The 55,423-nt window shown below is 68.2% G+C and carries 56 protein-coding genes and 1 tRNA gene (2 of these 57 only partly in view); 28 read left to right on the top strand and 29 right to left on the bottom strand.

Annotation, left to right across the window (positions count from 1 at the left end; all coding sequences use genetic code 11):
• The 3 genes in view from EIZ44_RS07140 to EIZ44_RS07130 are tightly spaced (at most 42 nt apart) and all read right to left on the bottom strand, a layout consistent with a single transcriptional unit that may run on beyond the window.
• Positions 1-2,352, bottom strand: partial view of an ATP-binding cassette domain-containing protein gene (locus EIZ44_RS07140; protein WP_134728036.1) — the 5' portion only. It extends 27 nt beyond the left edge of the window; 2,352 of the gene's 2,379 nt are visible here — the first part of the coding sequence; the start codon lies at positions 2,350-2,352; the stop codon falls past the left edge of the window.
• Between the two features lie 42 nt (positions 2,353-2,394).
• On the bottom strand, positions 2,395-2,805 hold the full coding sequence (locus tag EIZ44_RS07135) for a VOC family protein (protein WP_037809456.1): 411 nt from the start codon (positions 2,803-2,805) through the stop codon (positions 2,395-2,397).
• Positions 2,806-2,815: 10 nt separating this feature from the next.
• Complete coding sequence (locus EIZ44_RS07130; protein WP_009085513.1) at positions 2,816-3,259, bottom strand: helix-turn-helix transcriptional regulator; 444 nt, start codon at positions 3,257-3,259, stop codon at positions 2,816-2,818.
• A gap of 107 nt (positions 3,260-3,366) precedes the next feature.
• Between EIZ44_RS07130 and EIZ44_RS07125 the strand changes: the two genes are divergently transcribed.
• Positions 3,367-4,251 (top strand): hypothetical protein, encoded by an 885-nt coding sequence (locus EIZ44_RS07125; RefSeq protein WP_167754017.1) that lies wholly within the window; start codon positions 3,367-3,369, stop codon positions 4,249-4,251.
• Here EIZ44_RS07125 and EIZ44_RS07120 read toward each other — a convergent pair.
• Together EIZ44_RS07120 and EIZ44_RS07115 are read right to left on the bottom strand one after the other, a co-directional pair.
• The gene (locus EIZ44_RS07120) at positions 4,248-4,886 is read right to left on the bottom strand and encodes a pyridoxine/pyridoxamine 5'-phosphate oxidase (RefSeq protein ID WP_037809175.1); all 639 of its coding nucleotides are present in this window, start codon (positions 4,884-4,886) and stop codon (positions 4,248-4,250) included. The two genes, EIZ44_RS07125 and EIZ44_RS07120, sit on opposite strands and share 4 nt — an antisense overlap.
• A gap of 1 nt (position 4,887) precedes the next feature.
• Complete coding sequence (locus EIZ44_RS07115; RefSeq protein ID WP_037809458.1) at positions 4,888-5,559, bottom strand: hypothetical protein; 672 nt, start codon at positions 5,557-5,559, stop codon at positions 4,888-4,890.
• Between the two features lie 95 nt (positions 5,560-5,654).
• On the opposite strand from EIZ44_RS07115, the gene EIZ44_RS07110 reads away from it, so the two are divergent.
• Together EIZ44_RS07110 and EIZ44_RS07105 are read left to right on the top strand one after the other, a co-directional pair.
• Positions 5,655-6,182, top strand: coding sequence for a DUF2020 domain-containing protein (locus tag EIZ44_RS07110; protein WP_199817341.1), 528 nt, complete (start codon positions 5,655-5,657; stop codon positions 6,180-6,182).
• Between the two features lie 141 nt (positions 6,183-6,323).
• Positions 6,324-6,776 carry a DUF6918 family protein gene (locus tag EIZ44_RS07105; protein ID WP_134728034.1) on the top strand — a complete coding sequence of 151 codons (453 nt, stop codon included), beginning with the start codon at positions 6,324-6,326 and terminating at the stop codon, positions 6,774-6,776.
• A gap of 64 nt (positions 6,777-6,840) precedes the next feature.
• Here EIZ44_RS07105 and EIZ44_RS07100 read toward each other — a convergent pair whose 3' ends face one another.
• Entirely contained in the window at positions 6,841-7,482 is a 642-nt protein-coding gene (locus EIZ44_RS07100) for a hypothetical protein (protein ID WP_205673064.1), read from the bottom strand.
• A 206-nt stretch (positions 7,483-7,688) separates the two neighbouring features.
• Between EIZ44_RS07100 and EIZ44_RS07095 the strand changes: the two genes are divergently transcribed.
• Together EIZ44_RS07095 and EIZ44_RS07090 are read left to right on the top strand one after the other, a co-directional pair.
• A complete protein-coding gene (locus EIZ44_RS07095; protein ID WP_009085526.1) occupies positions 7,689-8,213 on the top strand; it encodes a peptidylprolyl isomerase in 525 nt (174 codons plus the stop codon).
• Between the two features lie 43 nt (positions 8,214-8,256).
• Positions 8,257-9,219 carry a rhomboid family intramembrane serine protease gene (locus tag EIZ44_RS07090; protein ID WP_134664645.1) on the top strand — a complete coding sequence of 321 codons (963 nt, stop codon included), beginning with the start codon at positions 8,257-8,259 and terminating at the stop codon, positions 9,217-9,219.
• Here the strand turns inward: EIZ44_RS07090 and EIZ44_RS07085 are convergent.
• Together EIZ44_RS07085 and crgA are read right to left on the bottom strand one after the other, a co-directional pair.
• Entirely contained in the window at positions 9,205-9,585 is a 381-nt protein-coding gene (locus EIZ44_RS07085) for a PH domain-containing protein (RefSeq protein ID WP_240691235.1), read from the bottom strand. The two genes, EIZ44_RS07090 and EIZ44_RS07085, sit on opposite strands and share 15 nt — an antisense overlap.
• A 133-nt stretch (positions 9,586-9,718) precedes the next feature.
• A complete protein-coding gene (gene crgA / locus EIZ44_RS07080) occupies positions 9,719-9,985 on the bottom strand; it encodes a cell division protein CrgA (RefSeq protein ID WP_037809181.1) in 267 nt (88 codons plus the stop codon).
• Positions 9,986-10,586: 601 nt separating this feature from the next.
• Between crgA and EIZ44_RS07075 the strand changes: the two genes are divergently transcribed.
• From EIZ44_RS07075 to EIZ44_RS07065, 4 genes are all read left to right on the top strand, one after another.
• Positions 10,587-11,540, top strand: a complete 954-nt coding sequence (locus tag EIZ44_RS07075; protein WP_205673063.1) for a class E sortase — start codon at positions 10,587-10,589, stop codon at positions 11,538-11,540.
• The gene (locus EIZ44_RS44610; RefSeq protein ID WP_162836037.1) at positions 11,540-11,698 is read left to right on the top strand and encodes a hypothetical protein; all 159 of its coding nucleotides are present in this window, start codon (positions 11,540-11,542) and stop codon (positions 11,696-11,698) included. The genes EIZ44_RS07075 and EIZ44_RS44610 overlap by 1 nt, the downstream gene beginning before the upstream one ends.
• Complete coding sequence (locus EIZ44_RS07070) at positions 11,668-12,663, top strand: LLM class flavin-dependent oxidoreductase (RefSeq protein WP_240691234.1); 996 nt, start codon at positions 11,668-11,670, stop codon at positions 12,661-12,663. Before EIZ44_RS44610 ends, EIZ44_RS07070 begins: the two co-directional genes overlap by 31 nt.
• Before the next feature lie 120 nt (positions 12,664-12,783).
• Positions 12,784-13,275: a hypothetical protein gene (locus EIZ44_RS07065; protein WP_134728033.1), complete on the top strand. Its 492-nt coding sequence runs from the start codon at positions 12,784-12,786 to the stop codon at positions 13,273-13,275.
• 55 nt (positions 13,276-13,330) lie between these two features.
• Here EIZ44_RS07065 and EIZ44_RS07060 read toward each other — a convergent pair whose 3' ends face one another.
• A complete protein-coding gene (locus tag EIZ44_RS07060; protein ID WP_037809185.1) occupies positions 13,331-13,717 on the bottom strand; it encodes an SCO5389 family protein in 387 nt (128 codons plus the stop codon).
• A 130-nt stretch (positions 13,718-13,847) separates the two neighbouring features.
• The gene (locus EIZ44_RS07055; RefSeq protein WP_240691233.1) at positions 13,848-14,447 is read right to left on the bottom strand and encodes a TetR/AcrR family transcriptional regulator; all 600 of its coding nucleotides are present in this window, start codon (positions 14,445-14,447) and stop codon (positions 13,848-13,850) included.
• A 62-nt stretch (positions 14,448-14,509) separates the two neighbouring features.
• Here EIZ44_RS07055 and EIZ44_RS07050 point away from each other — a divergent pair, with 62 nt between their 5' ends.
• Positions 14,510-15,412 (top strand): NADP-dependent oxidoreductase, encoded by a 903-nt coding sequence (locus EIZ44_RS07050; RefSeq protein WP_134728031.1) that lies wholly within the window; start codon positions 14,510-14,512, stop codon positions 15,410-15,412.
• Positions 15,413-15,414: 2 nt separating this feature from the next.
• Here EIZ44_RS07050 and EIZ44_RS07045 read toward each other — a convergent pair whose 3' ends face one another.
• Positions 15,415-16,731, bottom strand: coding sequence for an FAD-dependent oxidoreductase (locus EIZ44_RS07045; protein WP_037809190.1), 1,317 nt, complete (start codon positions 16,729-16,731; stop codon positions 15,415-15,417).
• Between the two features lie 111 nt (positions 16,732-16,842).
• Between EIZ44_RS07045 and EIZ44_RS07040 the strand changes: the two genes are divergently transcribed.
• The 4 genes from EIZ44_RS07040 to EIZ44_RS07025 all read left to right on the top strand — a co-directional run bounded on the left by EIZ44_RS07040 (position 16,843) and on the right by EIZ44_RS07025 (position 19,371).
• A complete protein-coding gene (locus EIZ44_RS07040; protein WP_134728030.1) occupies positions 16,843-17,487 on the top strand; it encodes an aminodeoxychorismate/anthranilate synthase component II in 645 nt (214 codons plus the stop codon).
• A 14-nt stretch (positions 17,488-17,501) separates the two neighbouring features.
• Positions 17,502-18,305 (top strand): ATP-binding cassette domain-containing protein, encoded by an 804-nt coding sequence (locus tag EIZ44_RS07035; RefSeq protein ID WP_037809470.1) that lies wholly within the window; start codon positions 17,502-17,504, stop codon positions 18,303-18,305.
• A complete protein-coding gene (locus EIZ44_RS07030) occupies positions 18,293-18,937 on the top strand; it encodes a hypothetical protein (protein ID WP_134728029.1) in 645 nt (214 codons plus the stop codon). The genes EIZ44_RS07035 and EIZ44_RS07030 overlap by 13 nt, the downstream gene beginning before the upstream one ends.
• A gap of 104 nt (positions 18,938-19,041) precedes the next feature.
• Complete coding sequence (locus EIZ44_RS07025) at positions 19,042-19,371, top strand: effector-associated constant component EACC1 (RefSeq protein ID WP_037809200.1); 330 nt, start codon at positions 19,042-19,044, stop codon at positions 19,369-19,371.
• Between the two features lie 69 nt (positions 19,372-19,440).
• Here the strand turns inward: EIZ44_RS07025 and pknB are convergent, their stop codons facing one another.
• The 7 genes from pknB to EIZ44_RS06990 form a co-directional block, all read right to left on the bottom strand.
• Positions 19,441-21,432, bottom strand: a complete 1,992-nt coding sequence (pknB, locus tag EIZ44_RS07020; protein WP_037809471.1) for a Stk1 family PASTA domain-containing Ser/Thr kinase — start codon at positions 21,430-21,432, stop codon at positions 19,441-19,443.
• Complete coding sequence (locus EIZ44_RS07015; RefSeq protein WP_037809201.1) at positions 21,429-22,673, bottom strand: serine/threonine-protein kinase; 1,245 nt, start codon at positions 22,671-22,673, stop codon at positions 21,429-21,431. The genes pknB and EIZ44_RS07015 overlap by 4 nt, the downstream gene beginning before the upstream one ends.
• A gap of 3 nt (positions 22,674-22,676) precedes the next feature.
• Entirely contained in the window at positions 22,677-24,140 is a 1,464-nt protein-coding gene (locus tag EIZ44_RS07010; RefSeq protein ID WP_037809202.1) for a peptidoglycan D,D-transpeptidase FtsI family protein, read from the bottom strand.
• Positions 24,137-25,624: an FtsW/RodA/SpoVE family cell cycle protein gene (locus tag EIZ44_RS07005; RefSeq protein ID WP_037809207.1), complete on the bottom strand. Its 1,488-nt coding sequence runs from the start codon at positions 25,622-25,624 to the stop codon at positions 24,137-24,139. The genes EIZ44_RS07010 and EIZ44_RS07005 overlap by 4 nt, the downstream gene beginning before the upstream one ends.
• The gene (locus EIZ44_RS07000; RefSeq protein WP_037809208.1) at positions 25,624-27,000 is read right to left on the bottom strand and encodes a PP2C family protein-serine/threonine phosphatase; all 1,377 of its coding nucleotides are present in this window, start codon (positions 26,998-27,000) and stop codon (positions 25,624-25,626) included. The genes EIZ44_RS07005 and EIZ44_RS07000 overlap by 1 nt, the downstream gene beginning before the upstream one ends.
• A complete protein-coding gene (locus EIZ44_RS06995) occupies positions 26,997-27,458 on the bottom strand; it encodes an FHA domain-containing protein FhaB/FipA (RefSeq protein ID WP_037718919.1) in 462 nt (153 codons plus the stop codon). The genes EIZ44_RS07000 and EIZ44_RS06995 overlap by 4 nt, the downstream gene beginning before the upstream one ends.
• A 102-nt stretch (positions 27,459-27,560) precedes the next feature.
• Entirely contained in the window at positions 27,561-28,790 is a 1,230-nt protein-coding gene (locus tag EIZ44_RS06990) for an FHA domain-containing protein (RefSeq protein WP_037809472.1), read from the bottom strand.
• A gap of 130 nt (positions 28,791-28,920) precedes the next feature.
• Here EIZ44_RS06990 and EIZ44_RS06985 point away from each other — a divergent pair.
• Positions 28,921-29,006: transfer RNA gene (locus EIZ44_RS06985), tRNA-Leu, on the top strand.
• Positions 29,007-29,201: 195 nt separating this feature from the next.
• Here EIZ44_RS06985 and EIZ44_RS06980 read toward each other — a convergent pair.
• From EIZ44_RS06980 to EIZ44_RS06965, 4 genes are read right to left on the bottom strand one after another with little or no spacing between them, the layout of a single operon-like run.
• Positions 29,202-30,047 carry a hypothetical protein gene (locus EIZ44_RS06980; protein ID WP_134728028.1) on the bottom strand — a complete coding sequence of 282 codons (846 nt, stop codon included), beginning with the start codon at positions 30,045-30,047 and terminating at the stop codon, positions 29,202-29,204.
• Positions 30,044-30,532 (bottom strand): hypothetical protein, encoded by a 489-nt coding sequence (locus EIZ44_RS06975; protein ID WP_134728027.1) that lies wholly within the window; start codon positions 30,530-30,532, stop codon positions 30,044-30,046. The genes EIZ44_RS06980 and EIZ44_RS06975 overlap by 4 nt, the downstream gene beginning before the upstream one ends.
• A gap of 15 nt (positions 30,533-30,547) precedes the next feature.
• Positions 30,548-31,462 (bottom strand): hypothetical protein, encoded by a 915-nt coding sequence (locus tag EIZ44_RS06970; RefSeq protein WP_043831317.1) that lies wholly within the window; start codon positions 31,460-31,462, stop codon positions 30,548-30,550.
• On the bottom strand, positions 31,459-31,839 hold the full coding sequence (locus tag EIZ44_RS06965) for a type VII secretion target (protein ID WP_439098585.1): 381 nt from the start codon (positions 31,837-31,839) through the stop codon (positions 31,459-31,461). The genes EIZ44_RS06970 and EIZ44_RS06965 overlap by 4 nt, the downstream gene beginning before the upstream one ends.
• A 314-nt stretch (positions 31,840-32,153) precedes the next feature.
• Here EIZ44_RS06965 and EIZ44_RS06960 point away from each other — a divergent pair, with 314 nt between their 5' ends.
• Positions 32,154-34,208 carry a hypothetical protein gene (locus EIZ44_RS06960; RefSeq protein WP_134728026.1) on the top strand — a complete coding sequence of 685 codons (2,055 nt, stop codon included), beginning with the start codon at positions 32,154-32,156 and terminating at the stop codon, positions 34,206-34,208.
• Here EIZ44_RS06960 and EIZ44_RS06955 read toward each other — a convergent pair.
• Positions 34,170-35,702, bottom strand: a complete 1,533-nt coding sequence (locus tag EIZ44_RS06955) for a hypothetical protein (protein ID WP_167754015.1) — start codon at positions 35,700-35,702, stop codon at positions 34,170-34,172. The two genes, EIZ44_RS06960 and EIZ44_RS06955, sit on opposite strands and share 39 nt — an antisense overlap.
• A 262-nt stretch (positions 35,703-35,964) precedes the next feature.
• Here EIZ44_RS06955 and EIZ44_RS06950 point away from each other — a divergent pair, with 262 nt between their 5' ends.
• The gene (locus tag EIZ44_RS06950; RefSeq protein WP_134728024.1) at positions 35,965-37,974 is read left to right on the top strand and encodes an ATP-binding protein; all 2,010 of its coding nucleotides are present in this window, start codon (positions 35,965-35,967) and stop codon (positions 37,972-37,974) included.
• Here the strand turns inward: EIZ44_RS06950 and EIZ44_RS06945 are convergent, their stop codons facing one another.
• From EIZ44_RS06945 to EIZ44_RS06925, 5 genes are all read right to left on the bottom strand, one after another.
• Entirely contained in the window at positions 37,975-39,567 is a 1,593-nt protein-coding gene (locus tag EIZ44_RS06945) for a hypothetical protein (protein ID WP_134728023.1), read from the bottom strand.
• Between the two features lie 47 nt (positions 39,568-39,614).
• Positions 39,615-39,950 (bottom strand): hypothetical protein, encoded by a 336-nt coding sequence (locus EIZ44_RS06940; RefSeq protein WP_037809218.1) that lies wholly within the window; start codon positions 39,948-39,950, stop codon positions 39,615-39,617.
• 36 nt (positions 39,951-39,986) lie between these two features.
• Positions 39,987-40,721: a S1 family peptidase gene (locus EIZ44_RS06935; protein WP_134728022.1), complete on the bottom strand. Its 735-nt coding sequence runs from the start codon at positions 40,719-40,721 to the stop codon at positions 39,987-39,989.
• Positions 40,722-40,845: 124 nt separating this feature from the next.
• Positions 40,846-41,604, bottom strand: a complete 759-nt coding sequence (locus EIZ44_RS06930; RefSeq protein ID WP_037809222.1) for a S1 family peptidase — start codon at positions 41,602-41,604, stop codon at positions 40,846-40,848.
• 122 nt (positions 41,605-41,726) lie between these two features.
• On the bottom strand, positions 41,727-42,101 hold the full coding sequence (locus tag EIZ44_RS06925; protein ID WP_037809223.1) for an FKBP-type peptidyl-prolyl cis-trans isomerase: 375 nt from the start codon (positions 42,099-42,101) through the stop codon (positions 41,727-41,729).
• A 163-nt stretch (positions 42,102-42,264) separates the two neighbouring features.
• On the opposite strand from EIZ44_RS06925, the gene EIZ44_RS06920 reads away from it, so the two are divergent.
• From EIZ44_RS06920 to EIZ44_RS06900, 4 genes are all read left to right on the top strand, one after another.
• Entirely contained in the window at positions 42,265-45,480 is a 3,216-nt protein-coding gene (locus EIZ44_RS06920; RefSeq protein WP_134728021.1) for a penicillin acylase family protein, read from the top strand.
• Between the two features lie 147 nt (positions 45,481-45,627).
• Positions 45,628-46,659, top strand: coding sequence for a trans-sulfuration enzyme family protein (locus EIZ44_RS06915; protein ID WP_134728020.1), 1,032 nt, complete (start codon positions 45,628-45,630; stop codon positions 46,657-46,659).
• A gap of 236 nt (positions 46,660-46,895) precedes the next feature.
• A complete protein-coding gene (locus EIZ44_RS44605) occupies positions 46,896-47,618 on the top strand; it encodes a hypothetical protein (protein ID WP_037809479.1) in 723 nt (240 codons plus the stop codon).
• Positions 47,618-48,217, top strand: a complete 600-nt coding sequence (locus EIZ44_RS06900; protein ID WP_037809225.1) for a class F sortase — start codon at positions 47,618-47,620, stop codon at positions 48,215-48,217. The genes EIZ44_RS44605 and EIZ44_RS06900 overlap by 1 nt, the downstream gene beginning before the upstream one ends.
• Before the next feature lies 1 nt (position 48,218).
• Here the strand turns inward: EIZ44_RS06900 and EIZ44_RS06895 are convergent, their stop codons facing one another.
• Entirely contained in the window at positions 48,219-48,956 is a 738-nt protein-coding gene (locus EIZ44_RS06895) for a FadR/GntR family transcriptional regulator (RefSeq protein ID WP_037809227.1), read from the bottom strand.
• Positions 48,957-49,033: 77 nt separating this feature from the next.
• Between EIZ44_RS06895 and EIZ44_RS06890 the strand changes: the two genes are divergently transcribed.
• The 7 genes in view from EIZ44_RS06890 to EIZ44_RS06860 are tightly spaced (each overlapping or abutting the next) and all read left to right on the top strand, a layout consistent with a single transcriptional unit that may run on beyond the window.
• Positions 49,034-50,524, top strand: coding sequence for an ABC transporter substrate-binding protein (locus EIZ44_RS06890; RefSeq protein WP_043831303.1), 1,491 nt, complete (start codon positions 49,034-49,036; stop codon positions 50,522-50,524).
• A complete protein-coding gene (locus EIZ44_RS06885) occupies positions 50,521-51,465 on the top strand; it encodes an ABC transporter permease (RefSeq protein ID WP_043831302.1) in 945 nt (314 codons plus the stop codon). The genes EIZ44_RS06890 and EIZ44_RS06885 overlap by 4 nt, the downstream gene beginning before the upstream one ends.
• Positions 51,465-52,280 (top strand): ABC transporter permease, encoded by an 816-nt coding sequence (locus tag EIZ44_RS06880; RefSeq protein WP_043831301.1) that lies wholly within the window; start codon positions 51,465-51,467, stop codon positions 52,278-52,280. Before EIZ44_RS06885 ends, EIZ44_RS06880 begins: the two co-directional genes overlap by 1 nt.
• Positions 52,277-53,011, top strand: a complete 735-nt coding sequence (locus EIZ44_RS06875) for an ATP-binding cassette domain-containing protein (RefSeq protein ID WP_134728018.1) — start codon at positions 52,277-52,279, stop codon at positions 53,009-53,011. Before EIZ44_RS06880 ends, EIZ44_RS06875 begins: the two co-directional genes overlap by 4 nt.
• Positions 53,008-53,775 (top strand): ATP-binding cassette domain-containing protein, encoded by a 768-nt coding sequence (locus EIZ44_RS06870; RefSeq protein ID WP_043831298.1) that lies wholly within the window; start codon positions 53,008-53,010, stop codon positions 53,773-53,775. Before EIZ44_RS06875 ends, EIZ44_RS06870 begins: the two co-directional genes overlap by 4 nt.
• Positions 53,768-55,192, top strand: coding sequence for an aldehyde dehydrogenase family protein (locus EIZ44_RS06865; RefSeq protein WP_134728017.1), 1,425 nt, complete (start codon positions 53,768-53,770; stop codon positions 55,190-55,192). The genes EIZ44_RS06870 and EIZ44_RS06865 overlap by 8 nt, the downstream gene beginning before the upstream one ends.
• A protein-coding gene (locus EIZ44_RS06860; RefSeq protein WP_134728016.1) for an SDR family NAD(P)-dependent oxidoreductase crosses the window boundary here: on the top strand, positions 55,189-55,423 show its start. 524 nt of this gene lie beyond the right edge of the window; the window shows 235 of its 759 coding nt (coding positions 1-235); it begins with the start codon at positions 55,189-55,191; its stop codon lies off the right edge, out of view. The genes EIZ44_RS06865 and EIZ44_RS06860 overlap by 4 nt, the downstream gene beginning before the upstream one ends.

The raw sequence follows: 55,423 nt of genomic DNA, 5'->3' as shown, positions 1-55,423 counted from the left end.
CCCGGTCAGCGTCCGCTTCTTCTTCACCAGCTCGGCGGGCGTCCCCTCGAAGACCACCTGGCCGCCGTCGTGGCCGGCCCCGGGGCCGAGGTCGATGATCCAGTCGGCGTGCGCCATCACGGCCTGGTGGTGCTCGATGACGATCACCGACTTGCCCGATTCGACGAGGTGGTCCAGCAGCCCGAGCAGCTGTTCCACGTCGGCGAGGTGCAGGCCGGTGGTCGGCTCGTCGAGGATGTAGACACCGCCGTTCGACCCCATGTGCGTGGCCAGCTTCAGCCGCTGCCGCTCGCCGCCGGACAGCGTGGTCAGCGGCTGGCCGAGGGTCAGGTAGCCGAGTCCGACCTGTTCCATCCGTTCGAGAATCCGGTGCGCGGCCGGGGTTTTCGCGTCGCCGTCGGCGAAGAACGCGGTGGCCTGGGCGACCGACATCGCGAGCACCTCGCTGATGTCCCGTCCGCCGAAGTGGTACTCCAGCACCGAGGCGTCGAACCGCTTGCCCTCGCAGACCTCGCAGGTGGTGGCCACTCCGGCCATCATCCCGAGGTCGGTGTAGATGACGCCGTTGCCGTTGCAGTTCGGGCACGCGCCCTCGGAGTTGGCGCTGAACAGCGCGGGCTTCACGTTGTTGGCCTTGGCGAAGGCCTTGCGGATCGGTTCGAGCAGCCCGGTGTAGGTCGCCGGGTTGCTCCGCCGCGAACCGCGGATCGGGGCCTGGTCCACCGACACGACGTCATCGGATTCCCGGATCGACCCGTGGATCAGCGAGCTCTTGCCGGATCCGGCGACCCCGGTGATCACGCACAGCACGCCGAGCGGGATGTCGACGTCCACGTCCTGCAGGTTGTGCGTGTTCGCGCCGCGGATTTCCAGCACGCCCGTGCGCTCCCGCACCGACGGCTTGAGCGAGGCACGGTCGTCCAAATGCTTGCCGGTCAACGTCTTGCTCGCGCGCAGACCGTCCACAGTGCCCTCGAAACACACCGTGCCGCCGTTCGTGCCCGCGCCCGGCCCGAGGTCGACCACGTGGTCGGCGATCGCGATCGCCTCCGGCTTGTGCTCCACGACGAGGACGGTGTTTCCCTTGTCCCGCAAGCGGAGCAGCAGGTCGTTCATCCGCTGGATGTCGTGCGGGTGCAGGCCGATGGTGGGCTCGTCGAAGACATACGTGACGTCGGTGAGCGACGAGCCGAGGTGCCGGACCATCTTCACCCGCTGCGCCTCGCCGCCGGACAACGTGCCGGCCGGCCGGTCCAGCGACAGGTAGCCGAGACCGATCTCCACGAACGATTCGAGCGTCTCGTGCAGCGATTTGAGCAGCGGCGCGACCGACGGGTCGGACAGCTTCACGACCCAGTCGGCGAGGTCGCTGATCTGCATCGCGCATACGTCGGCGATGCTCATCCCGTCGATCTTGGACGACCGCGCCAGCTCGCTCAGCCGCGTCCCGTCGCATTCCGGGCACGTCGCGAAGGTGACCGCGCGGTCCACGAACGCGCGGATGTGCGGCTGCATCGCCTCGACGTCCTTGGACAGATACGACTTCTGGATCCGCAGCACCAGACCCTCGTAGGTCATGTTGATGCCTTCGATCTTCATCCGCGTCGGTTCCTTGTACAGGAAGTCCTGCAGTTCGCGCTTCGTGTACTTGCGGATCGGCTTCTCCGGGTCGACCAGGCCGGACCCGGTGTAGAGCCGGTAGTTCCAGCCGCCCGGGGTGTAACCGGGGATGGTCAGCGCGCCCTCGGCGAGCGACTTCGAGTCGTCGTACAGCTGGGAGAGGTCGATGTCGTTGATCGAACCACGGCCCTCGCAGCGCGGGCACATGCCGCCGGTGACGCTGAAGCTGCGCCGCTCCTTGATCTCCTTCCCGGCTCGCCGCACGGTGACCGCGCCCGCGCCGCTGATCGAGGCGACGTTGAACGAGAACGCCTGCGACGACCCGATGTGCGGGGTGCCGAGCCTGCTGAACAGGATCCGCAGCATCGCGTTGGCGTCGGTGGCGGTGCCGACCGTCGAGCGCGGATCGGCCCCCATCCGCTGCTGGTCGACGATGATCGCGGTGGTCAGCCCGTCGAGCACGTCGACCTCGGGACGGGCCAGCGTCGGCATGAAACCCTGCACGAAACTGCTGTAGGTCTCGTTGATCAGCCGCTGCGATTCGGCCGCGATCGTGCTGAACACCAGCGAGCTCTTGCCCGAGCCGGACACCCCGGTGAACACCGTCAGCCGGCGCTTCGGGAGTTCGACGCTGACGTCCTTGAGGTTGTTCACGCGGGCGCCCTGCACGCGGATCAGGTCATGGCTGTCCGCGGCGTGCCCCGGCGTGGTCTTCCCCTTGGCCTTGGTCATCTCTCTCCCAGTTTCTTTCCCGGCGGTCCGGCTCGGACTGCTTCAGCTCGCTTGCTGGATGCGGATGAGGTTCCCGGCCGGGTCGCGGAACGAGCAGTCCCGGACGCCGTAGGGCTGGTCGGTGGGCTCCTGCACGACCTCGGCGTCGCTGGCCTGCAACCGGTTGAAGGTCGCGTCGACGTCCTTCGTGGCCAGGTTCAGCGCGGCGTAGGTGCCCTTGGCCATCATTTCGGTGATCATCCGGCGTTCGTCGTCGGTGAGGCCGGGGAACGCGGCGACCGGCTGCAGCACGAGCGAGGTGTCCGGCTGTCCGGGCGGGCCGACGGTAATCCAGGCCATGTCGCCGTATTTGACGTTGTTGCGCACCTCGAAGCCGAGGACGTCGCGGTAGAAGGTCAGCGTCGCTTCCGGATCGGTGTGCGGGAGGAAGCTCGCGTGAATCGTCATGTCCATGCCGATCACACTAGGTTCGCGCCGAACGGGGTGCTTCTCGATTCCTGATCGGTCGCGTGACCTGTTTGGCGACGCACGGCGCCATGCCCTCGGTCGCCCCGGTCTCCTCCTGGCGGTACACGCTCGGCGGCTTTCCGACCAGCTCGGTGAAGCGCGTGCTGAACGTCCCCAGCGACGAGAACCCGACCTCGAAACACACCTCGGTGACGCTCAGGTCGCCGCGCCGGAGCAACGCCATCGCGCGCTCGATGCGGCGGGTCATCAGATACGAATACGGCGACTCTCCGTAAGCGGCGCGGAACTGCCGGCTCAGGTGCCCGGCGGACACGTTGACGCTCCGCGCGAGCGCCTCGACGTCCAGGGGACGCGCGTACTCGCGGTCGATCCGGTCGCGCACCCGGCGCAACCGTGCGAGATCGGCCAATCGCTGCGCGTCGTCCGGTTTGCTGGTCACTTCCGAATCGTGCCACGGCGATCGCCCGAGCCCCAGCAATCCGCTCTTTCGGGCTGGTGGCCGATTCGTTCAAGACCCTCGCGCCGGACTCGTGCGACGGTTTCCGGGTGACTGTGAACTTGGAGGCCGTCGCCCCGTTCCTCGCCGGGCACGGCAGGGTGCTGGACCAGCGGCGGTTCGAGCTGCTGAACGGAAACGGACGGGCCGAGGAGGTGCTCGCGGCGGTCGCCGCCTACCGGAATCCGGACGGCGGGTACGGCTGGGGCCTGGAACCGGACCTGCGCGCGCCGGAAAGCCAGCCGGGCGGCGCGCTGCACGCGTTCGAGGTGTTCGCCGACATCGCCCCGGCGACTACGCCGCACGCGGTGCAGTTGTGCGACTGGCTGGAATCGGTGTCGTTCACCGACGGCGGGCTGCCGTTCGCGTTCCCGGTCGCGGACCCGGCCGCGTGCGCTCCCTTTTGGACCGGAGCCGATCCGACGGTGTTCTCCTTGCAGAGCACCGCGTTCGTCACGTCCGCGGCGTGGCGGGTCGCCGAACACGACCCGTCGGTCGCGGCGCATCCGTGGCTCGCGCGGGCGACCGAGACGTGCCTGCGGGCGATCCGGGAGCTCGAGGAGATGCCGCACGTCATCGAGTTGAGCTTCGCGATCCACCTGCTCGACGCCGTGCACGGCAGGTATCCGGAAGCCGATGAACTCCTGACGAAGCTGGGGAAGTTCTTGCCGGAGAGCGGAATCGTCCCGGTGCAGGGCGGTTCCGAAGGCGAGGTGCTGCGTCCGCTGGACTTCAGCCCGGTGCCCGGCCCGTCCCGGCGGCTGTTCACCGCGGAGGCGGTCGAAGCGGATCTGACCCGGTTGGAACAGGGCCAGCAGCCCGACGGCGGCTGGACGGTCGACTTCGCCAGCTTCTCCCCGGCGGCCGCGCTGGAATGGCGCGGTTACGCCACCGTCGGCGCGATCGCCAAGCTGCGCGCCAACTCGCGGCTCTAGGGCCAGAGGCGTTCGCGGACCCAGCCCGCGGGTTCGCGGCGGTAGCGGACCCGGAGGTGCTGCCGGTCGTGCGAGGCCTGCCAGAACTCCACCGATTCCGGCTGGATCAGGTAGCGCGTCCACGTTTCCGGTGCCACATCCGGGTTCTCCGCTACCCAATCCGCAGCCGCCGCGGCCGCTTCGACGAGCTTCGCCGGATCGGAAAGCACCTCCGACTGATGCCCGACGTACGCCTCGGCCCGCGACGCGGGCGGCCGAGCGAGGAAGTCGTCGGCGGACACCTCGGGCGCGGCCGGCACCACCAAGCCGCGCACCCGGACCTGGCGTCCGCGGCCAGGCCAGAAGAACGTCAGCGCCGCGCGCGGATTCGCCGCCAGCTGCTGGCCCTTCGGGCTTTCCGAACTCGTCGCGACCGCCCAGCCGTCCGCGTCGACGTTCTTCAGGATCACTACGCGAGCGTCCGGAGCCCCGTCGGCGTCCACTGTGGACAGAGTGACGGCGTGCGGGGCCAGCACGTGCTCGCCCGCCTCGGTCAGCCAGGCGAGGAACAGCTCCTCGGGCGTTTCCGGGGTGTGGTCCGGGTCGAATTCCGGGAGCTGTTCGGGAAACGACTGCCAGCCGCGCAACGAAACCATGTCACCGACCGTACGGCGGTTGCCCCGGCGGCGGGTAGTGCGGCGGCTGCGGCCCGGCCGGTCCGGCGGCGGGCGGGGGACCGGTCTGCGGCATCGGCCCGGACGGGATCTGCCCCGGGAATCCGCCGGGACCCGGTTGCGGGGGCTGACCGTAGGCGGCCTGTTGCTGCTGCCATTGCACCTGCTGGAGAGCCTCGCCCGGCTGCGGGAAACAGAACGTCAGCTTGGCCCTGATCGCGCCGTGCATCGCCGCGCCCCAGAGCTTCCCGCCGGTGAACGCGTAGGTCGCGCCCGCCTGCGGATCCACCGCGACCATCCGGGTTTCGCCGCCGAACTGGTTGCTCGTCTTCGCGCTCGCCAGCTGCGCGGCGTCCGGGTGCACGCGGCCGACGAGCCCGCAGATCACCACCGACGCGGCGGTCCAGCCGATCGTGCCCTGCACGTTGGCGCGGGCGTGCTGCGTCGCCATGCCGGTGAACTGCTGCAGCGTCGCCGCGTCGATCTCCGGATAGGCCCCGGCGACCACGCAATAGTTCATCGTGGACAGCATGATCGACTCGGCGAACAGGCCGACCGCGCACGTCACCGGTCCGATCTGGACGGTGTTGAGCCTGCCGCCGCTGCGCACCACGCGTTCGGCGACCACCTGCAGGTACTGCTCGGGCGTGAGCACGTCCGCGACCTCCCCGGGCTGAGCGGAATCCGACGTCATCGTCGCACGCGCCGCCTTCGCGCGGACTTCACCGGGCATGGTTGACTGTGCCCGCCATGCGCCGACTTCTCGTTCTCGCCCCAGCCCTGGTCCTGCTCGCCGGCTGCAACCCGTCGAGCCCGGCGAAGGAGACTCCGTCTTCGGCGCCGGCGAGTTCCGCTTCGGCCTCCGCGGCGCTGCCGCCGGATCCGCAGCCCGCGCGCACCGCGGAGTGTCCGTACCTGTCCAACGAGACAGTGCAGGACGCGAACGGTCAGCACGTCACCAAGGTGAGCGTGTCCGACGACGAGCCGCATCCGACGTGCTTTTTCTACCGTCCGGACGGCAGCCTCCAGCTGACCGTGCGGGTGTACGTGGGCAAGAGCGACGTCGCGACCGCGCTGGTCAACAAGGCCGCGCCGGTCGACACGTCGAACCCGGCTTCGGAGCCCGCGGGGTGGAAGGGCGGCTACCAGCCGGCCGGGGACGGAGTGGTCTACGCCGTCGCCAAGGGCGAGGCCGCCGTCATCGTGACGAGCAACCAGAAGCAGAGCATCAAAGCACGCACAGTGGCGAAAAAGGCTATCGCTGCCCTGAAGCTCTGAGTAACGGGCTCCGCACGGGTGAGTGAAGTTGATCTTGTATTACTCTAAGCAGCACGCGCGGTTCCCCCAACACTCGCGCGGCGGGTGCCCGTCCGGCACCGAATACTTTGGTTACCCCTTTTCGACGACAAGGACAGATTCGTGGCTGACACCCTCAAGGAAATCCTGCTTGACTCGAGCCGTCGCCCCACCGTGGTCGCCGACTTCGCGGAGCTCGTGGACGCCGAGGTCGCCGACAAGGGCGGGGTCTCCGGCGCGGTCGTGAAGACCGGCTTCGCCGCCGTGAAGAAGATCAAGCCGGGCATCATCCCGTCCGCGATCGACAGCCTCCTGGACGACTTCTCCGCCGCCCTCGAGCCGTTCTACAGCGACTTCCGCGCCCAGGGCGGCAACGACTTCGGCGCCTACCTGACCAGCCGTTCGGACGAGGCGTCGGACGCGCTGCTCGGGGTCACCGACGCCCGCGCCGAGCGCAGCAGCCGCGACAGCATCAAGAAGGTCTACTCGAAGCTGCGCCCGAACGGCAAGAAGAACGTCGAGGAGGCGCTGCCGCGTCTCGGCCAGCTGATCGACAAGCACGCCGCCGCGGTCTGAACCGACTGAGCGACAACACGAAAAAGGGCCCCGGGACGCACTTCCCGGGGCCCTTTTCGCGCGTTCAGTTCTTCTTCTCGGCAGCCGACGGGCTCGGCGCCTTGCCGTTCGTCTTCGGCTCGCCCGGCTTGGCGTCTTTCGCGTCCTTGGCCTCGGCGGCCGGCTTCGCGGGCGGAGCCGGGGGAGCAGGCGGGGTGGCCTTCGGCGGCGCCGGGGCGACCGGCGGCTCCTGCTGCTGCGACTTCAGCGCGACGGCGGTGCCGACCGCGACCGCGCCGAGACCGAGGATCCACGGCCAGCGGCGACGCTTGCGGGTGCCCTTGGCCGCGCTCTTCGCCTCCTCCAGAGCGGCGCGGAACTCCTTCTTCGCCGCCTTGAAGTCCTTCTTGCCGCGGCGCTTCGACTCGCCCGCCGACGCGGCGGCCTTGATCGCGGCCTTCTTGGCCTTGCGGCCCGGCTTCTTCATCTCGGCGATGCGGGCGAGCGCTTCCTTGCGCGCCGCGGCGGAGCTCTTCTTCAGCTCCTTGCGGGTCAGCTCCGTCTTCTTCGCCAGCTTGCGCCGGGCGCGGCGGCTCCGCTTCCCCAGCTCCTCCGCGCCGGCCTCGGCGGCCTTCGCGCCCGCCTTGCCCGCCTCGACGACCAGCTTCCGCAGGTCCGCCGAGCCGGACTTGGCCGACTCACCGACCGATTCCACGGCCCGGGTCATGGTCTTCACCTCATCAATCGTTGTGAAACAGATCTGTTGCTTGACATCTATCCTGCCCTTTTTCCGCCGACACCGCTGCGGCTTCCCGCTGCGGGCCTCGCGGAAACCTCGGGAAAGTGCCTTCTTCCTGGGCCGGTGTCCAGCGCGACGGGCCGGGGACGCCCCCTGAACCCCCCATTTGTGCGAAGGGGTGGCACGATGGCGGCGTGACTGAAAGCGCCCGCAAGGCCACCCTGCACACCAACCAGGGTGACATCCACGTGAACCTGCTGCCCGACCACGCGCCGAAGACCGTGGCGAACTTCGTGGGGCTGGCCACCGGCTCCAAGGAGTACACCCAGCCGAACGCGAAGGGCGGCAACTCCGGTCCGTTCTACGACGGCTCGATCTTCCACCGCGTCATCGACGGCTTCATGATCCAGGGCGGTGACCCGACGGGCACCGGCCGCGGCGGCCCCGGCTACAAGTTCGGCGACGAGTTCCACCCCGAGCTGCAGTTCTCCAAGCCGTACCTGCTGGCCATGGCGAACGCCGGGCCGGGCACCAACGGCTCGCAGTTCTTCATCACCGTCGCGCCGACCTCGCACCTGAACTTCCGGCACACGATCTTCGGCGAGGTCGCGGACCAGGAATCCCGCAACGTCGTCGACGCCATCGCGACGACCGCGACCGGACCGGCGGACCGCCCGCTGTCCGATGTGGTCATCGAGAAGATCACCGTCGAAGACTGACGCGCCGCAGGCAGGGATGGGGTTTCGGTAGGTTGGAGTCATCGTGAGCCAACCGCCGAACCCGTCCGCGCCCTCTCTTCCCGGTTGCTGGTGGCATCCGAACCGCCCGACCGGCCTCAGCTGTGCCCGCTGCGGACGTCCGGCCTGCCCGGACTGCCTGCGCGAAGCCCCGGTGGGGTTCCAGTGCACGGACTGCGTCCAGTCCGGCGCGCAACAGCAGAAACAGCAGCACCGGCAGTACCGCGACGCCGGAATGGGCTCCCGCACGATCGCCGGGGCCCGGCTGTCGAACTCTTACACCGTCACGGCGACGTTGATCGCGGTGAACGTGGTGGTCTTCCTGATCACCGTCATCCAGGCGAAGAGCCTGTTCAACAACCAAGTCGCGTCCGTCGAGCAGGCTGGCGTCCTCTGGCCCTCGGCCACGCTCGGCGGCGGTGAGCTGTGGCGGATCTTCACCTCGGGCTTCCTGCACTACGGGCCGATTCACATCGCGGCGAACGCGTTCTCGCTGTGGATGATGGGCCGGGCGCTGGAGCAGGTCTTCGGCAAGATCCGGTACCTCGCGCTCTACTTCGTGTCGATGCTCGGCGCATCGACCGCGGTCCTGCTCTTCCAGGACATCGACGGCGCCACCGCGGGCGCGTCCGGGGCGATCTTCGGACTGCTCGGCAGCTACGCGGTCATTGTGCTGAAGCTCCGGCTGAACCCTTCCGCGCTGCTGATCAACCTGGTGATCAACGCCTACGTCACCTTCGCCATCCCCGGCATCTCGATTTACGCGCACGCGGGCGGGCTCGTCACCGGGGCACTGGTGACGGCCGCGATGCTGTACGCACCGGCCAAGAACCTGGCCCGGTGGCAGGCGATCGGCACAGTCATCGTCGTGGTCGCGCTCGTCGGGCTGATCAGCTGGCGAGCCACGCAGATCCCCACGGTGTCGTGCGATTTCCACCAGTTCCAGAGCAGGACCGATTACGGCTGCCAGCCGTCACGCTCCAGTTGAGCGGGCCCGCAGTTCGGTAAGCACGTCCAGCACGTCGCGAGGATCCTCGCCGAGGTCGGTCTGCCCGAATATGAACAACTGCTCGTCGCGCTCCAGTTCGAGCGTCACGCCGTCGCGGCCGAGACGGCGGGTGCTCCGCAGCCGGACCGTCGTGCCGGTCCAGGGGAGCCGGTGCGTGCCGGAGAGCGTGCGGGCCTGAAGACCGTGCTCGTCGGCGGCCAGTCGCGGCCGCACGAGCGTCCAGTGGCCCGCGAACGCGCCGACGGCCAGGGTCGCGAGGCCGGTGAGCACCGCGCCCTTGCCGTCGCCGAAGAACGCGTCCGCGCCGGTTCCGACCAGCAGCAATGCGGTCAGGCCCCACGCCACTACCACGAGGTTTCGGCGCGGGGCCCAGGAGGTCGGGTGGTTATCCACAGGGGTTATCCACACTGGGGATGAGTCACACCGGTGTGATTCGGTGTCAATCGGCCGACCGGAGCAAAGCTGATCCGGCGGATGGTCAGCGCCACCGCATCGTCATCAGCAGGCCGGCGATCATCGCGGCGAATCCGATGGCGAAATTCCAGTTTCCGAGCTCGCTGAGGAACGAAACTTTGTCGCCGGCGATGTAGTTCACGACCAGCCACACCAGCCCGAGGAGCATGAGGCCGAACATGACGATCTTGTAGAACAGGTTCGACGGTCCCGCGGCCTGGACCTTCACCGGGGTGCGGCGGTCGACAGGCGGGGTGTACGCGGTCTTCTTGCGGACCTTCGACTTCGGCATCGTTTCCTCGCGTGCTCTCGGGCATTCCTGGTGGCGGCATCCTGGACGAGGTCCCGCTGTCGGGGTGCGCAACCAGCGCCACGTGCACACGTTAACGTAAAGGACGGCTCCGCAGCACCGGGCGGGAGCGGTCGGGTTTCTCAGACTGTGACAATAGCGCCACCTGGAGTGCCGAGGAGGCCTCCGGCCGGGCGCGGGAGGAGCTTGCGTGACGCCGCAAGATTGGCCGGGCGAGGACGACCGCCGCCCCGGCACCGGACCTGACCGCCCGGTCCGCCGTCAGCCGCCGCCGCCGAGAAGGCAGCCAGGGGAGACCCCGCCGCGGCGAAGAGTGGCCGGGAACCCCAGCGGCAGATCACCCGAACAGCGCACGCCGATCGACCGGGGCGGACCGCGCCGGGACGGCGGCGAAAACCGGCCCGTGCAGGGCCGGCCGGGCGAAGGCAGGCCCCGCGAGGGTGACCCCCGCGGCGGTGATTTCGGCGGTCCGCGCGATCCCGGACCCCGCCGTACCGCGGAGTTCCGCGCCGAAGGCGGTCCGCAACGACGTCCCGGCGACCCCGGCGGACGTCCTCGCCGCCAGCCGGAAGAAGGCCGTCAGATGCCGCGCCGAGTCGGCACCGCGGCCCCGGACCCGTCCCGGCGGCGGATGACCGGCCCGGAGTTCGCCGAGCAGCCGACCGAGGTGTTCTCTGCGGTCGCGGTGGAGGACAAGGACGACAAGAAGGCGAAAAAGACCCCGCCGCCGCTGGGCAAGGGCGGGCTCGCGATCCGCACCGCGGGCGAAATCTTCATCACGCTCGGCGTGGTCGTGCTGCTGTTCATGGTGTACGAGGTGTGGGTCACCGATCTGTTCTCCGCCGAGAAACAGCACACCGCGAGCGACCAGCTCGACGGCGACTGGGCGAAGGACCGCACGCTGCACCCCGAGCTGATCGACGGCAAGGCGTTCGCGCGCATCCACATCCCGTCGTTCGGCGCGGACTGGAACTTCACTATCCAGGAAGGCACCGGCGAGGATTCGCTGGCGATCGGCCCCGGCCACTACAAGGGCACCGCGCTGCCGGGCGAACCGGGCAACTTCGGCGTCGCCGGGCACCGCGTCGGCAAGGGCGCGCCGTTCAACGACCTGGACAACCTGAGTTCCTGCGACCAGATCGTGATCGAAACGCACACCGATTTCTTCATCTACCAGGTGCTGCCGTACGACGACGAGGTCAAGGGCTGGAGCAGCGGCAAGGGCGCGCAGCCGGAGTGCAAGGGCGTGTCGACGCTGCGCAACTCGAGCATTCCCGGCGGCGGACCGTACGACGAGACGTTCGGCCGCAAGGTCGTCCAGCCGAGCCAGGGCGACGCGGTGAACCCGGTGCCGTACAAGCCGGCCGGGGCGCTGCCGAAGGCGCAGCAGGCTTCGCTGCTCACGCTCACCACGTGTCACCCGCAGTTCTCGGCGAAGGAACGGCTGATCATCACCTCGGTGCTGACCCGCCAGGTGCCGAAGACGCAGGTGCCGGATTACACGACGTTGCTGAAGAAGATCGGAGTCGCGTCCTGATGTACGGCTGGCTCTGGCGGCATCTGCCCGGACCGTTCGCGGTGAAGTTCGTGATCGCGCTCGTGCTGGTGCTCGGAATCGTGGCGCTGCTGATGTTCGTGGTGTTCCCGTGGCTGGACCCGCTGCTGTGGTTCAACAACGTGTCGGTGAGCAACTGAGGTTCGGGGTCTTCCTGGTCTCGGGCCGCTTCCCGGGCCAGGACGACGCCGCCGTACTGCGCCGCACCGTCCACGCGGCCCGCGCGGCCGAGGTCGCCGGTTTCGACGACGTGTGGCTGGCCGAGCACCACTTCATGCCGTATGGCGTGTGCCCGTCGGCCATCACGCTCGCTGCGCACGTGCTCGGCCAGACGTCGCGAATGAGTGTCGGGACGGCGGTAAGCGTGCTGTCCACGACGCATCCGGTGGCGTTGGCAGAACAGTGGTCCATGCTCGACGCGGTTTCTGACGGCCGCCTGCGATTGGGCGTCGGCCGAGGTGGGCCGTGGCAGGACCTGGAGGTATTCGGGACCGGATTGCCGCGCTATGAAACGGGTTTCGCCGAGTCGCTGGACCTGTTGCTGACTGCCGCTAGTGGTCGAGTCTCGGCCCGGGGCGCGCATTTCTCCTTCCGTGAGGTACCGCTGCGCCCGACTCCGCAACGCACCCCACAAGTCGTGGTGGCCTGCGGCGGCCCGACTTCTTCCGCGGTCCGGTTGGCTGCGAAACGTGAGCTGCCGTTGTTGCTGGGCCTGCACGCGGATGACGCGGAGAAGGCGGCCACTGTCGCTGCTTACGGTGCTCCCGCGGCCCACGTGTCGACGGTGCTGTGCCAGGTCGGCGACGATGCTTCCGCCGTTGTGCGCCGCGCTTTGCCGGGATGGCTGGCGGACGGCTTAGCGGCCCATGTGCCGGTTGACGATCGGCCTGGTCCCGGGCGGGATCCTTGGGAGTACACGGAAAAACTGTGCGCGATCCATCCGGTGGGGTCGGTTGAGCATTGCGTCGAGACTTTGCGGACGAGTTTTGCGCGCACTGGGGTGTCGCACGTGATCATGTTCGTGGAAGCGTCGGGCACGGAGGAGGGCACGATGACAAACATCGCGCGGATCGGTGCCGAGGTGTTGCCCGCACTGCGGGGCTAGCCGGACGCTGGTTTTCCGGACACGAGGTTCGCGCGCGACTATCTCACGCCCTGTAACACCGATGGCGATCCTTGCGAGTTCAAACCTGACACGTTCAGCGGCGAACGGCGGGGAGAACGAATGTCGGCTCACAAACTCATCGTTTTTGCCATCGCCGCAGCTGTCTTGGCGATTTCCCTGGCCGGATGCGGATCGTCGACAGGTGCCGATCCAGCAGAACCTGCCTCGCCAGTGTCGACGTGGAAGAGCATGTTCGACTCGAGCACAGTGAACCCCTCGGCACCGCTGCCGACCACGGAGAGCACGTCCGTCCCGCCGGCGGCGAACGATTTCGAGATTGCGCTGAAGACCGTTTCCAAGCATTGCTTTGGCTCTGCCGGTTGCAATGTGGTGGTAGAGCCGAAATTCACGTACAAGGGCACGTCTGATCTGGATCACTACACGTGCGACATCACGTACGAGATCACCGGTGACAAGAGCGGTCCGATCACGGAGACCGCAACGGGCACGACCCCGGGGAAAACGATGGTGCGCAACACCGTGATGACTACGTCCTCCACGAAGACCAAGGTCGCCGCGGCGGTGACTTCAGCCGAGTGCAAAGCAAGCTGAAGCGGCCCGGCCAGAGAAACCCTGACCGGGCCGGTCGTCCAACCCGAAACCGGACTCAGCAGTCCCGCAGCTCAGGGCTCTGGTTCAGCAACTGCCCCCGAGGCGAAACGAACGCCCGGTACCGATCCCCGTCCGTCTCGCGGAACACGGCTACCCGGTGGCAGTTCTGGAACGCCAGCTTCACCCCGAAATGCCGTTCCAGCCCGCCCCGGATCGCGTCTGAGGCCAGTGCCCGCAGCAGCTGACCGCGGGCGGTCTCGTCCGGCGGCGGGGTTTCGTTGTCCGCGAATCCGTCCGCGGCGGTGTCTGCTTCCGCGATCACTCCGGTGATGACCTCCCACGCGTACGGCAGCGATTCCCGCACGCAGGCCACGAACTCGGCGTCGGAGACCTCCCCGCGTTCGGCCTTTTCCAGCAGCGCGGGCGATACGTCCAAGGACAAGACAACCTCCATGGTCAGCGGTACCCCTCAGAGCTACCGGCCCGCCCGACCCGGCCACAAGAGAAAACGAGTTTCATCACCACTTTGGTGGATCACTCCCACCGGAACAGCCGCACGCTGAGCATCCTTGCTAAGCGCGGCTAAGCGGCACCCGCACAGCTGGCGGCAGCGGTCCGGCATCCGGATGCGCCCGGAACGACTGGATCAGCAACGCCGTGAACCGACGCACCGCTGCGACGCGAGCAGAAGCTGGTTCCACCCGGATCCCCTCGTTGGCGACCAACGCCAGCACGAGGTCTTCCAGCACGAAATCCGCACGCAGTTCGCCGGTGTCCTTCGCTCGGCGGATGAGTTCGAGCAGCAGCCGCAGGGTGTGGGCTCGGTCGGCGGCGAAGTCGAGTCGCCGGGGCAATTGGGCGACGAACGCGCGAAAGCCCTGGTCACGGGCATGCGCCTCGGTCAGCTTCTCCAGCACCAGGACGAAACCCTGCCACGGATCAGCCTCCGCCAGGCCCTCTTCGACGATTGACGAGCACAGCGCCAGTTCCTCGGCGAACGCTTCGGCGATCAGTGCGTCTTTGGTCGGAAAATGCCGGTAAACCGTCGCGACGCTCACCTCGGCCTGCCGGGCGATCTCCCGCATCGGTACGCCGTATCCGCGGACCGTGAAAGCCACCCGCGCCGCCGCGAGGATGCGGACTCGGTTGTGGGCGGCGTCGGTCCGTCTCACTTCGGCCGCCACCTCTCTCACTTCCGGCTGGATCGCTGACCTGCTGGAATACCTTCGGGCACATGAAAGCCGTCCAGTTTTCCCAGTATGGCCCGCCCAGCGTCGTGCACGTTGCCGATGTCGCCGAACCGCACGCCGGACCGGGGGAGATCCGCATTTCGGTGCGCGCGTCCGGGTTTTCCGCGGGCGAAACCATCATCCGATCCGGAGCGCGCAAAGACACGATGCCGGTGACGTTCCCGTTCCGGACGGGCTACGACGCTGCTGGCGTGGTCGACGAGGTGGGCGACGGGGTCACCGGAATAGTGCCCGGCGAGCACGTCTTCGGCATGACCGACGCGAATCGTCGGGGAGCCAACGCGGAGTACGCAGTCTTGGTGCATTGGGCTGCCAAACCGGACGCCTGGAGCTGGGCTGAGGCGGGCGGTGCCGCGGGCGCGATCGAAACCGCGACCCGGGTGTTGGATCAGCTTCCTGGCGGAAAGATCCTGGTGAACGGCGCGGCGGGCGGCGTCGGCACGGTCGCAGTTCAGTTGGCGATCGCACGCGGGGCCACCGTTATCGGCACGGCGAGTCCGCACAACCACGATTTCCTGCGTTCCCTCGGGGCTGAGGCGACGACGTACGGTCCGGGGCTGGTCGACCGAGTCGGCAGCGTCGACGCGGTCTTCGACTGTGCCGGGGGCGCATTGCCGGACCTGATCGAGATCGCCGGAGACCCTGCGCGGGTCGTGACGATCACCGACACCACCGCGCCACAGCACGGCGTGCACTTCTCGCACGGCGCAGCGCTCCCTGGTGCGGATCCGTTGGCAGTACACGGACTTGCCCCAGCAGTAAAGCTCGGTGAGGGAGGCCGCTTGCGGATTCCCGTCGCAGCGACCTTCCCGCTGAGCGAGGCCGCGGCCGCGCATGAGTTGAGCGAAAGCAGGCACGCCCGCGGGAAGATCGTCTACCTGAACTGACCTCAGGCGCGCGAAACCCGCACCATCTCGTCGCGTTCCACGACCTTCACCCGCTCGCGTCCCTCGGCCTCGCCGAGCGACTTCTCGTGCGCGTCGAGCTTGCCCCAGCCTTCCCAGGTGGTGAACGAAATCCCGCGCGCGGCAAGGAATTCCAGGATCGCGTCCGGGGACGAATGCCGCGGCGCGGCGAGGGTGTCCGCGTCCGCCAAGAGGTTCGCGACGGTCTCGGCCGCGTCGCCCTTCGTGTGGCCGATCAGGCCGACCGGGCCGCGTTTGATCCAGCCGGTCACGTACACGCCGGGGACCTGGTTCTCGTCCAGGTCCAGCACCCGGCCGCCCTGGTTCGGGATCACGCCCGCGGTGTGGTCGAACGGGATTTCCGGCAGGTGCGACGACAGGTACCCGACCGCGCGGTACACCGCCTGGACGTCCCAGTCGTGGAATTCGCCGGTGCCGACGACCTTGCCGTCGCGGTACTCGGTGCGCTCGGTGCGCAGGCCGACGACCTTGCCGTCCTCGCCGAGCACTTCGACCGGTGCGTGGAAGAAGTGCAGGTGCAGCCGGCGCGGGCGGGTGCCCTCGTCGCGGATCGCCCATTCCTGCAGCGTCTTCACGACCATGTCGGTCTGCTTCGAGGACCGCAGTTCGGCGACGCTGGCCTCGTCGAACTCCATGTCCTCGGGGTGCACGATCACCTCGACGTTCGGCGAATGGTCCAGTTCGCGCAGTTCCAGCGGCGAGAACTTCGCCTGCGCCGGACCGCGGCGGCCGAACACGTGCACGTCGGTGACCGGGCTGGCCTTGAGGCCCTCGTAGACGTTCGCCGGGATGTCGGTCGGCAGCAGTTCGTCGGCGGTCTTGGCGAGCACGCGCGCCACGTCCAGCGCGACGTTGCCGACGCCGAGCACCGCGACCGACGACGCGGTGAGCGGCCAGGTGCGCGGCACGTCCGGGTGGCCGTCGTACCAGGACACGAAGTCGGCGGCGCCGTGGCTGCCGTCGAGGTCGATGCCGGGGAGGTCGAGCGCGCGGTCGGCCATCGCGCCGGTCGCGAAGATGACCGCGTCGTAGAACTCGCGCAGGTCGTCCAGCTTCAGGTCGGTGCCGTAGTCGACGTTGCCGAGCAGCCGGATGTTCGGCCGGTCCAGCACCTTGTGCAGGGCGTTGACGATGCCCTTGATGCGCGGGTGGTCGGGCGCGACGCCGTAGCGGATCAGCCCGAACGGCGCGGGCATGCGCTCGAACAGGTCGATCTCGACGTCCGCGTCGGACTTGTCCAGCAGGTCGGCGGCGTAGATGCCGGCGGGGCCGGCGCCCACCACGGCGACACGAAGGATTCGGCTCACCCGCTCCACGGTAAGTTAGGTGATCCTAACAATCACTGTGATCTGGCGTACGGTCCAGCAGGTGGGAGCCGCTAAGCTGGCGGCATGCGCGTTCTCGTCGTCGACAACTACGACAGCTTCGTCTACAACCTCGTCCAGTACCTGGCGCAGCTCGGCGCCGACTGCACGGTGTGGCGCAACGACGTCGTCGACCTCGATCGCGTGCCGGACTTCGACGCGGTGCTCGTCTCCCCGGGTCCCGGAACGCCGGAACGCGCAGGTCAGAGCATTGAAGTGATCGCGAAATGCGCCGAGACGCGCACGCCGATGCTGGGCGTCTGCCTCGGCCACCAGGCGCTGGGCGTGCACTTCGGAGCCACCGTCGACCGCGCGGACGAGCTGCTGCACGGCAAGACCAGCCCGGTGCGGCACACCGGCTCCGGCATCCTCGCCGGGCTGCCGGAGGAGTTCACCGCCACTCGCTACCACTCGCTCACCGTGTTGCCGGACACCATCGATCCGGACATTTTCGAGGTCACCGGCACCACCGAAACCGGCATCGTGATGGGCATGCGGCACCGCGAACTGCCGCTGGAGGGCGTGCAGTTCCACCCCGAATCCGTGCTCACCGAATGCGGCCACCGGATGCTGGCGAACTGGATGGCCTCGGCGGGCCACCCGGTCGCGCCGACCGTCGTCGACGACCTGGAGCGGGCCACCCGCACCCTGCAGAAGGCCGCGATTGCGTGACCGCGCCGACCCCGCTGATCCGGCTCAGCGGAGTCGGAAAACGGTACGGCAGCGGCGAACCTGTCCTGACGCACATCGATTTCGAGGTGCCCGCCGGACGGGTGGTCGGCATCCTCGGCACCAACGGATCGGGCAAATCGACGCTGCTGCGGGTCCTCGCCGGGGTCTCGCGGGCGTCGTACGGCGACATCGCCGGGAGCCCGGCGGTCGGCTACCTGCCCGACCGGTTCCCCGGCGGCCAGCGGCTGAGCGCGCGGGCGTACCTGCGGCATCTGGCGCGGATCCGCGGGCTGACTGACCTGTCCGGGATCGATCCGCTGCTGAAACGGCTCGCGCTGGTCGGCAGTCCGGACGCGCAGCTGCGCACGCTGTCGAAAGGCAATGCGCAGAAGGTCGGCCTCGCCCAAGCCGTGCTGGTGCGGCCGGACCTGCTGATCCTCGACGAACCCTGGTCCGGCCTCGACGTCGGCACGCACGCGGTGCTCGGCGAACTGGTCGCGGAAACCCGCGCACGCGGCGCGAGCGTCGTGTTCACCGACCACCGGCCGGACGTCGTGCGCGAACACGCGGACGAGGTGTACCGGCTCGCGTCCGGCCGGGTCGCGCCGCTGGAAACGCATCCGGAGCGGAAGCGGATCACGCTGCTGCCGGTGTCGTCGAGCGTCGACAACTGGTCCGCCGAACCAGGCGTGCACGCGGTCGCCGACCAAGCAGGCGGCGTGGTCCTGACGGTCGACGCCGAACACGCCGACGCCGTGCTGCTGCGCGCGTTGTCCGGCGGCTGGTCGGTGCGGGAGGTGGCGCCGTGCTCGCAGTGAGCCGCTATTACCTGGCGCTGCTCGGCCATTCGCAACGCTATTTGCCAGCCGGGCTCGCGTACCTCGCGTTGTGCTCAATCCTTTACGCAGACCCGAGTTCGCCAGTGCTTCCGCTGTTTGGCGTGAGCGGCGCGGGGATTCTCGTACTCGGCTGTTGGCTCACGATCGCGTTGCTGGACATCGAGGATCCGGTGCAGCGACTGATCACGCTCAACCACGCCGGCGGCAATCGCAAAACCATCGGCGGCGCGGTGCTGACGGTGTTCGGCTGCACCTTGGTGTGCACGCTGGTGACCGTCGGCTGGGCGGCGACGCATCGGAATCAGTTGCAGGCACAGATCATCGGTGCCGGGCTGGCGACCCATCTCGCGTGCGCTCTGGTCGGCATCGCGATCGGCCTGCCGTGCTCGCGGCTGCTTGTGTCGCGCATCGGCTGGACTGTGCTCGCCGCGGTTCTCGTGCTGGGCGTGGTGCTGCTGGGAAAGTGGGTTCCGCTGGTGCATCCGCTGCTGCAAGCGCTGATGAACGGCTCCCCGTACGGCGGCCCGCTCGGTTTGGCGATAGGCACGTCGGTGGTGCTGCTGGCGGCGAGCATGACGGTGGTGGGCACGGTCTCTACCCGCCGATCCTGACCTTTCTGCAAATTGCATTCGGCAAATGCCGATTTGGGGGTTCCGGGTCGGGCTGCGAGTCGGTTACCCTCGCGCCGTCTGTTGGGCCCGGGAGGGGAGCATCCGTGACGGCAGGGATCGCCGCGATCACCGTGGACGGCTCAGCGGACGAGGTGCGGCACCTCGTTTCCTGGCTCGGCGCCGAGGACGAACTGGCCGGGCGGGTGCGGCTCGCCGGGCCGGGCAGCGGCGTGGTCGTGATGGTGAGCAGCCGGTCGGCGGGCACCTTCTGCCGGTCGCTTTTCGGCTGGCTGCACCGGCAGCGCGACGGACGGCGCGTGTCGCTCACCGTGAAGCGCTCCGGGGCCGTCGAAGAGCTGGACGTCGACTGCGGCGGCGGGCACGACGTCGACGAGGTGCTCGCCAGCGTGCGGAATTTCCTCGACCAAGACTGATCGGCCGGCGCGAAAAAAGGGCCCGCACGGTGCGCACCGTGCGGGCCCTCCTTATGCGCTGCGAGCGAGTCAGCCGCCGTTGTTGTTGCGGATCCCGCCCGGCGGGAAGATCCCGCCGGAGCTCGACGTCGGCGAGCCGCCGCTGCCGTCGTCCTCCTTGATCGTCAGCATGATCGGCTGGGTCGGGCTGATCTGGCTGCCTGCCTGCGGGTTCTGCTTCACCACGGTGTTGGCCTTGCCGCTGCCGGACGAGGTCGACTGCGTTTGGATGCTGCCCGACCAGCCAAGGCTCTGCAGCTTCTGCGTCGCCTGGTCCGAGGTCATCCCGGTCAGGTCCGGCATCTGGATCTGCTGCGGACCGGACGACACGGTCAGCTTCACCGTGCTGTTCGGGGGCAGGTTGCCGCCGTTCGGCTGCTGGTCGATGACCTGGTCCTTCGGCTGGTCCGAGGCCTGGTCGACCCGCTGGGCCTTGAAACCGGCGTTCTGCAGGATCTGCTTCGCCGTCGCGTAGTCCTTGCCGACCGTGTTCGGCACTTCCTTCTGGTTGACGCCGGACCCGACGACGATGTCCACCGGCGTGCCTTCGGTGGCCGAGGAGTTCGCGGTCGGGTTCTGCGACACGACCTTGCCGACGTCGTCCGGGGTGTCGACGGGCTGCGAGGTCGTGTTGCCGAGCTTCAGCTTGGCCTGTTCGAGCGCCGTCTTCGCGTCTTCCGCCGACTTGCCGTGCAGGTCCGGCACGGTGGTGTTGCCCGGCTTCTGCCCGACGGTCAGCGTGATCGTGGACGTGGTCGGCACCGTCTTGCCGACCTCCGGGTCGATCGCGATGACCTTGCCGATCTGGTCCTCGGTGCAGGTCTGCCCGCCGGGGTTGCTCGCCTCCGGACCGCACACCACGTTCTTGTTCGGCGCGAACGACGAGAAGCCCGCCTGCTGCAGCGCCGCCTTCGCCTGGGTGACCTGCTGGTTGACCACCGGCGGGATCTGCGCGGTCTCGTTCTTGTCGCGGAACGATCCGCTCAGCCAGAAGATCAACAGCACCACACCCGCCACGAGCAGCGCGGCGATCACCCCGAAGATGATCCGGCGGCGGCGCTTGGCGCGCGGGTCCTCGTCCGGCTCGTCGGCGTAGTCGTCGTAGGCCACCGGCTGGCGGCGGTCGGCGTTCATCACCTGGGTGCGCTCGTCGTCCGACATCACCATCGGGGCCGACGGACGCTGCCCGGACAGCGTCCGGACCAGGTCCGACCGCATTTCGGCGGCCGACTGGTACCGGTTCGCCGGGCCCTTGGCCAGTGCCTTCAGCACGACCGCGTCGAGCTCCGGCGACACCGCCGGGTTCACCGACGACGGCGGGTTCGGGTCCTCCCGCACGTGCTGGTACGCCACCGCGACCGGGGAATCGCCGGTGAACGGCGGCTCGCCGGTGATCAGTTCGTACAGCACGCAGCCCGCCGCGTAGACGTCCGACCGGGCGTCCACCGACTCGCCGCGCGCCTGCTCCGGCGAGAGGTACTGGGCGGTGCCGATGACGGCCGCGGTCTGCGTCATCGCCGACTGGCCGTCGTGCATGGCGCGCGCGATGCCGAAGTCCATCACCTTGACGGCGCCGTTCTTCGTGATCATCACGTTCGCCGGCTTCACGTCGCGGTGCACGATGCCGTGCCGGTGCGAGAAGTCGAGCGCGGCGCAGACGTCGGCCATGACCTCCATCGCGCGCTTCTGCGACAGCGGGCCCTCGGTCTTGACGATGTCCCGCAGCGTCCGGCCTTCGACGTACTCCATCACGATGTACGGCAGCGGACCGACGTCGGTGTTCGCCTCGCCGGTGTCGTACACGGCGACGATCGCGGGATGGTTCAGCGCGGCCGCGTTCTGCGCCTCGCGCCGGAACCGCTCCTGGAACTGCGGATCGCGGGCGAGGTCCGCGCGCAGGACCTTGATCGCGACTTCCCGGCCCAGCCGCACGTCGTGCCCGTGGTGGACCTCGGACATACCGCCGTACCCGAGCGTGTCGCCCAGCTCGTACCGATTGGAGAGCAGTCTGGGTGTCGTCATCGCTTCGTGCCGTTCCATTCCGTCCAAGGTGTGGTCATCATGCCTTGCAGGCCCTGGGCCTCGCTCGTACCGGCCGGGGTGGCTGAGGTCGGTCCGCTCCCGCTGTCCACGCTTCGCGGCGGTCCTCCGTTGCCGGAGGACACCACTCTCGCGATCAAGAACGCCACGGCCACCAGGACCACGACGATGACCACCGCGAGCAGCACCCACCAGCCCCACTGGTTCCGTTTCGGCGGCGGGACCGGCGGACCGGGCGGGCCCGGCGGAGCCGACAGCGGCCGGAACGCCGGGTTGGAACTGGGTCCGACCGGGGCACCGGCCGCCTGCGGCACTGCGGGCGGAACCGGTGGCACGGGCGGTGCCTGACCTGCCGCGTAGGCGGCGTTGACCAGGCCGAGCGGGGTGGGCAGCGGACGGCCGGCGCGGACCGCGGCGATCGCGCCCGCGAACTCGCCGCCGCTGGCGTAGCGCTGCCGGGGGTCCTTCACGAGCGTCGCCTCGATCACCGCCCGCGCGCCCGGCGGGACGTCCGGCGGCAGCGGCGGCGGGACGTCGCGGATGTGCATCATCGCGACCGTCACCGCGTTCTCGGACAGGAACGGCCGGTGCCCGGCGAGGCATTCGTACCCGCACACCGCGAGCGAATAGACGTCGCTGGCCGGTTCCGCGTCCTGGCCGAGCGCCTGCTCCGGCGCGATGTAGTGCGCGGTGCCCATGACCATGCCGGACCGGGTGACCGGGGCCGCGTCGGCGGCCTTGGCCACGCCGAAGTCGGTGATCTTCACCTTGCCCGCGGGGGTGACCAGGATGTTGCCCGGCTTCACGTCGCGGTGCACCAGGCCCTGTTCGTGCGCGGCCTGCAGCGCGGTGCCCGCCTGCTCGAGCAGGTCGAGCGTGTAGTCCGCGGTGAGCCTGCCGTGCTTGGCGAGGATGCCCGCCAGCGGATCGCCCTCCACGTACTCCATCACCAGGTACGCGATGGACAGGTCCTCGTTGACCGTCTCGCCGTAGTCGTGCACCGCGGCGATCCCGGCGTGGTTGAGCGAGGCGGTCATCCGCGCCTCGGTCCGGAAACGGTGCAGGAATTCGGCGTCGCCGGACAGTTCGGCCTTCAGCACCTTCACCGCGACGATCCGGTCGAGCCGGGTGTCGCTCGCCTGCCAGACCTCGCCCATCCCGCCGACGGCGATCCGGTTCGTCAGCTTGTAGCGCTCGGCCAGCAGCTGACCCGAGGACAGCATCGGCTATCCACCCCCGAGCCGGGCGGCGATGGCGGCACGGCCGATCTCGGCGGCCACCGAGCCGCCGGTCGCGGCGAGACCGCGGTTGCCGCCGTTCTCGACGATGACCGACACGGCGATCTGCGGGTTGTCCGACGGCGCGAACGCGGTGTACCACGCGTGCGGCGGGGTGTTCTTCGAGTCGGCGCCGTGCTCGGCGGTGCCGGTCTTCGACGCGATCTTCAGCGCGTCGTTCTTGCCGCCGCCCTTGGTGAAGGACTCCGACGCGATCATCATGTCGGTGAGGATCTTGTCGTTCTCCGGCGACAGCGCGGGCTTGCCGGTGAGCTGCTCCGGGTCGACGTTCTCGACCGTCGACAGGTCCGGGGCCAGGATCGACTCGATCAGCTGCGGCTTCATCGCGTAGCCGTTGTTCGCGACGGTCGCCGAAAGCAGGCAGTCCTGCAGCGGAGTGAGCCGGACGTCGCGCTGGCCGATGCCGCTCTGGTAGAGCGCGCCCGGCGAGTCGAGCGCGCCGACGGTCGAGCCGACGACCCGCATCGGCACGGTCAGGTCGTTCTGCCCGATGCCGAAGTTGGTCGCGGCCGCCTTCATCTTGTCCGCGCCGAGCTGGCCGGCGAACGTCGCGAACGGGACGTTGCACGAGTGCGCCAGGGCGTCCTTGAACGTGTTGCCGGGGCAGGTTTCGCCGCCGTAGTTCTCCAGCGTCGTGTTCGTGCCCGGCAGCTGCACGTTCGGCGCGGTGCTGATCTGGGTGTCCGGGCCGATCCCGCTCTCCAGCGCCGCGGTCGCGGTGACGATCTTGAACGTCGACCCCGGCGGGTAGTTCTCCGAGATCGCCCGGTTCAGCATCGGGTTGTTCTTGTCCTTGGAGTAGGCGTCCCAGGCCTTGTTCTGGTCGGTGCCGTGCGTCGCGAGCTGGTTGGGGTCGTACGACGGGGTCGAGACCATTGCCAGGATGCGGCCGGTCTTCGGCTCCATCGCGACCACCGCGCCGGTGTAGCCGCGCTGCGTCATCAGGTCGTAGGCGGCCTTCTGCACCTTCGGGTCGATGGTGAGCTTCACGTTGCCGCCGCGCGGATCGCGGCCGGTGACCATGTCCGACAGCCTGCGCACGAACAGCCGCGGGTCCGATCCGTTCAGCACGTCGTCCTCGGCGCGCTCGAGCCCGCCCGCGCCGTAGTTGATCGAGTAGTACCCGGTGACCGGGGCGTACATCGGGCCGTCGGCGTAGGTGCGGAAGAACTTGAACTTGTCGGTCGAGGGCTTCACGCCGGCGAGCACGGTGCCGTCCGGCGTGACGATCTGCCCGCGCTGCCGGGAGTACTCGTCGTAGAGCACGCGCTGGTTGCGCGGATCGGTGCGGTACGTGTCGGCCTTGATGACCTGGACGTAGGTGATGTTGGCCAGCAGCAGCACGATCATCGCGAGCATCGCCATGCCGACCTTGCGCAGGGGGGCGTTCACGCGGTCCTCCCGTTCGGGTCGCCTTCGGCGGGCGGACGCCGCACCATGACGGTGTGCGCCTCGGCGATCGGAGCCTGCGGCTGCTGCGGCTTCGGCCGGGAGGCCGGCCTGCGCGCCGCGTCCGAAATGCGCAGCATCAGGGCGACCAGGATGTAGTTCGCCAGCAGCGAAGAGCCGCCGTAGGACAGGAACGGCGCGGTGACGCCGGTTTCCGGGATGAGCGCGGTGACGCCGCCGACGACCACGAAGATCTGGATCACGATGGTGAAGGCGAGCCCGCCGCCGAGCAGTTTGCCGAACGTGTCGCGCACCGCCAGCGCGCTGCGCATGCCGCGCATCGCCAGCAGCATGTACAGCATCAGCACCGCGGCCAGGCCGATGAAGCCGAGCTCCTCGCCGATCGCGGCGGTGATGAAGTCGGTGCTCGCGGCGGGCGGGATGTCCGGACGGCCGGCGCCGAGCCCGGTGCCGCCGACGCCGCCGGTGCCGAGCCCGAACAACGCCTGCGCGAGCTGGTAACTGCCGCCGAGCACGTCGTAGCGAGGGCCGAGCGGGTCGGTCCAGTTCTCGACCCGCTGCTGCACGTGGCCGAACAGGTTGTAGGCGATGATGCAGCCGCCGATGAAGAACGTCAGCCCGACGACGACCCAGATCGCGCGTTCGGTCGCGACGTAGAGCATCACCAGGATGATGCTGAAATACAGCAGCGACGTGCCGAGGTCCTTCTCGAACACCAGCACGCCGATCGCGACGGCGGCGGCGATCAGGATCGGGCCGAGGTCACGGGCGCGCGGCAGTTCCACGCCGAGGAACTTCTTGCCCGCCACCATGAACAAATCGCGTTTGGACACCAGGAACGACGCGAAGAAGATCATCAGCAGGATCTTCGCGAACTCGCCCGGCTGGATCGAGAAGAACGGCAGCTTCAGCCACACCTTCGCGCCGCCCGCCTCGGACAGGCTGGCGGGCAGCACCGCGGGCAGCGCGAGCGCGCCGAGCCCGACCAGTCCGGCGATGTAGCTGTAGCGGGTCAGCGTGCGGTGGTCGTTGACCACCACGAGCACGATCACGAACAGCACCAGCGAAACCGCGGTGAACAGCAGCTGCTTGGTGATCTCCGGCGAGTACTCCTTGCCGCGCTGCATGAACGATTCGGCCTTCGCCAGATCGAGCCGGTGAATCATCACCAGCCCGATCCCGTTGAGCAGCGCGACGCACGGCAGCAGCACCGGGTCCGCGTACGGGGCCCACCGGCGCACGGCGAGGTGCGTCGTGGCGAGCACGCCGAGGTAAGCGAGTCCCACCCACAGGATCGAGAGCGTCAGCTCCTGCTCCTGGTTGGCCTCGACGATGACCAGCGCGAGCGTGACGATGCCCGCCGCGAACGCCAGCAACGCGAGCTCCGTGCCCCTGCGCTTGGGGAGGTCTCGCGGCGGATTCGTGGCGAACTGGGCGGACGTCGGGTCGGCCAGCGGCTGGCCCATCAGTTACCGCCCCCCGTCGGCGGCGTACCCGCCGTCGAGCAGTCCCTCCCCGCAGGCTGGTTCGCCGACGAAGGCGTGCCCCCGGGAGGCGCCACGCTGGACGAGGGCGCGCCCGACTGCGGGGTGCCCGGAGGATTGGCCGGCTTGCAGTCCGACAGCTTCTTCTTGAGACGCAGGAAATCGTCGATGTACTTGCGCGCGTCGTCGAGGCTTTCGCGCTTCACACCGTTCTGCACGGCGATGCGCGCGTCCTCCTGCAACGCGGAGACGCGGAGCTTGTCGGTGCACAGCTGGCCCGGCGGGCACGAGCCCTGCTCGAGCGAGTGCAGGTCGATGCCGAGGATGCTGCCCGGGACGCCGCGGTAGATCACGACCTCCTGATCGGGGCCTTCTCCGACGTAGTACTGGCTGAGCACGAAGTATCGAGTCGCGATCGCGGCGGCGCCCAGCACGATCAGCACCACGACCGCCCCCACGAGCCAGCGGAACCGTTTCCGCCGTTTCGCTTTCGGGTCTTCCGGCGGGGGCTGCTGCTCCGGTCGCGGCTGCGGCGGCGGCTGGGTCAGCGCGCGCGCCCTCGCCGCCGGGGAATCGCCCTGATGCATCTCGTCGCTGCCGTCGCCAGCCGCGCCGCCCACGATCGGGGCGTCGTCGCCGAAATCGACGTCGACCACGTCGGCGATGATGACGGTCACGTTGTCCGTGCCGCCGCCCTTGAGCGCCAGCTCGATCATCCGGTCGGCGCAGTCCTGCGGGTCCGGGATCTGCACGGCCTCGGCGAGCGTTTCGTCGCTGACCATTCCGGACAAACCGTCGGAGCAAATCAGGTACCGGTCACCGGGACGCGCCTCGCGCACGGTCAGGCTCGGCTCGACCTCGTGTCCGGTGAGCGCCTTGAGCAGCAGCGACCGCTGCGGGTGCACCGCGGCCTCTTCCGGCGTGATGCGGCCCTGTTCGAGCAGTTCGTTGACGAAACTGTCGTCGCGGGTGATCTGGGCGAACTGGCCGCCGCGCATCAGATACGCGCGCGAGTCGCCGACGTGGACCAGACCAAGTCTGCTTCCCGCGAACAGGACGGCGGTGAGCGTGGTGCCCATGCCGTCCAGGTCGGGGTCCTGGGAGACCAGTTCGGCGATCGCCGCGTTGCCGTTCTGGACGGCTTCGCGAAGCTGGGCGAGCAGGTCGTCGCCCGGCTCGTCGTCGTCGAGCGGGGCGAGCGAGGCGATGACGACCTTGCTGGCCACCTCACCTGCGGCGTGCCCGCCCATGCCGTCGGCGAGCGCGAGGAGACGCGGGCCGGCGTACACGGAGTCCTGGTTGTTGGAACGCACCAGGCCCCGGTCGCTGCGGGCCGCGTAGCGGAGGACGAGAGTCATGGGCGAAGCTCGATCACCGTCTTGCCGATCCGGATGGGGACTCCGAGCGGGACCCGGAGGGGTGCAGTGACCTTAGCCCGGTCGAGGTAGGTCCCGTTCGTCGAGCCCAGATCTTCCACGTACCAGTCCTCCCCGCGCAGCGCGATCCGGGCGTGCCGGGTCGATGCGTAGTCGTCGTCGAGCACCAGCGTCGAGTCGTCGGCCCGGCCGATCAGGATCGGCCGCCCGTCGAGCGCGATGCGGGTGCCCGCGAGGGCCCCGTGCGTCACGAGCAACTGCTGCGGGGCCTTGCTGCCCCGCGGCTTCTTCTCTTTGTTGCGGCGGAAGGACGGCACCTGGACCCGAAGGCCCGACGCGGCGTAGAGGTCCGAGCGCACGACTCGGAGCGCGGCGAACACAAAGAGCCAGAGCAGCACGAGAAAGCCCACTCTGGTGAGTTGAACGACCAGCTCTGGCACTTGTTGTGTCCGCTCCCGCCTGTGCCTGCAAGCCGCGGCGCCACGCGCACCGCGGTTCCCCCCGCATGACAATTCTGCGGGAACCCCGTGGACGGTCTGCGATCAGCCCTGGGTTCGGAACACCAGAGACGAATGACCCACCCGGATCACGTCGCCGTCCGCCAGCTGCCACGTCTGCACCGGAGTGCCGTTGACCGTGGTCCCGTTGGTCGACCCGATGTCGGCGAGCGTCGCGCTCTGCCCGTCCCAGGTGATCTCCAGGTGCCGCCGCGAAACGCCGGTGTCCGGAAGCCGGAAGTCCGCGTCCTGCCCGCGGCCGACGACGTTGCCGCCCTGCTTCAGCGAGTAGGTGCGGTTGGAGCCGTCGTCCAGCTGGAGGCTCGCCTGAAGCTGCCTGCCCGCGGCCGGGGCGCCCTGCTGCGCGTACGGGTCCTGCCCGTAAGCCGCCTGCGGCTGGCCGCCGTACTGGTCGTACCCGCCCTGCTGGCCGTAACCCTGGTCGTAGCCGGCCTGCGGGGCCTGGCCGTAACCCTGGTCATAGCCCTGCTGCGGCTGCCCGTAACCCTGGTCGTACCCGCCCTGCGGAGCCTGGCCGCCGTAACCCTGGTCGTAGCCGCCCTGCTGGCCGTAACCCTGGTCGTAGCCCTGCGCGGGCGGCTGCCCGCCGTAGCCCTGGTCGTACCCGGGCTGCGGAGCCTGTCCGCCGTACTGGTCGTAGCCCTGCGCGGGGGGCTGGCCGCCGTAGCCCTGGTCGTAGCCCTGCGCGGGAGGCTGGCCGCCGTAACCCTGGTCGTACCCGGGCTGCTGGCCACCCTGCTGTCCGTAGCCGTACTGGCCCTGCTGGCCGTACGGGTCACCCTGGTCGTATTGGCCGTAGCCGGGGGGCTGGCTCATTGGTGGGTCTCCTGCGTTGCTGGGTCGTGCCGACCGTGACGGCCCTTCTCCCGCAGTGTCGCGGGCGTCGGGATCGACGGACGAACGGGTCTTGAACTGTCCAGTATGCAGCGCCTCGTTGCGCTCGAGTGATACGACGACGTCACCATAGGTGTCCCAGCCCTGCGCGGCGAGGTGTTCCGCCACCGCCCTCGCGAGAACCCCGGTGACCCGCTGCTCATCGCCGGCCATGCGATCGTGGTCAGCCGCCCCCAACGACACGATGTAGTGATTCGGGGCGAGCTGCCGACCGCCTGCCAGCTCACGAACGTTCTCCTCGCCTTCCCTCTCGAGCGCAACCGCCACTTCCTGCGTGACGACGTTGCCGCCGAACATGCGCGCGAAAGTATTCCCCACCAGGTTCTCGAGTCGCCTGTCAAAGCGCTCAACGCGACCCACCGGGGACAACCTCCTCACACGTGTGCTTCCGCATCGATCCTATCCGGGGGAGGAAGGGTTGGGCATGCCCCCGGTGAAACCCGTCAGAAGGCCCTGCTAAGCTTTGCTGGCTGCCTCAAGGAAGCAACTCGGGCGAGTGGCGGAATGGCAGACGCGCACGGTTCAGGTCCGTGTGTCCGAAAGGACGTGAGGGTTCAACTCCCTCCTCGCCCACCATGGTCAGGCCCCCAGCCGCTTGCGCGACTGGGGGCCTTTTCCGTTGTCGGTCGTCCTTTGACCCGGGGGCCGAGCCCCCGGACCCCCGCGGTGCCTTTGGTGCGGTTGGCGGGCATGGCCGGTTTTGGGCGGGCTCGGTCGGACTGGGTTGTTGCGGTGGGTGTGGGCCAGGGCACATTTTTTGGTGGGTGGTGGTTAGAAGGCGTCGTTCACGTCTGGGTGGGGGGCGTTGAGATCGCAGTACGAGTACAGCTCGGTGTGGTTGTCGTCTGCGTTCTTCGGGATGTTCTGCAGCGGGACGATCCAGGTGCTGCGTTCTCCTGGCGAGCAGGACGGGCTCGACGGCGGTTCTTGCGGGCTGCCCGCCGGGTTGCCCTTGCCGTCCGGAGGCACCAGGTCGCCGCCCACGATCGCGCCGTTCGCGTCGCGGAACACGACGGCGGTACGGCGGCTCGCCAATGCCCGGCAGTTCGTCGATTTCTCGGTGTATCGGACCGCGTCGGCGGGCAGCGACGCCTTCGCGCGGCTGGTCGACTCGTAGGTGTCGGTCGCCGGGGTGAATCCGCCGAGCGCGCCGTTCGGCAGCCAGGTCGTCGTTTGGACGTCGACGTCGGCCGAGATCACCTTGTCTGTCCCGCCGACGTTGATGAGCGGCCTGCCGATGCCGGCTCGTTGACCTGGCAGCAGCACCGGGACCTCCATGGTCATCGGCGCGCCCTGAATCGGGCCGGGCGGCAGGCCGTTGACGGAGACGATCACCTTGAACGTGACTTTGGTCCGGTAGGCGATGCGGTCGCTGGTGTTGCGCAGCACCGCACCCATGCTCGCCAGCCCGGACGACGAAACGCCCTTTTCCGCGACCTCGACCGCACCGCCGCCCGGTGCGCTCTTCGCCGACACCGGCTGTTCTCGGACTGAATTCGGAATATCGCACGGCTTCGCCGCCGAGTCGCCGCGGGTGGACAGCACCACCGTGACGACCCCGGCGGCTACGACTAGCGTCGTGACGATTCCGGCCACGACCAGGTTGCGTTTTTTCATTCGTAGTACCGCTTCTTCAGCTCGTCCACCTGGGCTTGGAAGTCCTGGATCAACTTCGCCGCCGCATCGGAAACATCGACGCTGAACTGGTCTTCGGGTATCTCGCGGACGGTTCCGGGCTTGATCGCGACCGAGAAATTCTCCATGCCTACCGCGGAGATAGTGACCCGTTCGCCTGCTGACGCGCCGACTGCTTCGACGTTGGCCCGGTCGGTGAAGAAATGTGAATCACGCAGGTCGTCAACACCGATGTTCAGGCCGGTCTCGTCGATCGCCGCCCGGTACTGCCTCTGCCACCCGGCCCACAGCAGCCGCGCCAGGCTGGCCAGCGCGGTCTCCAGAGCTGATTCGTCGATGAAGTCGTAGACGCTTTCTCCGAACGACACGGTGATGTCGGTGCGTCGGCGCAACTCGGCTTCGATTTCCGCACCAGGTGCGCGCACGCGTACCTGAATTCCGTCGAGCCTCTCGGCAAGATCCGGCACAGTCCCCTCCTGTCGTCAGTCCGATCCGCCCATGCCGCTGTCGCTGGCCAGGTCATGTTCGTTCATTCCGGCCAGCTTCGGCCGGGCGGAGACGAGCTTGTCTTTGTTCGCGCGCACGGCGCCGGCGAGCGCCCGCACCTTGTCCGCGATCTCCCGCGTCTCGACCTCTTCGATGTGCCGGTGGAGCTCGTCGATCGCCTGCTTCATCGAGTTGATGATCGTCTCGACGGAGTCCCCCGATGCGGTGAGTCCGGCCACGCCCGCGCTGCCCGCGGAAGCGACCGCCCCGATCGCGGCCAGCGGCACCACGCCTCCCGTCGCGATAGCGACGAAAACACCGCCGACCGCGCCGACCGCGGAGAGCACCGAGAAATCGAAAGTCCACTGGTTCTTGCCGCAACCCCCAGCGTTGTCCAGCGCGTTCTTGGTGTTTTCCGCGATCTTGTCGACGTCGTCGCGGGCCTTGGCCCACATTGCCTGGTGCGCCTGCAGGACACCCTTGAGGGTGGACAACACGGTGAACTGGTTCCCCGCGACAGTTTTGAAGGTGTCGATGAAACCGGCCTTGAACGCCATCGCCGCCTCGCCGGTCCAGCCTTGGAGGTAGCTGCCCGCGGTCGTCATCTTGTCCAAAACCGGGTTGCCCAGACTCACCTCGCTGCTGAGTTCGGTCGTGTGCACCGACCCGGGGTTCACCTTGGCCATCGCCGCGTTGAGGTCGGCGATCAGCGGGTCGTACGCGGAGGGATCGGGCATCCTGGAAAACGGCTCGAACATCGATTCGATGAACGAGTAGTGCTGGTTGAACGGTCCAGGGTCGCGGACCACTCCGGATTGCGTCGCGTACTTTTGATCATGTTCCTTGATCGCCAGCTCGACGGCCTTGTCCTTGATGTCTTTGGCGTGCTGCATAAGCTGGTCGAAGGTCACAGCTTGCCGTCCAGGTCCGGGTCGGTGCGGGCGCGGCGGTGCAGTTCGTCGCTCGCTGATTGGTCGGTACCCGCGTAATGCTGTGCCGCTGTGCCGAGCGCGGCAGCCGTGTCGTCCAGATTGGTCTTCGTTTCCTTGAGGAATCCGGCGACAGTCTCGTGCAGATCAAGATATGCCTGGTAGACCGGCCCTAACGCGCCGCCGCCGAACTGCTCTGGGCGGCGCATCGCGCGATCCACGCCGCCGAGGATCCGATCGCAGCTGCTGATCGCGTCCCCGTAGCAGGCCGAGACGGCCGGGAAGTCGACCTTTGCCACTTTCTCCAGTTCATACAGGTCAACGCCAAACTCTTTGCCTTGATGAACCATGTTTCCCACCCCTCAATCCTCATCGCCCGTCATGGTTGCCGTTGCGGGTTCTCTCTTCCTTCTGCGAAAGCGGTCGCTGAAGAGAGCGGCAGGCTGGGGCGAGGATTCCGGGGACGTGCTCGTTCGGCCATCTGCGTCCTCCCCTTGCGCCTGGCCATGCCCGTACCTTCACTGAGCTGATCTGATGGTAACCAAGCTGTCACGGTGTGTCCTGGAAATGACGCAGACCGCGGTTCGTGGGCAGCGTTCAGACAGTGCGATGTTGATGCTCGCGCTGCGGTGAATCGGTAAGCTTGCGGTGACTCGGGGTGAGGGGCGGACTAGTGCACAACGAAGTCAGATCGGTCGACGGCGGCAGTTCTCTCGTGCAGGCGCAGTACATCGGCACGGTCAACCAGCAGCTGCCGGGACCCGAACGGGTGGTGCCGCACGAAACGCCACGAGCGCTGCGGCGATTGGTCGGGCGAAACGAACAAATCGAGGCCTGTCTTGCCGATCAGCGTGTACCGCTCGTCGTGTTCGACGGATTGACTGGGGTCGGTCGGCGCGCGTTGGCCCGGTATGTCGCTGAGCAAGTAAAAGACCGCTATCCCGGCGGGGCCTATTACACGGATTACGCGACGCACACGGTCGACGGCGAGTCGGTGATTTCCGCGGCGCTGCGTTCGTTGTTGCGTCGCGACGGGGTTCGCGACGAAGTGATGCCCGCCGAACCTGGGTTGGCGAGTCTGTGGCGAAGGCGGTCGTCCGGGGCGGCTGCCGTGCTGTTGCTGGAGAATGTCACGGAATCCGAGCAGTTTCTGCAGTTGATGCCTGGCGGACGGGATTGGCTGGTGCTCGTCGCGGGCCGCGTGGAGTCGCGGCTTGAGGTCCGCGAGGTCGGCGGCGAGACGATCCCCGTCGAGCCGCTCGACGACGAGCAGGCTGCTGAGTTGTTTCGCGAGCTGAGCGGACTGGACGCGGACCCAGACGATCCGGTGGTAGCTGAGATCCTCGGCTACTGCGGCGGATTGCCGTTGGCCCTCCGGAACGCCGCGACGCTCGTGGTGGTCGGGCGGTGTCCTTCGTTGCCGGAGCTGGCTGCCCGGCTTCGGCGTTCACGCGCCGAGTTGATGCGATCCGACCGTGGGCCGAATAAGGGGAACCCGGTGTTCGAAGCGACGTACCAGGAAGCGACCGAACCTGCTCAGCGCGCATACCGGCTGCTCGGCGCGTACCCGGCGATCGACTTCACCCCGCCGGTCTTCGATCTGCTGATCGGGCTGGACGAGGCCACGTCGAGGGACATTCTCGCCGAGCTGGTTCTGCTGAAGGTGCTCCAGGAAGAGCACGGCCGGTACTCCATGCATCCGCTCGTCCATGACCACGCGGCATCCCTTTCGGGACTGGACGACGAGGAAACGCACGAGGCGCTGGCCCGGGTGGTGCGCGGCTTCCGCAATGCCGCCTACTACGCGGACGCGGCGATGATCGGCGTGGAGCGGTACCGGGTCGCGGACGCGCCGGAGATCGCGGACCCCTTCAGCGGCGATCGCCGGGCCAACGGATTGGCCTGGTTCGAGGAGAACCGGCGCGCGCTGCACGAATTGCTGCCGGTGGCCGAGAAGATCGGCCTGGTCGACGAGATTTGGCAGATCGCCGAGTCGCTCGCGGCCTACTACTTCGACCGCAAGCGGCAGGCCGATTCGCTCAGCAGTCTCCGGCACGGCATCAAGGCCGCGGAAGAGGCCGGGAATCGCGCGGCGGAGGCGCGGTTGCGGAGTCTGGCGTCGCGTCCGCTGACGGATCTCGAGCAGTTCGAGCAAGCCGGGGACTTCGTGCGACGTTCGATCGAGCTGGCGGATCAGGACGGGCACCTCGTGCTGCGGGCCTCGGTGCGAGAGTTCGCTGGCCGGTACCACGATTTGACCGATCAACCGGAGCTGGCGCAGCAGAGGTACCGCGAGTCGATCGAGTTGAACGAGGCGGCTGGGGAGGCCCGGGGAGAGGCGCTGAGCCGGATGTTCCTCGGCCAGTCGCTCGGCGATGCGGAGGGCCTGCGTGAGTTGGAAACAGCGCATCGCGCGTTCGGCGAGCTTGGCGACAGTCGCTCGGCTGCGCGCGCCTTGCTGATCACCGGTCAGGTGCGCGTACGCACTGGGCTGGCGGGCGGCGTCGACGCGTTGACGGCGGCGGCAGAGGCTTTCCAAACGAGCGGGGCGACTTTCTACGAGGCCCAGGCTCGGGAGGCGCTGCACGGTGCGCTGGTCGTGGAGAATCCGGTGGAGGCGCGCAGTCACCTGGGTCGGGCGATTCAGCTGTATCGAGAACTGGGTAGTCCGCGGGCGGATAAGTTGGCGTCAGAAAACGACGGTGGTCTCGACGGAGCCGAGTCGTAGGGACAACGGACGCCCACCCTCTCGACCAGTCGCCAGACACGCGTGCAGCGTCGAAGCCAGCGCGGCGACGTCAGCTGAGCCGGTGACGGTGAACATCTCGCCGTCCCTGGTGCGCGCGACACATCCGTCCGGGACGGCAGCTGCTGCCAGCGCGCAGGCAGGATGGAGTCGCAATGCGTTGGCACACCAGTCTTCTGGTGCAGGACGCAGTGCGGTTCTGGTGAGCACGGTGGCGTTGCCGATCCGGCCGAGGTTGCCGTCGCTTTCGTCGGCGACCACGTGTCTCAGTCTGGTTGAGGCTCGCTCGACGTCGGGTCGCCATTCTTCCACCGAGCGGGGAAACCGATGCAAGGTAAGGGAATCCGGGCCGGTGAACTCCGGGTACGCGGTGAAGGCGAGCGGAGTGATGGGATTCGGTTCCGGGTCCGGTGCGCGAAGGAGTTCGAGCGGACGGGGTTCGAGATCCGTCAGACGGAGTACGAGCGCGTGCAGTTCCGCGGTTGCTCCGTGCGGGTTCGAAAAGGTGCGCTCAGCGAGATCCTGCTGCCACGGCTGGGTTTCGGCCTCGTCGATTTGGTCCCGCAACGGCCGGTCCCAGGTGAGCCGGGACGCGTGCTGACCGAGCAGTTCGGCGCTGGTGCCGGGCACGACCTCGCTGCCGAACGTGCCAAGCAGCAACGGCCGTCCCGTCGCGGCGGCCAGCAAAGAGACCGATCCGTGGTCCCCGACGACGACATCCGCGGCGACGATGGCGGCTTGCCATCCGCGTTCCGGCGGGAGGAGCAGCAGCCCGGCGTCCTCGGCCGCGGCGAACCAGGACCGGATCTGGAACGGCCGGTAGCGCGACCAGACGTTGGGATGGAGCACGAGACCGACGGCCGCGGAGTCATAGTCCAGTGACGCCAGCAGCTCGGCCGGGAGCCGAGGACGGCGGCCGATCAACGAGGTCTTCCCCCAGGTAGAGCTGACCAGCACGAATGTGCGATCAGCCACGCCGAGCGCGGCACGGTAGTGCTCGCGGTGCGGTTCGCTCCGGAGAAGCTGCTCGAACTGCGGATCGCCGACGAGCACGGTCCTGCCGTCGGTCAGCGGGTCGGCGTCGCGCAACTGTTTCTGCTGGCTCGGATGCGACACCGCCATCAACACCCGCCCGGACCGCAGCGCGGCGGACGGGATCAGCCCGGAAAGCCGGGTGCCTGCCGAGCCGGAGTCGGGAACGTACTTGTGGAATCCGACGCCGTGCGGAAGAACGAGAACCGGTCCGGAGACGTGGTCGAAATCGATGTTTTCGCTAGCCGTGATCGCGAGTGCGTAATTGAGCTTCGGAACGTTTTCCCACGGCGTGCAATGCGCTTCCGCGCGGGCCAGCAACTCCTCGACGCCCGCGCTGAACCGAGACCCGCGGTCGACCGTGAACGTGAAGCGAATCCGCTGGTCATCCTGAAACAGACGGCAGACCTCGAGCAGCTTGATCGCTGAAGTCCAGGTGCGCACGACCCCGAGCACGACGACCGGGTCGAAGGTCCGCCACNCGAAGGTCCGCCACCTGCTTTGCTGCTTTGCTGCTTTGCTGCTTTGCTGCTTTGCTGCTTTGCTGCTTTGCTGCTTTGCTGCTTTGCTGCTCAATTCAATTCTACCAAATCCGTCCTGGAATTCCTGGTCAGAACCTTACCCGGACCCGATCGTGGTGAAAGGCTGGACACGGACCGTGACGTTTCCGGTAGCCTGAGCCGGGACCAGCTGGGCGGGGGAAACGGTGAGCGACGGCAACTACTTCGACGGCGAGGCGGACAAGGTCTTCCAGGCGCGCGACGTGTACGGCGACGTGCACTTCCACGGGCCGCGGCAGCCCGCGGCGCCGGCGTTGCAGGTCCAGGCACCTCCGGAGCATTACCGGAACAACGAGCGTCAGTTGGCCGCGCTCACTCGCATTCATGACGAGGTGCCGGACCGGGTAGCGATCGCGATCGTGCGAGGTGCGCCGGGCAGCGGGCGGACGACGCTGTGCGAAACCTGGCTGCACCAGCATCAGGACCGGTTCGACCGGTTTTACGACGTGCGCGTGGGCCACCGGGCCGGCGCTGATGTGCTGGCCGAGTTGCTGTCCAAGCTGGGTTACGGGCCGGACGAGATGCAGGCGAGTCTCGAGGGGCGCGCGGCGATGTGGCAGTCGCAGACCGCCAAATTCAAGGTCGCGTTGCTGGTCGACGACGCGTTGAGCGCGGCGGAAGTCAAGGCGCTGCTGCCGACGCATCCCGGCTCGTACGTGCTCGTAGTCGGGTCTGGGCTGGAGGCGCTGCGCGCCCGGTATTCCGCTCGCGAAGTCGAGTTGGAACCGTTGAGCGACGAGGCGGCGCTGGGCGTGCTGGCGGCACTGGTGGGTGACGAAAAGCTCGCCGCGGAGCCAGAACAGCTGAAAGAACTGCTGCGGATCTGCGCGGGATCTGCCGCGGAACTCAACGTCGCGGGCGTGCTCCTGGCGCGGCCGGGTGCGACGGTGCGGCGGCTGGTCGGGCGGATCCGAGCGAAAGGTGCACTGGCCAGCGCGGTGTACGACGTTGCCTACGAGCAGATGGGCGAGCGTGAGCAAGCGGCGTACCGGGTCTTCGGCGCGCATCCGGGCGACGGCACCGTTCGGCTGGAAACTGTGGCGGCGCTTCTCGCCCTCGACGAGTACGACACCGAGGACACCCTGCAGAAGCTGGTCTCTGCCAAGTTGATCGAGGTCATCGGGGGTCGCTACCGGATGTCCGAGCTGGCGCGCATGCACGCAGCGACGCTGGCCGGTGAGCTTTCCGACGCCGTGGTCGGTTACTACGCCGAGCACGGGCTCCGGATCGCGGAACGCGCGCTGTCGACTGGCTGGCCGAAGAAGATCTGGCCGGGCTTCACTCCGGTGCCGGCCGACGTGGATGCATGGGAGTGGTTGTTCGACGAGCAGGGGAACCTGGCTGCCGCGGCGGAGGTCGCGTTGCAGGAGGGGGCGCACGAAAACGTCATCCGGCTGGCGAGGGCGTTGTGGCCGGTCTACAAAGACGGCGCTTACCCCGTCGAACTGTTGGCGGTGAGCCAGGACGCGGTCCAGGCCGCGCAGGCTGCCGCGATGCCGCTTGCCGAGGGGTTGGTCCGGACCCAGCTCGGGTTCGCTCAGCTGCAGCGGCGGGATTGGGCGGCGGCGTTGGAGCAGTACGCCGCGGCGGCCGAGCTGGCCACGACGCCGGACGAACACGCGTCCGCGCTGGAAGCACGAGGGCTCGCGTTCTTCGAGCCGGGGTTGATCGCGCGGCAGCAGGGACGGGACGAGGAAGCGGTTTCGCTGTACAGCCAGGCGGAGGCCTGCTTTCGGGAAAGTCTCGAGCTTGCCGAGCAGATCGGTGATCCTCGTAGGCTCGCGTTGATCCGGATGCATCTGGCCAAGGTCGTGCCGCCGGAGGAAGCGGCCGTCTTGCTGGCGCAAGCGGAGCAGGGGCTGAAGAACGAGCCCGGCAATCTGGTGAAGATCCGGCTGTGGCAGGGGCGGAAGCTGATCGAGGCTGGTTCGTACGAGGAAGGCGCGGCTCTGCTGGCCGAACTCGATGCCGCGGCGGAGAAGGCCAAGCTGCAGCGAGAACGTATCGCCGCGTTGCGGTCTCGGGCGGAGGCCGCGCTTGCTCGTGGCTACCGTGACCAGGCGAAGGCGCACGCGGAGGACGCGTTGGGCATCGCACAGCTGCACGGATTCACGGCCGAGGCGACCGATCTGCTGATCTGGCTCGAACAGCTCTGACTATCCATAGTGGACAGTCAGGCGCACCTCGTGCTTGCGGCCGCCCGCGGTGAAGGGGAGTTCTTCGGGGAAATCCAAGCCCAGCAGGTCGCGCGTGTACAGCAGCGACGGCACGGCCTGCGGCAGGTCGGTGCCGGTGAAGGAGACGACCAGGCCGTCGCGGCTGCCGGCCAGCCAGCCTGATCCGGCTGGGCAGGCGGCCCATTCGCAGCCGGGGAATTCGGCAAGGGTGAGGGCGATCCAGCGGCCGGGATCGGGGAATCGGTCGCCCAGCACGATGTCGGCGCGGCGCAGCAGGCGCGGGTCGGGGCCGTCAACGTGGACTACTAGGTGAGCCTCAGGTGTGGTGGCGGCGAATCTGGTGACGTCGTCGCCGCGGACGCGGACCCACTGTGCGCCGGGCTCGGGGCGGTGGACGCGCGGCAGCGGGAACGCGATGAATCCGGCTGGTCGGGCTGGCGGCGGGAGTTTGAGCGTGCGGTAGCCGAGGTCGGTCAGGAGGGCGGCGGACTGGCCGGGGACGCTGGTGGCGAGGGAGGTCGCGGCGATCAGGGCTGGTGGCTGGGTCGCGGTGCGCAGTTGGTCGGCCAGGTTTTCGTCGGTGAGCGCGGGGGCGGCGCGCAGCAGGGCGGCTACCGGGGAATCCGGATCGACGGCGTCGTGCGGTGCGGCGGCCAGCAGGACTGGGGTGCCCAGGCAGGCGGAGTAGTAGGTGACGGAGCCGTGATCGCCGATGGTGACGTCGGCGGCTACCGCGGCTGGTTGCCACAGATCTTCTTCCGGCAGGACGATTACGCCTGCGCGCTCGCATTCTCGCAGCCACATTTTCAGTTGCCACGGGTAATGGCCCTGACCGATGTTCGGGTGCAGGGCCAGGACGACGGCGAATTCGTCCAACGGTAGTTGCTGGGCGATTCGTTGGGGAAGGTCTGGACCGGAGCCGTACGACGAGAGTTGGCCCCACGTGGACGAGATCAGTACCAGGGTTTGTTCGCCCGTTACGCCGAGAGCTTGGCGGTAGGACTCGCGGAGTTCCCGGGCGTCGCGCAGGCGGTCCAGGCAGGAGTCTCCGGCGATGACGGCGTGGTCAGCGGCTTCCGGACAGTACTGCCGCAGCCGGGTGAGCTGTTCGGGATGGGACAGGACGTGATGTTCGGCGATCACCTCGCCGTTGTGCATCAGCCATTGCTTGGACAATCCGAATACAGGCTTCTGCGATCCGGTTTTCTGTTCACCGGTTTCCAAGAATTTATTGTACCCCATTCCGTGCGGCAAAACCGTCAACGGAGCGCGCAATTCATGCAAATCCCCGCCGTAACTGGCGGCCAGCGCCCAGTCGAAGTCCTCCGTCACGACGTCTTCCCACGGCTCCAGCGGGATCCCGCGCGCGGCCAGGTACTCCTGCGTCCCCCGGGTGAACGCGCTCGAATCAGGGCACGTGAACACCACTTGTACCCGGGGATCCCCGGCGAACAGCGGCAGCACGTCCAGCAAGCGGGTCGCGGCGGTGACGTTGTGCACTACCGCCAGCAGCGTCCGTTCCGTGGGCACGGTGCGCCATCGGCGCGGCACGGGGTAAGACGACGACGGCACGGAGAGCGATCCTACCGATCGCGCTCCGTGCCGTCGTCGGAAAAGGCTCAGAGGCTGATATTGCCTTGTACGTCACGCAGCTGAACGACCTTGGCCCCTTCGGCCACGGTGCCCACGTGGTTCGTCACCCCGCCGCTGCGTGCCTCCTGGTGAACCTCGAACTCGGTGCGCAGCGCCGCGCCGAAGTCCGGGTCCTGGCGGCTGGCCTCGTCGAGGCGTTCGGCCAGTGCGGTGACGGTGGCCGGGTTGTCGGGGGTGGCCGCCTCCAGTTCCGCGGTTGCCTTGCTGTTGCCGGAGAACTTGCGCTTGACCAGGTCATACAGCCCGGTCGCGGCCTTTGTGGCCAGCGCGGTGGCGACAGCGGTCAGGATCGGCTCGGGCATGCGACTCTCCTCAGGTCGGCGGCCCCTCCACCGTACTCACTTCGCGTGCTCGTCGATCCAGTCGGCGATCACATCGATGCGCGACGTCGTCTCCGCGCCGGTGTGCGGGCAGTCCGGGCCGTTGTTCTCGATCGAGATCAGCTTGCCGTCGGTGAAGTACGGCGCGCCCGTGTCGTAGGTGCACGCGCTGGTGGACGCTTGCGGCGCGACGCCGTGGATGCCGACTGTCGTGCCGCCGACCGACGAGATCTTCATCGTGCCCTGCTGCAGATGCTTGGACGGCACCGGATTCTGCGCCGTCCGGCTGCCCCAGCCCGCTAGCGTCACCTGCTGTCCGACGCCTGGCACCAGGTGGTTCACCGTGAGCGGCTTGACCTCGGAGACCGGGCTGTCGAGCTGGGCCAGCGCGACGTCGTTCGGGCCGGCTTGCAGGACCTGGGTGACCTTGCGCTGGACGCCTTTCTCCTTGGTCTCGTCGACCAGACCCAGCGACACCGTCGTCGGGTACGGCACCGGGCCGGACACCCGGTTCTTGTTGGCGTCGTGGAAACAGTGGCCGGTGGTGACGATCCACTGCGGTGCGACTAGTGCTGCCGAACAGAAGCTCGAGTACGTGCTTCCGTTCGGCAGCGGGATTCCGGTCATGCTCAGCTTCGCGGCGAAGCCGAATTGGCCTGGCGGGACGTCAGAACCGTTGGCGACGGCCAAGGCCGGGCTCGCGGTGAGGATGGGCAGGAGTACTGCTGCGGAGATCGCGGCGCGGACGCGCATTCTGTCCCTTCGTCCGGGTCACCGGCGGACGCCGATGAACTCGGCCTTCCACGCTAACGACACCGTCCGCGATGCGGAATTCCCTTGATGGGCGACGAAAACCGACCGATCTCGCGACTTGTCCTCACTGGGTGTGCGAGGCGATCCAGTCCTTGAGGATGTCGACGCGCGCGGTCGTCTCCGGCGTGGAGTGGGGGCAGTCCGGGCCGGTCGACTCGACCGAGACGAGCCGGCCGGTGTTGTCGCCGTCGTCGACGAAGTACGGCGCGCCCGAGTCGTAGCTGCACGCGCTGGTGTCCTTCTTCGGCGAGACGCCGATGATGCTCGCGGTGGTGGCGTCCGAGCCGACCACCTGCATCTCGCCCTGCTGCAGCTTGTCCGACGGCTTCGGCGAAACCTCGGTCAGGCTGCCCCATCCGGCGAGCAGCACCTTCTGGCCGTTGGTCGGCGCGGCGGGCGAAACAGTCAGCGGCTTGATGTCGGTGACCGGCTGGTCGAGCTTCGCGAGCGCGACGTCGTTGACGCCCGCCTGCTGCACCTCGGTGACCTGCCGACGCTCGCCCTTGCCCGGCTCGTCGGTGGTCGCGCCGAGAAGCACCGAAGTCCCGTAGGGCACCGGGCCGGAAACCGGCTTGCGGTTGACGTCGTGGAAACAGTGCCCGGCGGTGATGATCCACTGCGGCGCGATCAGGGAACCCGAGCATCCGCTCGAATAAGTGGTGCCGTCCGCGCGCGGGATGACGGGCATCGACAGCTTGGCCGCGAACGGATACTCGCCGGGCGCCACATCGTTGCCGTTCGCGACCGCGGACGCGGGAGCCGCGACGGCGAGCGCGGCGCCGGCGGCGAGGAAGGCAGCGGAAAGGGCAGCACGCAAACGCATGAAATATCCTCCGGAAGACGACTACTCAATGCGAACGTTAGGCGCCTTCCGGTTCCCCCGAAAGGGGGATCAGCCGGGGCTGCCCTTTCGGGCTTTCCCGGCTGCCCGCGTTTTCGTGCAGATCAGCTCACGCCGACGAGATCGACGACGAAAATCAGCGTTTCGTTCGGGGCGATCACGCCGCCCGCGCCGCGTTCGCCGTAAGCCAGGTGCGGCGGGATGACCAGCTGGCGGCGGCCGCCGACCTTCATGCCGGTCACGCCCTGGTCCCAGCCCGGGATGACCTGGCCGGCGCCGAGCTGGAAATCGAGCGGCGCACCGCGGTCGTAAGAGGCGTCGAATTGCGCGCCGGTGGAGTGCGAGACGCCGACGTAATGCACGCTGACCGCATTGCCGGACTTGGCTTCGGGGCCGTCGCCGACCGTGATGTCTTTGATCTGCAGCTCGGCGGGCGGCGGTCCGTCCGGGCGCTCGACTTGGGGCTTTTCCACGCTCATGGGGCTCACCGTACCTATCGGGCAAACGCTGCGCCGGATGGAGTACCGCCAGACGGACTACTCCCAACGAGGGGATAAACGCGAAAACTCTTCACATGTGCACTACCCGTCGGTAGCGTGCGCTGGGTCACCCTGGGGCATCCTTCGTGGACGGAGCTGTGGCATGCGACGACGCATTCCCATCCTGGCCGCGGGCGCGGTAGCCGTGCTCACGGCCGGGCTAGTGCAGATCGGGACCGCGGCACCGGCTTCCGCCGCGTTGCCCGGCAACGACTATTGCGCTGGCCAGTGCAACGACATCCTCCCGCCGGGCGAGAACGGCAGCGCGACGCTCGCCGAAATCCTCGCCAACAAGGCGTTCGGCACCCAGCCCGGGCACGCCGACGACCAGCTCGGCAAATACGCCGACCTGGCGGGCGGGTACCAGACCCTGACGACCGACACGATCGGCAAATTCTTCAACGACTCGTCCTTCGGGGTGCCCGCCGACCAGGTCGCGAGCACGATCAAACCGCGCGACGACGTGACGATCACGCGCGACAAGGCCACCGGCGTCCCGCACATCCAGGGCACGACGCGGTCCGGCACCGAGTACGGCGCGGGATACGCCGCGGCGCAGGATCGCTTGTGGCTCATGGACATCATGCGTCGCGTCGGCCGCGGCCAGCTGACGTCGTACGCGGGCGGCGCGGAAGCGAACCGCGAGCTGGAGCAGTCTTTCTTCGCCTCCGCGCCCTACACCGAGGACGAGCTGCAGCAGCAGATCGACGCGGTGGCGGCGAGCGGTCCGCGCGGCAAGCAGGGTCTCGCCGACGCGCAGGCGTACATCGAAGGCATCAACAAATACATCACCGATTCGCACAACGGCCGGTACTTCCCCGGCGAATATGTGCTGACCGGGCACGTCGACGCGATCACCAACGCGGGCACCATCGAACCGTTCAAGCTCACCGACCTCGTCGTGCTCGCTTCGGTGGTCGGCGCGCAGTTCGGCGCGGGCGGTGGCGGTGAGGTCCAGAACGCGGTCGCGAAGCTGGCGCTGCAGGAGAAGTACGGCGTCGAGCAGGGCGAAAAGGTGTGGCAGAGCCTGCGTGCCGCGGATGATCCCGAGGCCGTGAAGACCCTGCACGACGGGCAGAACTTCCCGTACGGCAACACTCCGGCGAACCCGCAGGGCGCGGCGCTGCCGGACAAGGGCTCGGTGACGAACCAGCAGCTCGTGTTCGACCCGACCGGTTCGGCCGCCGCCGCGCAGCCGAAGGTCAAGGTCGCCGCGCCGAAGGACCAGGAGTCCGCGCGCGGCATGTTCGACAACGGCGTGCTGCCGGGCAACATGCTCAAGGAAAAGCACGGCATGTCCAACGCGCTGCTGGTGTCCGGTGCGAAGACCGCCAGCGGGCATCCGGTCGCCGTGTTCGGTCCGCAGACCGGGTACTTCGCGCCGCAGCTGTTGCTGCTGCAGGAAATCCAGGGTCCGGGCATCAGCGCGCGGGGCGCGTCGTTCGCCGGGCTCAGCATGTACGTGCTGCTCGGGCGCGGCCAGGACTACTCGTGGAGCGCGACGACCGCGGCGCAGGACATCATCGACACCTACGCGCTGCCGCTGTGCGACCCGAGCGGCAAACCGGCCACAAAGGACTCGAACTACTACCTCTACCAGGGCAAATGCCTCCCGATGGACACCGTGGAGCGCAAGAACGCCTGGTCGCCGACGGTCGCGGACGGCACCGCCGCCGGGTCCTACACCCTGCGCAGCTACCGCACGAAGTACGGCCCGGTGACCTCGCGGGCGACGGTGGACGGGAAGCCGGTGGCGTACTCGTCGCTGCGGTCCTCGTACTTCCACGAGGTGGATTCGCTGATCGGGTTCCAGGAGTTCAACGACCCGGGCTTCGTCAAATCGGCCGCGGACTTCCAGCGCGCCGCGAACGACGTCAACTTCACCTTCAACTGGTTCTACGCGGATTCGAAGGACATCGCGTACTTCAACTCCGGCGCGAACCCGGTGCGCAATTCCACTGTGGACCCGATGATGCCCGCGTGGGGCGATCGCGGGTTCGACTGGAAGGGCTGGAACCCGGCGGGCAACAAGGCGGACTACACGCCCGCGTCGGAACATCCGCAGTCGGTGAACCAGGACTACTACATCAGCTGGAACAACGCGCAGTCCAATGGCTACGCGTCCGGCGGCGCGGACAAGTCCGCCGTGCACCGCGGCGATCTGCTCGACGCGCGGGTCAAGGCGCTGCTTTCCAGCGGCACCAAGGTGACCCGGGTGAACCTGACCCAGGCGATGGAGGACGCCGCGCTGGCCGACCTGCGGGCGGAGAAGGTGCTGCCGCTGTTGTTGCAGGTGCTGGATAAGGCCCCGCTTACCGGTGCCGCGGCGGACGCCGAGGCGAAGCTCAAGACGTGGATGCAGCACGGACACCAGCGCGTCGAGTCCAGTCCGGGCAGCAAGACCTACAACGACGCGGACGCGATCCGGATCATGGACGCGTGGTGGCCGCTGCTGGTCACCGGCGAGTTCAAACCGGCGATGGGCGACGACGCGTTCGGCGCGATGACAAACGTGCTGCAGATCAACGAGAGCCCGTCCGGCTTCCAGAACGAGACGCCGGGCAAGCACGTCGGACAGCCGCACCAGGGTTCGGCGTACCAGCACGGCTGGTGGGGGTACGTCAGCAAGGACATCCGCACCGCGCTCGGACAGCCGGTCGCGGGTCCGCTCGGCGCGAAGTTCTGCGGTGGCGGCGATCTGACCGCGTGCCGCCAGACTCTGGTCGACTCGCTGACCGCGGCCGCCGGCCAGCCCGCGAACACGGTGTACCCGGGCGATGCCGACTGCTCGGCGGGCGACCAGTGGTGCGCGGACTCGATCATCCAGCGTCCGCTGGGCGGCATTGCGCACGGCAAGATCAGCACGCAGAACCGGCCGACGTTCCAGCAGGTCGTGGAGTACCCGGCGCATCGCGGCGACAACGTCTCGAACCTCGCGGCGGGCAAGCCGGTGAACGCTTCCAGCGCGGAAACCGGCTTCTACAACTCCCCGGCTTCGAACGCGGTCGACGGCAACCCCGGCACCCGCTGGGCGAGCGACTGGAGCGACAACCAGTCGATCACCGTGGACCTCGGCTCGGTGCAGAAGGTTTCGCGAGCGGTGCTGTCGTGGGAGAAGGCATACGCGAAGGGATACAAGATCCAGCTGTCTACCGACGGCACCGACTGGCACGACGCGGCTGTGGTGACAGACGGGAACGGCGGGGCGGACAACGTCTCGTTCGCGCCTTCGGACGCGCGGTTCGTTCGGATGCAGGGTGTTACGCGCGGGACCAAGTACGGGTATTCGCTGTACGAGTTCGAGGTTTACGCGCACTGACCGCGGTCGTTGCGGAACCGCCCCGGCCAGCAGGATCGGCCGGGGCGGTTTCTTGTGCTCTGGGTATCGCCCACTTTGTGGAACGGCTGACCACCTGGTGACATTCGTCGCCTGCCGTTTCGGCGGTCGCGAAGTTACCGTGTCCGCATGGACGACTGGACTCCGCGGACCCGCGCGATCGCGGCGGGCCGGCCGCACGGCCCTGGCGAGCCGCTGAACACGCCGATCGTGGCCACGAGCACCTTCGAGGCCGGCGGTGACGCGGTGTATTCCCGCTCCGACGGCACCGCTACCTGGGATGCCTTCGAAGAGGTCGTCGGGTCCCTCGAAGGCGGCACCGCGGTCTCTTTCGCGTCTGGCGTCGCGACGTTGTCCGCCGTGCTGGATTCGTTGCCGGTCGGGTCGACGGTCGCGGTTCCGTCGTTCAGTTACGCCGTCACGCGCGGAGCGTTGAAGCACGCGCAGCAACTCGGTCGGCTCACGGTCACCGAATTGGAGCCGACGGACACGCAGGCGTGGCTCGACTGCGACGCCGATCTGTTGTGGCTCGAATCGCCGACTAACCCGACGCTCGACGTGATGGAGATCGAGACCATCGCGCGCGGCACTAGGGGACGCGTAGTCGTCGACAACACCTTCGCGACTTCGCTGCACCAGCAACCGCTGTCGCTCGGCGCGGACATCGTTGTGCACAGCGCGACGAAGCTCATCGGCGGACACAGCGACCTTCTGCTCGGCGTCGCGGTCGCGGCCGATCAGGACATTGTGGACGAACTTCGCGCGGCGCGGACTCGGGTCGGCGCGACGCCGGGTGCGCTTGAAGCGTGGCTCGCGTTGCGCGGTTTGCGGACGCTTCCGGTTCGTCTTGCCGAGCAAACTCGCACCGCGCAATTGCTCGTGTCCCGGTTGGCGGAACACCCGGCGGTAACCAAGGTCCGCTACCCCGGTTTCGGGATGATGGCGGCGTTCGAGGTCGCCGATGCCGACGCCGCGGACAAGGTGTGCGCGAGCGTCCGGTTGATCCGGCCCGCGACCAGCCTTGGCGGGGTGGAAAGCCTGGTGGAACGGCGTGCGTGGCTGCCCGGCGAGGAACGCGTGCCGCCGGGGCTCATCCGGTTTTCGATCGGTTTGGAAGACCCGGAAGACCTGTGGCGGGATTTGCTGACCGCGCTCGGCTGATTTCCGCCATTCCTTAACGAGGGCTGTGCGGGTTGCCTCGCAACTGTTACGGTATGGGCACGACGGGCCGGATTCCCGGCGATCGGGCGGAATCATCGCTACCGAGAAGGCTTTCGTTACCGCTTTCTCTCGTGTCATTAATCACCAGCTAAAGAGTTACCCCTTTGGGCTGAATGTCGGCAGGATCAGCACGCGCGGTGGGGGTCATCGCGCTTTTCCTCAGAGGGGTAATCATCTTGAAGAAGACCCTGGGCAGACTCGCGGGCGCAGTGCTCGCGGGCGCCCTGATCAGCCTCACCGTCGTGCCCGCCGCGAACGCACAGGAGGCGGGTACGGCTCCCTCGGCCTCGGCTCCGGCCACCTCGGGCGAGACGGCTCCCACCTCGGAGGCCCCGGCCAGCGAGACCGGGAAGCCGACCGAGACGAGCAAGCCGACCGAGACCGGCGCGCCGACGGAGACCGGCAAGCCGACCGAAACCGGTAAGCCGACTGAGACGGGCAAGCCGACCGAGACCGGCAAGCCGACTGACACCAGCAAGCCGACCACGCCGACCTCCTCGGAGACCTCCACTCCGGAAGAGCCGCCGTACGTCGACGACACCGGCTACGGCGTCGACCTCGACGAGAACCTCGGCGTCGTCGTGATCGCGTGCGCGGCGGGCGAGCCGACCGGCCTGCGCTCCAACGACTTCGACCTCCTCGAGGGCCCGCACCAGGACGAGACCGACGGTCGCTACTGGGAGTGGCTCGTCAAGCGCCACGACGGCGTCTCCTTCGACAGCGGCACCGTGCGCGCGGAGTGGACCTGCGGCGGCAAACCGACCGATGGCGGCACGCTTCCCCCGGCGGGCGGCGCGGGCGCTGGTTCGGCCGGCACCACCGGCGGCCAGGGCGGCTCGCAGGTGAAGTACGCGCCGAAGCACGGCATCGAGACCGGCTTCGGGGGCATGGCCGCCTGATGACCAGGAAGTACGGGCAGGGCGTCGCTCTCGCGGGCGCTCTGCTCCTCTCCCTCTCGCTGAGCGCGTGCGGCGGTTCGGACGCCCCGGCGGCGCCCGCCGCGCAGGCCCCGGCCAGTGCGGCGGTCCCGGTGACCAAGCCGTTCACCGGACTGCGGCCGACCTCGGTCGAGATCCCGAAGATCGGCGCGAAATCGTCGCTGATCACCGTCCTGCCGAACAAGGACGGGCAGATTTCGGTGCCGTCGGTGAAGAACCCGATGCAGGCCGCGTGGTACCGGCTCTCGCCGGTGCCGGGCGACGTGGGCCCGGCGATCGTGCTCGGGCACGTCGACGGCAACCACAAGCCGGGCATCTTCTACAAGCTCAAGGACGTCAACCCGGGCGACGAGATCGACATCGAACGCAGCGACGGCAAGAAGCTGAAGTTCGTCGTGGACCACAAGGACCAGGTCCCCAAGGACACGTTCCCGACCCAGGCCGTCTTCGGCAACACGGACAAGCCGCAGCTGCGCCTCATCACCTGCGGCGGCGTGTTCGACCACGCCGAGCACAGCTACAAGGACAACATCGTGGTGTACGCGAACCTGGTCTCCTGACTCAGGTCAGCAACGGGGTGAGCAGCGTTCGCTGTTCCTTCGGCACGTACTCCGAGTAGTTGTCATACAGCGCTTGCCGCGCCAGCCGCGCCGCCGACTCCCCGTCGGCGGCGCGGATCGCGTTCAGCACCTCTTCGTGGTGGCGCAGCCAGGAACGCATCAGCGTGCCGCGGTCGTTGGCGTGGCTGAGTTTGTCCTCGATCAATTCCAGCACCACGCCGCGGACCACTTCGCCGCTCACCACCAGCAGCGGATTCCGCGACACTCGGGCAATGACGTCGTGGAATGCGACGTCCGCGCGGCTGAATTCGGCGTATCCGTCCGCCTCCGCCATTCCTTCCAGTGCGCCGTCGAGCGCGGTCAAATCCTCGGCGGTGCGCAGTTCCGCAGCCAGCAGGTGTGACGAACCGTCGAGCACCATCCGGAATTGCAGCAGTTCCGCCAGCCCGACGTGTTCCGCGCGCGCCAGCCGGTGCATCGACCGGTGCAGCGCGCCCGGGGACGCGGCCAGCACCTCGGGTCCGCGCGGATCGCCCGGTCGCGACCGGATCAGCTCGGCGGCCTGCAACACCCGCAGCGCCTCGCGCACGGTCGAGCGGCCGACGCCGAACTGCGTCATCAGCTCCCGTTCGCCGGGCAGCCGTTCGCCGGGCTTGAGGCGGCCGCTGACCACGGCCTCCTCGATCTGCTCGACGATCCGCTCGTAGGCGCGGACCGGAGCCACCGGTTCGAACTTCATCTTGACCTCGGTGTCTTCCGGATGCGAGTCTGCTGTCCGAGTTACTGGTCAGACCAGTGTACTGAGCAGGAGGCGGAATGAAAGCCCGGAGCACTGCGGCGGCACTGGCGCTGCTGCTCGTGACGTCCGGCTGCTCGGCAGGCTCCAGTGCGAGTGTTTCCCCAGGTCCGGACACGCTTTCCGTCGGGTACACGGCGGAACCGGCGAACTTCGACTTCACTCATTCCGACGGCGTGGCCATCCCGCAGGCGCTGCTCTACAACGTCTACGAGGGCCTGGTGAAGCTCGACCCGCAGGGCCGGATCGTGCCGCTGCTCGCGAAGTCCTGGACGATCAGCCCGGACCGCAAGACCTACGACTTCCAGCTTCAGCAGGGCGTCACGTTCAGCAACGGAGCGCCGTTCACCGCCTCCGACGTCCAGTTTTCGCTGATGCGGGTGAAGACCGACTGGACGATCTCGATCAAGTCGGCGATGGACGTCGTGGACCACGTCGAGGTCGTCGCGCCGGATCACGCTCGCGTGGTGCTGGCGAAACCGAGCAACGGCTGGCTGTTCAGCCTCACCAGCAGGCTCGGCGCGATGTTCAGCCCGACCGGCGTCGCGGATCTGGCGAACCGTCCGGTCGGTACCGGGCCGTACGAGGTGGCCTCGCGTCGTCGCGGCGATTCCATTGTCCTGCGGGAGAATCCGCGGTATTGGGGACGGAAACCGGCGTATCGCACGGTCGTGCTCAAGTACTTCGCCGATCCGACCGCGCTCAACAACGCCTTGCTGTCCAACGGGATCGACGTGATCTCCAATCTCACGTCGGCCGATTCGATCCCGCAGTTCCAGGGCGACGACCGGTTCACCGTGCAGCAGGGCACCACGAACAGCGAGGTCACGCTGGCGTTCAACGGCCGGCGCGCGCCGCTGAACGACGTGCGCGTCCGCCGCGCGCTCACCTACGCCATCGACCGGAAAGCCGTGCTGGACCTGGTCTTCAGCGGTCGCGGCACGCTCATCGGCAGCATGGTCCCGCCCACTGACCCGTGGTACGAGGACCTGTCGAAGGTCTATTCCTACGACCCGGCGAAGGCGAAACAGCTGCTCGCCGAGGCGGGCGTGCACGATCTGAAGCTGCGGCTGCGGATTCCGAACCTGCCGTACGCGGTGTCGGCGGCGCAGGTGGTGCAATCGCAGCTGGCGGACGTCGGGGTCACCGCGACGATCGAACCGCTCGACTTCCCGGCGGTGTGGCTCAAGCAGGTCTTCACCGACCACGACTACGACCTGTCGATCATCCAGCACGTCGAAGCCCGCGACATCTCGACGTTCGGAAAACCCAAGTACTACTGGGGTTACGACAACAAGCGGGTGCAGCAGCTGCTCGCCGCGGCGGACAGCGGCACCCCGCAGGAGCAGGTGAGCGACATGAAGGAGGTCGCGCGGCAGCTGAACGCCGACGCGGCCGCGGACTGGCTGTTCTTGTTCCCGAACGTCGTGGTCGCCAAGAAGAAAGTTACCGGGCTCGCGCGCAACCAGGTCAGCGAGTCCTTCGATCTGACCGGGGTGAGGCCCGCATGACCGCGCGCGTGCTGCGGCGGGTGGCCGTGTTCGCGGTGAGCCTGTTCGTGGCGTCCATTGTGGTGTTCCTGTTCATGGCGGTGCTGCCGGGCGATCCGGCGCAGGTCGCGCTCGGCGTGAACGCGACGCCCGAACTGCTCGCGAAGACCCGCGCCGAATTCGGCATCGACCGGCCGCTGGTCGAGCAGTACCTGAGCTGGATGGGCGGGGTGCTGCACGGCGACTTCGGCCGGTCGTACGTCACGCGCGAGGCGATCAGCCCGCAGTTGCTCGACCGGCTCGGCGTCACGTTGTGGCTGGTCGGCGCGGGAATGATCGTCGCGCTGGTGATCGCTCTTCCGGCTGGCGCGTTCGCCGCGGTGCGGCATCGGAAAGCCAGCGGCGTCGCGGTTTCCGGGCTGTCGCAGGTCGGCGTGGCGATCCCGGCGTTCCTCGCGGGGATCATCCTGGTGCAGATTTTCGCCGTGCAGCTGCGCTGGCTGCCGAGCGGTGGATGGACGCCACCCGACCAGAACGCGGGCGAATTCCTGCGCGGCCTGGTCCTTCCGGCGTTGTCGCTCGGTCTCGTGCAGGGCGCGGTGCTCACGCGCTACGTCCGCTCGGCGGTGCTCGACACGCTCGGCCAGGACTACCTCCGCACCGCCCGATCGAAGGGACTCTTGCCTGGTCAGGCGCTGTTCCGGCACGGATTGCGCAACGCGTCCGTCCCGGTGGTCACCGTGCTCGGCCTGCAGTTGACGACGCTGCTGATCGGCGCGGTCGTGGTGGAGCGGGTGTTCGTGCTGCCCGGGCTCGGCAGCATGCTGCTGGACGCGGTCGCGCAGCGCGATTTGCTGACCGTGCAAGGGATCGTGCTGGTGCTGGTGGCCGGGGTGCTGCTGGTGAACTTCGTGGTCGACGTGCTCTATTCGGTGCTCGACCCGAGACTGCGGGGGTCCTGATGCGCCGCAACGGAAATCTCCTGCTCGGCGGCATACTGGTCGCGCTCGTCGTGGTGGCCGCGCTGGTGTCGTTCGTCTGGACTCCGTACGACCCGGTGCAGGTCAACGCGGCGGACCGGCTGCTGGGCTTCTCGGCCGAGCATCTTTTCGGCACGGACAAATTCGGTCGCGACGTCTTCAGCCAGATCCTCGTCGGCGCGCGAACGACGTTGTACGTCGGTGTCGTCGCGGTCGGCATCGCGGCGGTGATCGGCACGCCACTGGGCGTCCTGGCGGCGATGGCGCCGCGGTGGCTCGGCGAGTTCGTGATGCGGGTGAACGACCTGGTGCTCGCGTTTCCCGCGCTGCTGCTGGCGATCATGTTCGGCGCGGTGTTCGGCGCGGACACGCTCACCGCGATGGTCGCCATCGGCATCGCGACCATCCCGTCGTTCGCCCGGATCGCGCGGTCGGGCTCGCTGCAGGTGATGAGCAGCGAATACGTGCTGGCGGCGCGGGCGGGCGGCCGGTCGCGGACGCGGATCGCCTGGTCGCACGTAATGCCGAACATCGGCGGGCTGCTGATCGTGCAGGCGTCGGTGTCGTTCGCGATCGCGGTGCTGGCCGAAGCGGCGTTGTCGTTCCTCGGTTTCGGCACCCGGCCGCCGACGCCGTCGTGGGGCCGGATGCTGCAGGAATCGCAGGAGCTGCTCACCGCGCACCCGCGGCTGGCGCTCGTGCCCGGTGTCGCGATCGCGGTGGCAGTGCTCGGTTTCAACCTTCTCGGCGACGGTCTGCGCGACCGTCTCGACCCCCGATTGGCGGCGCGGGTATGACGCTGACCGTGGAGAACCTGCAGGTCGCGGACCTGGTGCGCGGGGTTTCGTTCGAGCTGGGCGCGGGCGAGCGGGTCGGGCTGATCGGCGAATCCGGGTCCGGGAAATCGCTCACCGCGCTGTCCGTGCTGGGCCTGCTGCCGGAAGGATTGTCGGCCACCGGTTCGGTGCGGCTGGACGATCGGGAGCTGCTCGGTGCGTCCGAGAAGGAGCTGTCTCGGTTGCGCGGCAACGGGATGGCGATGGTGTTTCAGGAGCCGATGACGGCGCTGAACCCGGCGATGCGGATCGGACGGCAGGTCACCGAGCCGTTCCGGGTGCACGGCCGTCGCGGGCGTCCGGCGGAGGAACTGCTGGCCGCGGTCGGATTGCCGGACGTCGCGCGGGCGTATCCGCATCAGCTGTCCGGCGGGCAGCGGCAGCGGGTGGTGCTGGCGATCGCGCTGGCCAACGACCCGGCGCTGCTGATCTGCGACGAGCCGACCACCGCGCTGGACGTCACCGTGCAGGCGCAGATTCTCGGCCTGATTCGCGAGCGGCTGTCGACGGAGAGTTCCCTGCTGTTCATCACGCACGATCTGGCGGTGGTGGCGCAGATGTGCGACCGGGTGCTGGTGATGCTCGACGGGTCCATTGTGGAGCATGGCTCGACGCGGGAGGTTTTGACCGCGCCTCAGCATTCTTATACGCAGCGATTGCTCGCGGCTTCCGATCTGGAGGGGGCGCGATGATCTCCGTACGGGATTTGGAACGGCGGTATGCGCGGCGGGACGTGCATGCGTTGCGCGGCGTGAGTTTCGACGTTTCCGCTGGTGAGCGGTTCGGGATCGTCGGCGAATCCGGGTCCGGGAAGTCCACGCTGGTGCGATTGCTGGCCGCGTTGGACCGGCCGACCGCGGGCTCGGTGTCGTTCCAGGGGAAGCGGATCGACTCGCTGCCCGAACGGAAACTGCGGTTCCTGCGCAGCGAAATGCAGATCGTGTTCCAGGATCCGATGGGCTCGCTCGATCCGCGGATGCGCGTGCGGGACATCGTGTCCGAACCGCTCGGCCGCCGGTCGCCGGAGCGGGTCGCGGAGTTGCTGACCGCGGTCGGGCTGCCCGAGGACGCGGCGATGCGGTACCCGCACCAGTTCTCCGGCGGGCAACGGCAACGGATTTCGATCGCCCGCGCGCTCGCGCCGAACCCGAGCGTGCTGATCGCGGACGAACCGGTGAGCGCGCTGGACGTTTCGGTGCGCGCGCAGATCCTGGACCTGCTGGCCCGGCTGGTCGAAGAGTTTTCGCTGACGTTGATTTTCGTCTCGCACGACCTCGGCGTGGTGCGGCACGTGTGCGATCGCGTCGCGGTGATGCGTAGCGGGGAGATCGTGGAAATCGGTGCGGTCGAGCAGGTTTACGCCGCTCCGGAGCACGAGTACACCCGGGAACTGCTGGCCGCCGCGCCGAATCTGCGGACCGAGCTGGCCCGGTTGAAGGGAGAAACGGATGCCTGACTACCCGGACGGCCTGCCGGTCGGTCCCGGCTGGGTGTCCACAGTGGATACTGCGGACGTCGTGTTTCCCTACGACGGCAGCGTGATCGGCAACGCGTCGGTCGGCACTGCCGCGCTGGCTTCGCGTGCTGTGGACGAAGCGGTGGCAGTGGCTCGCGAAGTCGCTTCGCTGCCTTCGCGGACTCGCCGCACCTTGCTCAACGACGTGGCTTCGGCGATTCGCGAACGTCAAGCAGAGTTCGAGCAGCTGCTCGTGTTGGAGACCGGGAAACCGCTGGTCGACTGCCAGGTGGAGGTCGCGCGGACGATCGTCACCTGGGAGGCCGCGGCTGAGGAAGTGTCGCGGCTGCACGGCGAAACCGTGCCGCTCGACCTGCTGCCGTCCGGCGACGGACTGGTCGGGTTCTGGAAGCGCAAGCCGATTGGAGTGGTCGTCGGCATCGCCGGGTTCAACTACCCGCTGCTGCTCGCGTCGCACAAGATCGCCCCGGCGATTGCGGCGGCTTGTCCGGTGGTCGTGAAACCGGCGCCGCAAACCCCGCTGGCGACGCTGTGGCTGGTGCACCTGGTCCGCTCGCTAACCGATCTTCCCGCGATGGTCCAGCTGGTCACCGGAGACGCTTCGGTCGGATCGGCGCTGGTCACGGACCGACGGATCGGCGCGGTGTCCTTCACCGGCTCGGCCGCCGTCGGCCACCAGATCGCCCGCGACGCCGCGCCGACGAAGACCCTGCTGGAGCTGGGCTCGAACGCCGCACTGGTGGTCGCCGAGGACGCCGACCTCGACGCGGCCGCGGACGCCGTGCTGCGCGGCGGGTTCTACGCGTCCGGGCAGGCCTGTATTTCCGTACAGCGCGTGCTGGTGGTGTCTTCCATAGCTGAAGAATTCACCTCCAGAGTGCTTGCGCGGCTGGGCGAAGTGACCGTTGGTGACCCGCGCTCCCCGGACACGAGAGTGTCCGCGCTGATCGACGAACGCTCGACCGCCCGGGTCGCCGAGTGGGTCGACAAAGCGACCGCGGCGGGTGCCCGGCTGCTGGCGGGCGGTTCGGTGCGCGACGGCGTGCTGGAGCCGACGGTGCTCGCGGATGTCCCGGACGGCGTCGAATGCTGGGACGAGGAGATCTTCGGACCAGTCGTCTGCCTGCGCACAGTGTCCGATGTGGACGAAGCCTTCGCCGTGGTCAACGCGTCGCGGTACGGCTTGCACGCGAGCGTGTACAGCCGCTCGTTGAAGACCGCGTTCCGCGCGCTGGACGAGCTGGAGGTCGGCGGGGTAGTGGTGAACGAGGTGCCGGGTTTCCGGTCCGACACGATGCCGTACGGCGGGGTCAAGGACTCCGGGATCGGCCGCGAGGGGCCGCGCTTCGCCGTCGAAGAGCTGACCGTGACCAGGATGGCGGTGCTGCGCCCGTGAACTACGCCGAACTGTTCCGCATGGACGGCCGCCGGGCCGTCGTGCTCGGCGCGGGCAGCGGTATCGGCCGCGAAGCCGCCCGAGCCTTGGCCGCGCACGGCGCGTCGGTGATCTGCGCGGACCGGGACGTCGCCGCCGCGCGGGAGACCGGCGTCGGCGAAGCGTACGAGATCGACCTGCTCGCCCCCGGTGCCGTCGAAGCCGCTGCTGCTGAACTGGGTCCACTGGACG

Origin of the sequence: Amycolatopsis nivea (assembly GCF_004522235.1) — a bacterium.
In the GTDB taxonomy this organism is placed as follows: Bacteria; Actinomycetota; Actinomycetes; order Mycobacteriales; family Pseudonocardiaceae; genus Amycolatopsis; species Amycolatopsis nivea.
Note: the sequence above shows the minus strand (reverse complement) of the source record. Positions and strands in the feature narration are given on the sequence as shown.

What these genes read in the sequence shown, in the direction of transcription:
- EIZ44_RS07110 (WP_199817341.1), top strand. Translation starts at nt 5,655, where the DNA reads ATGCGCCGACTTCTCGTTCTCGCCCCAGCCCTGGTCCTGCTCGCCGGC.
- EIZ44_RS06865 (WP_134728017.1), top strand. Translation starts at nt 53,768, where the DNA reads ATGCCTGACTACCCGGACGGCCTGCCGGTCGGTCCCGGCTGGGTGTCC.
- EIZ44_RS06980 (WP_134728028.1), bottom strand. Translation starts at nt 30,047, where the DNA reads ATGAAAAAACGCAACCTGGTCGTGGCCGGAATCGTCACGACGCTAGTC.
- EIZ44_RS06870 (WP_043831298.1), top strand. Translation starts at nt 53,008, where the DNA reads ATGATCTCCGTACGGGATTTGGAACGGCGGTATGCGCGGCGGGACGTG.
- EIZ44_RS06925 (WP_037809223.1), bottom strand. Translation starts at nt 42,101, where the DNA reads ATGAGCGTGGAAAAGCCCCAAGTCGAGCGCCCGGACGGACCGCCGCCC.
- EIZ44_RS06890 (WP_043831303.1), top strand. Translation starts at nt 49,034, where the DNA reads ATGAAAGCCCGGAGCACTGCGGCGGCACTGGCGCTGCTGCTCGTGACG.
- EIZ44_RS06900 (WP_037809225.1), top strand. Translation starts at nt 47,618, where the DNA reads ATGACCAGGAAGTACGGGCAGGGCGTCGCTCTCGCGGGCGCTCTGCTC.
- EIZ44_RS07050 (WP_134728031.1), top strand. Translation starts at nt 14,510, where the DNA reads ATGAAAGCCGTCCAGTTTTCCCAGTATGGCCCGCCCAGCGTCGTGCAC.
- EIZ44_RS06915 (WP_134728020.1), top strand. Translation starts at nt 45,628, where the DNA reads ATGGACGACTGGACTCCGCGGACCCGCGCGATCGCGGCGGGCCGGCCG.
- EIZ44_RS06895 (WP_037809227.1), bottom strand. Translation starts at nt 48,956, where the DNA reads ATGAAGTTCGAACCGGTGGCTCCGGTCCGCGCCTACGAGCGGATCGTC.
- EIZ44_RS06930 (WP_037809222.1), bottom strand. Translation starts at nt 41,604, where the DNA reads ATGCGTTTGCGTGCTGCCCTTTCCGCTGCCTTCCTCGCCGCCGGCGCC.
- EIZ44_RS07065 (WP_134728033.1), top strand. Translation starts at nt 12,784, where the DNA reads ATGTCGGCTCACAAACTCATCGTTTTTGCCATCGCCGCAGCTGTCTTG.
- EIZ44_RS07075 (WP_205673063.1), top strand. Translation starts at nt 10,587, where the DNA reads ATGCCGCGCCGAGTCGGCACCGCGGCCCCGGACCCGTCCCGGCGGCGG.
- EIZ44_RS07005 (WP_037809207.1), bottom strand. Translation starts at nt 25,624, where the DNA reads ATGGGCCAGCCGCTGGCCGACCCGACGTCCGCCCAGTTCGCCACGAAT.
- EIZ44_RS07100 (WP_205673064.1), bottom strand. Translation starts at nt 7,482, where the DNA reads ATGACCCGGGCCGTGGAATCGGTCGGTGAGTCGGCCAAGTCCGGCTCG.
- EIZ44_RS07120 (WP_037809175.1), bottom strand. Translation starts at nt 4,886, where the DNA reads ATGGTTTCGTTGCGCGGCTGGCAGTCGTTTCCCGAACAGCTCCCGGAA.
- EIZ44_RS07000 (WP_037809208.1), bottom strand. Translation starts at nt 27,000, where the DNA reads ATGACTCTCGTCCTCCGCTACGCGGCCCGCAGCGACCGGGGCCTGGTG.
- pknB (WP_037809471.1), bottom strand. Translation starts at nt 21,432, where the DNA reads ATGACGACACCCAGACTGCTCTCCAATCGGTACGAGCTGGGCGACACG.
- EIZ44_RS07040 (WP_134728030.1), top strand. Translation starts at nt 16,843, where the DNA reads ATGCGCGTTCTCGTCGTCGACAACTACGACAGCTTCGTCTACAACCTC.
- EIZ44_RS07015 (WP_037809201.1), bottom strand. Translation starts at nt 22,673, where the DNA reads ATGCTGTCCTCGGGTCAGCTGCTGGCCGAGCGCTACAAGCTGACGAAC.
- EIZ44_RS06875 (WP_134728018.1), top strand. Translation starts at nt 52,277, where the DNA reads ATGACGCTGACCGTGGAGAACCTGCAGGTCGCGGACCTGGTGCGCGGG.
- EIZ44_RS06880 (WP_043831301.1), top strand. Translation starts at nt 51,465, where the DNA reads ATGCGCCGCAACGGAAATCTCCTGCTCGGCGGCATACTGGTCGCGCTC.
- crgA (WP_037809181.1), bottom strand. Translation starts at nt 9,985, where the DNA reads ATGCCGAAGTCGAAGGTCCGCAAGAAGACCGCGTACACCCCGCCTGTC.
- EIZ44_RS06920 (WP_134728021.1), top strand. Translation starts at nt 42,265, where the DNA reads ATGCGACGACGCATTCCCATCCTGGCCGCGGGCGCGGTAGCCGTGCTC.
- EIZ44_RS07135 (WP_037809456.1), bottom strand. Translation starts at nt 2,805, where the DNA reads ATGGACATGACGATTCACGCGAGCTTCCTCCCGCACACCGATCCGGAA.
- EIZ44_RS06935 (WP_134728022.1), bottom strand. Translation starts at nt 40,721, where the DNA reads ATGCGCGTCCGCGCCGCGATCTCCGCAGCAGTACTCCTGCCCATCCTC.
- EIZ44_RS44610 (WP_162836037.1), top strand. Translation starts at nt 11,540, where the DNA reads ATGTACGGCTGGCTCTGGCGGCATCTGCCCGGACCGTTCGCGGTGAAG.
- EIZ44_RS06885 (WP_043831302.1), top strand. Translation starts at nt 50,521, where the DNA reads ATGACCGCGCGCGTGCTGCGGCGGGTGGCCGTGTTCGCGGTGAGCCTG.
- EIZ44_RS06940 (WP_037809218.1), bottom strand. Translation starts at nt 39,950, where the DNA reads ATGCCCGAGCCGATCCTGACCGCTGTCGCCACCGCGCTGGCCACAAAG.